Here is a 47,639-nt window from a genome sequence, read left to right as displayed (position 1 = left end):
CTTCTGGGCTTCGATGACCTGAAGCAACTCGCTGTCGAAAACTGCGTAACTCTTTGTTTACCAAGGAGTTTTCCGTTTCGACTGCGCCGGAAGTGGGGCGAATTATAGACTTCCAGAATCTGCCGTCAACCCTTAATTTGGCTTTTCTATCAATAACTTGCGGAAAGTCGAAAACAGACCGCTTCCCTTCTATATAGGAGGAGCAAAATCACTCCTCTATATAGAAGAGATCGTCAGAGCACCCCCGCAACCTTGAAAGCGGCGACCGCATCAGCATCCAGCCCCAACACCCGCTGTAGAACCTCCAGCGTATGTTCGCCTAACAAGGGTGGTGCATTCCGATATTCCACCGGCGTCTTCGACAAGCGAATAGGGCTAGCCACCTGAGGCACCATCCCTGCGAGTACATGGGGCAGCTCGATCGCCAACCCACGCGCCTTGACCTGAGGATCGGCAAACATCTGGGCCAAGTCATTGATAGGCCCGCACGGCACGCCGGCCTGCTCCAGTTGCAGCACCCATTCAGCTGTGGTCTTGAAGACCGTCGCCTGACGGATCAGCGGAATCAGCACCGCACGATTCGCCACCCGCAGCTTGTTAGTCGCGAAACGCGGGTCATCCGCCCACTGAGGCTGCCCGGCCACCTCCGCAAACTTGCGAAACTGACCGTCATTACCCACGGTGAGGATGAAGTCACCATCCGCCGTAGGAAAATCCTGATACGGCACGATGTTCGGATGAGCATTACCCAAGCGCTTGGGTGCATTGCCCGTCGTCAGATAGTTCATCGCCTGGTTGGCCAGGCATGCCACCTGAACATCCAGCAACGCCATGTCGATGTGCTGACCGCCACCGTCATGATCCCGATGAGCCAGCGCAGCAAGGATCGCCACCGTCGAATAGAGCCCGGTCAGAATGTCAGTCAGCGCAACACCGACTTTCACCGGACCCGCACCCTCGTCTCCCTCAGGTCGGCCTGTCAGGCTCATCAACCCACCAAGGCCCTGGATCATAAAGTCATAACCCGCACGCTTGGCATAAGGCCCGGTCTGGCCAAACCCGGTAATCGAGCAATAAATCAGATTCGGATTGATGTCCTTAAGCGACTCATAGTCCAGCCCATAAGCCGCCAGGCCACCGACCTTGAAGTTCTCGATCAGGATGTCCGATTTGGTCGCCAGTTCACGCACCAGCTTTTGCCCCTCCGGCCGCGTGAAGTCGATGGTCACCGATTGCTTGTTGCGATTGGCCGACAAGTAATAGGCGGCCTCGCTGGTATTCTCGCCATAGGCGTCTTTCAGGAAGGGAGGCCCCCAGGCGCGCGTGTCATCGCCATTGCCCGGACGCTCGACCTTGATCACTTCGGCGCCAAGGTCCGCAAGGATCTGCCCGGCCCAAGGTCCGGCCAGCACTCGCGATAAATCCAGTACCCGTAGATGCGAAAGCGCGCCCATGGACGTTCTCCTATTAATAGAACGCCTGGATGCCGGTCTGCGCACGACCAAGAATCAGTGCGTGGACGTCATGCGTACCTTCATAGGTATTCACCACTTCCAGGTTGACCAGGTGGCGAGCGACGCCGAACTCATCGGAAATGCCGTTGCCGCCCAACATGTCACGCGCCATGCGCGCGATGTCCAGGGACTTGCCGCAGGAGTTGCGCTTCATCATCGAGGTGATCTCGACTGCCGCTGTGCCTTCATCTTTCATTCGACCCAGACGCAGGCAGCCTTGCAGTGCCAAGGTGATTTCGGTTTGCATGTCGGCAAGCTTCTTCTGGATCAGCTGAGTAGCGGCCAATGGACGACCGAACTGCTGACGATCCAGGGTGTACTGGCGTGCGGTGTGCCAGCAGAACTCTGCTGCGCCCAGTGCGCCCCAGGAAATGCCATAGCGCGCGGAGTTGAGGCAAGTAAAAGGACCTTTCAAACCACGGACGTCAGGGAAGATGTTCTCTTCAGGGACGAACACGTTGTCCATGACGATCTCGCCGGTAATGGATGCACGCAGACCCACCTTGCCGTGAATCGCCGGAGCGCTCAGGCCTTTCCAGCCTTTCTCCAGAACGAAACCACGGATGTCGCCCGCATCATCCTTGCCCCAAACCACGAACACATCGGCGATCGGGCTGTTGGTGATCCACATCTTGCTGCCGGTCAGGCTGTAGCCGCCTTCCACTTTGCGTGCACGAGTAATCATCGCGCCCGGGTCAGAACCGTGGTTAGGCTCTGTCAGACCGAAGCAGCCAATCCACTCGCCCGAGGCCAGTTTCGGCAGGTACTTCTGCTTCTGGGCTTCAGTACCGAATTCGTTGATCGGCACCATGACCAGCGAGGATTGCACACTCATCATCGAGCGATAGCCGGAGTCGACACGCTCGACTTCACGAGCGATCAGCCCGTAGCTGACGTAGTTCAGGCCACTGCCACCATACTGCTCGGGAATGGTCGCACCCAACAGGCCCACTTCGCCCATCTCACGGAAGATCGCCGGATCAGTCTTTTCATGGCGGAAAGCTTCAAGAACACGCGGTGCAAGCTTCTGCTGAGCGAATTGCTCGGCAGTGTCGCGGATCATGCGTTCTTCTTCGGTGAGCTGTTGATCCAGCAGCAGGGGATCGATCCAGTTGAAGCTAGCTTTACCGCCCATGAGTGTGTCCTCTCGAATCGGGTCAAATAACGTGGACTGATCCTAGGCCCGGTTCGCCGTTACGGCAAACGAGGATTTTGCATACTGTTGTGCTAATTTCTCACTCCGTAACGTCGCGAGATAGCCTTTACGCGATGCATTAGTGAGGTTGAAGTACATGCGCCGGAAAATCCCTAGCACCACCGCCCTGATCAGCTTTGAAGCGGCAGCGCGCCACGAAAGCTTTACCAAAGCGGCGCAAGAGCTTTCGCTCACCCAAGGGGCCATTTGCCGACAGATAGCCAGCCTGGAGGAGTTCCTCAGCGTCGAACTCTTCCGACGCTCGCGGCGCGGAGTGAAGCTGACAGAAGCCGGCCTTTCCTACAGCCGCCGAGTAGCCACCCAACTCGATGCGGTTGAACGGGACACCTTGTCTGTGATGGGACAACAAGGCGCCAACGTGATCGAACTGGCCGTGGTTCCGACCTTCGGTACTCAGTGGTTGCTGCCACGGCTCAAGGACTTCCAGCACAAACATCCCGAGGTGACGGTCAACCTCACAAACCGCACGCGCCCCTTCCTGTTTGCCGACACCGACTTTGATGCTGCTATTTACTTCGGTGATGCGGATTGGTCGGGTACCGAATCCCACAGGCTGATGGGCGAAAATCCGATGCCGGTGTGCAGCCCTACGCTACTGGGTAAAAAAACCATTCTGACGCCCGGCGAAATTGCCGAATTGCCCTTGCTGCAACAGACCACGCGCCCTTATGCCTGGCGTCAATGGTTCAACTTTCAGAGCCTAAATGTCCCACGTGACATGACAGGACCGCGCTACGAGCTATTCTCCATGCTTGCCCAAGCGGCGATGCACGACATGGGGATCGCGCTGATTCCGCCATTCCTGATTCAACGCGAACTGGCGGAGAAACGCCTGGTGATAGCTAACCCCCAAGCACTTTCGAGCATCAAGGCTTATTACCTGATGATTCCGGAGCGAAAGGTAGAATCGGCTTCTTTACGGGCATTTCGTGATTGGCTGGTCAACCAGGCACAAGGCTACAGCCTAGAAGGATGAAGGCCTCAAGCGGTTAACTGACCCCGTAGTCAGCAAAATCAAAGCCCTACAGATATAAGTATTTGTCGCAATTCGCAGACTGTACCAACAAGCAGTACAAACGTCCCACAAGCGCCTGCCGGCATGGCTTTGAGCCTCTATTCACCCGCAATGACGCTTCATTCACCGGGCCGATGTGTAAATTCTTGAATTTCGGCCAAAATCCTTACAAGGCACGGCCTGCAAGGGATTGAGGCGGTCGGTTGCGACATTCGGTCACGGGGTGACTTGTAGTTAATTTTCCGTCACCCGTCATAATCCCTTGAAGGGCACAAAGTTCGCCTGCAAAATGCCGCGCCCCGCCCAGATTTGGCGGGATCGTGCTGATCGGCCGCCCCAGCCGCACCATCCGAAGTGCCTGGGTTTACTCAATAAGATCACGCAGGAGATTTGACGTGCACATTGGTGTTCCTCTCGAAACCCAGACGGGTGAAACACGGGTTGCTGCAACCCCGGAAACCATCAAGAAGCTGATCGGCCAGGGTCATAAGGTCACTGTGCAAAGCGGCGCCGGCATTAACGCCAGCGTTGTCGACAGTGCCTATGAAGCGGCAGGCGCAACTATTGGCAGCGCCAACGATGCGTTCGGTGCCGAGCTGATTCTCAAGGTGGTCGCCCCCAGCGACAGCGAGCTGACGCTGATTAAGAGCGGCACCGTTGTGGTGGGCATGCTCAACCCGTTCAGCAATGAAACCATTGCCAAGCTGGCTGAGTGCGGCATCACAGCGTTCGCGCTGGAAGCGGCTCCGCGCACGTCCCGCGCTCAAAGCCTGGACGTGCTGTCCTCCCAAGCGAACATCGCCGGCTATAAAGCCGTGTTGCTGGCCGCTCACCATTACCCTCGTTTCATGCCAATGCTGATGACGGCTGCGGGCACCGTGAAAGCGGCGCGCGTGCTGATTCTGGGCGCTGGCGTTGCGGGTTTGCAGGCGATCGCCACGGCGAAACGTCTGGGTGCAGTGATCGAGGCATCTGATGTGCGTCCTGCGGTAAAAGAGCAGATCGAATCTCTGGGCGCCAAGTTTGTCGACGTGCCGTACGAAACCGATGAAGAGCGCGAATGTGCTGTCGGTGTCGGCGGTTACGCCCGGCCAATGCCCGCCAGCTGGATGCAACGTCAGGCCCTGGCCGTGCACGAACGCGCCAAGCAGGCTGACATTGTCATCACCACCGCACTGATCCCGGGCCGCAAGGCACCGACGCTGCTGAGCGCGGAAACCGTGGCGCAGATGAAGCCAGGCTCGGTGGTCATCGACCTCGCGGCAGCCCAGGGCGGCAACTGCCCGCTCACTGTTGCTGATCAGGTCGTGATCGAAAATGGCGTGACCATTTGCGGCCCGACCAACCTGGCCGGCGCAGTTGCGGCAGACGCTTCGGCCCTGTACGCACGCAACCTGCTGGACTTCCTGAAGCTGGTCTTCAACAAAGAAGGCCAGTTCGAGATCAACCTCGAAGACGACATCGTCGCCGCGTGCCTGATGTGCCGCGACGGCCAAGTCATCCGCAAAAACGCCTAAGCAGGGATTCAGACGATGGAAGAGCTTATCTCCCCCGGTATCTACAACCTGATCATCTTCGTGCTGGCGATTTATGTCGGTTATCACGTGGTCTGGAACGTTACGCCTGCACTGCACACGCCGCTGATGGCGGTGACTAACGCGATCTCGGCGATCGTCATCGTCGGCGCCATGCTTGCCGCGGCTTTGACCGTGACGCCACTGGGCAAGACCATGGGCACACTGGCGGTGGCTCTGGCGGCCGTGAACGTGTTTGGTGGTTTCCTGGTGACCCGCAGGATGCTTGAGATGTTCAAGAAAAAAGCCCCGAAAGTCGTAAAAGAAGAGGCGCCGAAGTAATGAGCATGAACCTTGTAACGACGCTCTACTTGATCGCGTCGATCTGCTTTATCCAGGCCCTCAAAGGCTTGTCCCACCCGACAACCTCCCGTCGCGGCAACCTGTACGGCATGCTCGGCATGGCGTTGGCGATTCTCACCACCGTGGGCCTCATCTATAAGCTCGGCGCTGAACTGGCAACCGCCGGCATCGGTTACGTCATCGTTGGTTTGCTGGTCGGCGGCACTGCCGGTTCGATCATGGCCAAGCGCGTTGAAATGACCAAGATGCCGGAGCTGGTCGCCTTCATGCACAGCATGATCGGTATGGCCGCGGTGTTCATCGCGATTGCGGCTGTCGTTGAGCCGCAATCGCTGGGCATCGTTAAACAGCTGGGTGATGCGATTCCTGCCGGTAACCGTCTGGAGCTGTTCCTGGGCGCGGCCATCGGTGCAATCACCTTCTCCGGTTCGGTGATCGCCTTCGGCAAACTGTCGGGCAAGTACAAGTTCCGCCTGTTCCAGGGCGCACCGGTACAGTTCGGTGGCCAGCACAAGTTGAACCTGGTGCTGGGTCTGGCGACACTGGCTCTGGGCATCACCTTCATGCTCACCGGCAACCTCAGTGCCTTCGCGCTGATGCTGGCCCTGGCCTTCGTGCTGGGTGTGCTGATCATCATCCCGATCGGCGGCGCGGACATGCCGGTGGTTGTGTCGATGCTCAACAGCTATTCCGGCTGGGCAGCGGCAGGTATCGGCTTCTCGCTGAACAACTCGATGCTGATTATCGCCGGTTCGCTAGTGGGTTCTTCCGGTGCGATCCTCTCGTACATCATGTGCAAGGCGATGAACCGTTCGTTCTTTAACGTACTGCTCGGTGGTTTCGGCAACACCGCGGATGCGGCTGGCCCGGCGGGTTCGAAAGAGGCACGTCCGGTGAAATCCGGTTCGGCTGACGACGCGACCTTCCTGCTGACCAACGCCGACACCGTGATCATCGTTCCGGGTTATGGCCTGGCGGTGGCACGCGCCCAACACTCGCTGATGGAGCTGGCGGAGAAACTGACTCACCGGGGAGTCAACGTGAAGTTTGCGATCCACCCGGTCGCCGGCCGGATGCCAGGGCACATGAACGTCCTGCTGGCCGAAGCCGAAGTGCCTTACGAGCAGGTGTTCGAGATGGATGACATCAACTCCGAGTTCGGCCAGGCCGACGTGGTGCTGGTGCTCGGCGCCAACGACGTGGTCAACCCGGCGGCGAAGAACGATCCGAAATCGCCGATTGCCGGCATGCCGATCCTCGAGGCTTATAAAGCCAAGACCGTGATCGTCAACAAGCGCTCGATGGCCAGCGGCTATGCCGGTCTGGACAACGAACTGTTCTACCTGGACAAAACCATGATGGTCTTCGGCGACGCCAAGAAAGTCATCGAAGACATGGTCAAAGCCATCGAGTAAAACCTGCTCCAACGCAATACCCAAAACCTCAGCCTTTAGTAGGCTGGGGTTTTTTTATTCCCCGTGAAACCCGACCAAAGGCTCTAAATCAGGGGTCTGCATTCGACCATGGTAGCGGGACGGATTTTTTTCAAATCACTAGACTGCTTACCTTGCTTCCGTTACCCGAGATAACCATCCATGTACCGTGATCGTATTCGCTTGCCTTCGTTGTTGGATAAGGTGATGAGCGCCGCTGATGCTGCTGCTCTGATTCAGGACGGCATGACCGTCGGCATGAGTGGTTTCACTCGCGCTGGTGAAGCCAAAGCCGTGCCCCATGCATTGGCCGAACGCGCCAAAATAACCCCGCTGAAAATCACCCTGATGACCGGCGCCAGCCTGGGCAACGACCTCGATAAACAGCTTACCGAAGCCGGCGTACTGTCACGGCGCATGCCATTCCAGGTCGACAGCACGCTGCGCAGGGCGATCAACGCCGGCGAAGTCATGTTCATTGACCAGCACCTCTCGGAAACCGTGGAGCAATTGCGCAACCAGCAGCTCAAGCTGCCGGACATCGCCGTGATTGAAGCCGTGGCGATCACCGAGCAGGGCCATATCGTGCCGACTACTTCGGTGGGTAACTCAGCCAGCTTTGCGATTTTCGCCAAACACGTGATCGTCGAGATCAATCTGGCGCACAACCCGAACCTCGAGGGTTTGCACGACATCTATATCCCGACCTACCGCCCGACCCGGACGCCGATTCCGCTGGTGAAGGTCGACGATCGCATCGGCAGCACCGCCATCCCGATTCCGCCGGAAAAGATTGTCGCGATCGTGATCACCAATCAGTCCGACTCGCCGTCCACTGTGCTGCCACCGGACGTCGATACTCAGGCCATTGCCGATCATCTGATCGACTTCTTCAAGCAAGAGGTGGCCGCAGGGCGCATGACCAACAAGCTCGGCCCGTTGCAGGCCGGTATCGGCACCATCGCCAACTCGGTGATGTGCGGCTTGATCGACTCGCCTTTCGAAGACCTGACCATGTACTCCGAAGTGCTGCAGGACTCGACCTTTGACCTGATCGACGCCGGCAAGCTGAGTTTTGCCTCGGGCAGTTCGATCACTTTGTCCAGCCGGCGCAATGCCGATGTGTTCGGCAACCTCGATCGTTATAAGGACAAACTGGTACTGCGGCCGCAGGAGATCTCGAATCACCCTGAAGTCGTGCGTCGCCTGGGTATCATTGGCATCAACACGGCGCTGGAATTCGACCTGTACGGCAACGTCAATTCAACCCATGTCTGCGGCACACGGATGATGAATGGCATTGGCGGTTCCGGTGACTTTGCGCGCAATGCGCACCTGGCAATCTTCGTGACCAAATCGATCGCAAAGGGTGGCGCGATTTCCAGCGTGGTGCCGATGGTCAGCCACGTCGACCATACCGAGCATGACGTCGACATCCTTGTGTCGGAGATCGGTCTGGCCGATTTGCGTGGTCTGGCGCCAAGGGAGCGGGCGCGGGTGATCATCGATAACTGTGTGCACCCGGATTATCGCCAGGCACTGGATGACTACTTCACGGCGGCTTGCGCCTTGGGCGGGCACACCCCACATATCTTGCGCGATGCCCTGAGCTGGCACATGAACCTGGAAGAGACCGGGAGAATGCTGGCGGTCTGATCACCGATAAAACAGCTGACGCAAACACAATTGCGTCAGCTGCTACTTATCTCTTTTCATTCCGTGAAAAACTGTACTGCTGTACCGGTCTTTTCCTACAGTATCTGCCCACAAATCCGAGTCAAAACACCAAAAACGCACCACAATAGTGCTCACAGGTACAGTTGCTTCAATTTAGACCAGTACACCCCCTATTAACAGTTAACTGGTCCCTCACAATACAGGTGAACTGTATCTACAGAGACTAGCCAAACGAGAGGATCATTGGCATCAGTTAAACCACTACCTAATCCCGCCACAAGCGGAAGGATGTCAACCATGGAACGTACACTCAGTTCCGAACTGTTCTTCGAAGATACCGCTGCAAAAACCCAGGCTTCCATGCCTCTTCGCGTTATTGCCAACCTGATGCTGTGGCAGCGCCGCATCTCCAGCCGCCATCAACTGGCTCGCCTGGATTCGCGTCTGCTGGCTGATGCCGGGATTAGCGAAGCACAACGCTACGAAGAGCTGAGCAAGCCGTTCTGGCGCTAAGTTAGCGTCGCTGGCTCTGACCCACCGGGTCCACCGCCAGCACTCCAAATTGAAAAAACAAAGCCCGTCGTGGGAAACCACGACGGGCTTTGTCGTTTTCGGCCTTGGTCGGTGGCCGTACAAAAGGAATGGCCGACAACAAGTACAGTTTAAATAATTATCAGATTGAACCGGTACAATTTCACGACAGTGTATCTGTAGGTCCAGACTCGCAGCGCTCAACATGAAGTCCTGACTCTGCGGCAAAAGGACTGCGCACCATGGATAATCTACAGAATGTTTCTGCCCCCACCCTTCTAAAGAAGCCTCGACTTCACAGGCTGAAACGATTGCTGAATTCGCTTGCCGCCGCCCTTGAGAGAGCCCGCACCCGGCGTTTGCTGGGCCAACTCACTAATCAGCAACTTTCTGACTTGGGCATTAGCCATGCGGATCGACTGAATGAACTGGATAAACCGTTCTGGCGCTAAAGTCCTGTTTTAGCAGAAGGACTATTCGAACCGATAAAAGCAGGCCTAATATCAAACCAGAACGTGGCGAGCGCTGTGCGACAGGCGTCTGACTCAACAGCTACCTCAACACCTCTCAATCGGTTATTCAAAGGAGTTACACCATGTCCCGTCTTCGTCTGCTCAGCGCTGCAGCCCTGCTTGCCGTGGCTGCCAATTCCCACGCGACCAGCTTTATCGTGACCACGGATGCCGTCGTCGGCGCGCTGAAGTCCAGTTCCGACGCAACTTCCGATGTCACTTCATCCTTTCGCGATGACAAGATCGTCCGCGCGGCCCGTGACGATGCCGCCAGCTTCGTCGCCAGCGAAGGCGCCATTCGTGGCGTAAAACTGGAAAGCGCACTCGACCACATTCGCCATCAGGCACCGCAACTGAATGCCACTGATGCACAGCTGGCACAGGCCATCCTGACGATCTAAGCGACGCAGTTACGTGGGGCACGCGTGTCGTGTCCCAATGTTTCGGCGCTGGCTCTAGTCCGGGCATTGCGCTAGCCTCTGGACTCGCTTTCAGCAATCGAGTCCCATGCGTTTTTTTCCAAAGCGGTTTTTCACTTCAGTATTTCTCGCGGCCTGCTGGTCGGCCTCGGCCTCGGCCTATGCCTACGACGCGTTCAACCTGTCGACGCAAGGTGTCGTGGTCACCGGTTACGCCACCAGCATGGTGACCGCCGCCCCCTTCGACCGTAAGTTGCTGATCGCGGCACACGATGACGCTGCGGCGTACATCGCCACTGACGGCCAACTACTCGGTGCGCAACTGGAATCCGCGTTGATCTACCTACGCCGGAGCCAACCAAAACTTCATGCAAGCGACCTTGAACTGGCGCAGGCAATTCTCGTCCAATAGTTATCCTTTGTCCTTGCGGAGTCGTTCCATGCGTAGCCCTCTGATTGCTGTTGCCCTAGGCCTGCTTTTATTGGCCGATGTGACCCAGGCGCACACCCTGGTCGCCACCAGTAACATCATCATCAATGCCACTCAGCGCACGCTCGATTTTACGTCCGATACCACCACATCGATCCGTGACTCGAAGATCATCCGTGAGGCCCACGATGATGCGGCGAGTTTCGTTGCCAGCGATGGCGACATACGTGGCGCGCACCTTGAAGCGGCCATCAACACCTTGCGTACTCGCGTACCGGAAGCACGCGATGCCAGCGACCAAGTGCTCGCCGAAGCCATCCTCGCACTGTGAGGTCGACAAGCGCCTGGCTGCTGGCCGGGCTGATGTTGCTACTCTGCAACACGGCCCAGGCTGGTCTGCAATTACGGCTCAAGACCGAAGGTCTGAGTCCTGAACAACAGCAAGCCAGTCAGGCGTTGCTCGATGAAGCCATGCAGGCCTTGCCGCCACGCTTCATCGAACAACTGGACCGGCGCATTGATGTCGGCTGGACCGACGACATGCCGAGCAATGCCTATGGCCAGGCATCGCTGGTGTCAGAGCTCGACCTGAATCGCAACTTGCTCGTCAGCCTCACTAACGGCAGCGCCGCCACCAAGAAAACCTATCGCCCCCATGGCACCGTGCGCCGCGAAATGCTCGCCACGGTGTTGCATGAACTCACCCATATTTATGACCGATCGCGCCTGTGGCCAGACGCGGAGCGCACGCTGATCCAGCGATGCACCCGGCGCAACAGCAGTTCAGGCCTGATTGGCATCCCGGATGTATGCCGCGGTCAGTCAGACCGCCGCTTCACTCTGAGCGATGACCCGCGCCTGCTCGATCTGGCCGGCTGGCCGCAATACGTCGGTCGTCGTGGCGAACGCGAACAGCACAACCGGCAAATCGCCCGCAGCCCGGACATCTACGAAACGAGCAGCCCCAAAGAGTTTGTCGCGGTCAACATGGAGTATTTCCTTCTCGACCCGAGCTACGCCTGCCGTCGTCCTGCCCTGTATCGCTACTACAAAGAACATTTCGGCTGGGCACCCGCTGCCAAAGATGCTTGCGGCAAATCCTTTGCCTTCCTCAATGCCGGTAACGACTTCGCCAAACAACCGCTGGGCCAGGTCGATCCGGAACGGGTCTACGCCGTCGACTATTTGCTGGCCGAAGCCAACCAGAACTGGGTCAGTCGCTGGGGCCACAGCATGTTGCGCCTGGTGATTTGCGCGCCGGGCCGGCCAAGGGGACCGGACTGCCGCCTCGATCTCGACCAGCACCTGGTCTTGTCTTATCGCGCCTTCGTTGGCGACGTACAGCTTTCGAGTTGGGATGGGCTGGTGGGTAAATATCCGTCGCGGCTGTTTGTATTGCCGTTGGCCCAAGTGATCGACGAATACACCAAGACTGAACTGCGCAGCCTGGCCTCGGTACCGCTGAACCTGTCGCGCAACGAAATCGAAGACGTGGTGGAACACGCCGCCGAGATGCATTGGAGTTACGACGGCAACTATTACTTCCTGTCGAACAACTGCGCGGTGGAAGGTCTGAAATTGCTGCGCAGCGGCAGCAACAACGCGAAACTGGTCGGGCTCGACAGCATCATGCCCAACGGCTTGCTGGAAGTGATGAAGGGCCGCGGGCTGGCGGACACCAGCGTGCTGGATGACCCACGCGAAGCGTTGCGACTGGGCTATCGCTTCGACTCCTTCCGTGACCGTTATCAAGCGATGTTCGAAGTGCTGAAGAAGCACTTGCCGATCAAGCAGGAAAAGGTCGAAGACTGGCTGGCATTGAAAGCTGCCGAGCGCCGTCAATGGTTTGAGCAGGCTGATCTGCGCACCAGCGCCGCGTTGCTGTTGCTGGAGCAGGCGAGCTTCCGTCAACAGTTGGTGTTAGCCCAGGATGAAGTGAAACAGCGTTATCTGGGCGCTCGGGAATTGAAGAACGGCGGCATGGACAAGGCGAACGCGACCTTGCAGCAGATTCTCGCCAATAGCGGTTTCCTCAGCCGTCCGGCGGAGTTGCTCGGCACCGGCGGATATGGATTGCCCCAACCGAATGAATGGCAACGCCTGGAATCGGAAAGCAACCTGCGGCAGAAGCAGCTTCAAGTGCTGACCGGCGATCTCGACAAGGAAGTCAGGGCACTGCTCGAACCAAGCCGGGCGGCCGAGATGGCGGCCAATGAAGCCAACCTGAAACAGGTAGGCGAGCATTTGCGCAAATTGCATAAAGCAGCAGGCGGATTGGAATTGCCATAAACAAGAAGGCTTCGTGGATGATCCACGAAGCCTTCTTTTTGCCTGCACGTTAAATCAAAGCACGCCTTCCAGAATTTCATAGACGATCCCGCTGCCCACCGCGATCAGCACAATGTCGCCCCCCGCACGGCGCCATTCGTAGCCCGGGTAATACGGCAGCCGTCCCAAGGCACGATTATCCAGACGCTCACCGTAATAGCCGTGAGGCAGCGGACGACCACGGACCAGATGAATGCCTGGAGGGGGTGGCGCACCGCGTACAAAATAGCCGTGGTTATCATGAATGGTCTGACGCACCGGACCGAAGTCTCGTGGCGGAGGGCCGCCGCGACGATTGTCCTGCGGGCCTCGGTGATCATCGCCATGATTGTCACCGTGGTTATCGTAATGACCCTGCTGCGGGCCGCCGTGGTCGTGATCGTCGCGCTGATCGGCGCTCGCGTGCAGCAGCGGGGTGGCACTGAGCATCAGTACGCCCAGGCTGGCAATCAGACGTTTCGGCATTTTCATCAGGTCTTTCCTCACTGCACATACAGCAAAAAGGGCTTCAGAACGTAGTCCTGAAGCCCTCGGTCTTGCTGTTTAGTCTGTGCCGCTAGGCTCTAATTCCTCTGTATCAGGAACTTTACCTTCAGCTGACGCGGGCCTTACGCACGCCGTCAGCCAACGCCGAGCAAAGGCTCAGCACGCCATCCACCGCTTGTTCAGGCGTGGTGGCATTGGCGATGTGATCGATCAATGCCGAACCCACCACCACACCATCGGCCAGACGCGCGATGGACGCCGCTTGCTCCGGTGTACGAATACCGAAACCGATGCTGATCGGCAGGTCCGTGTGGCGACGCAGGCGAGCAACGGCCTCTTCGACATGCTCAAGCGTCGCTGCGCCCGCACCGGTCACACCGGCAACAGAGACGTAGTAGACGAAGCCGGAGCTGCCATTCAGAACGGTCGGCAGGCGCACATCATCGGTTGTCGGCGTGGTCAGGCGGATGAAGTCCAGGCCCGCTGCCTGCGCCGGGTCGCACAGCTCACCGTTATGCTCCGGCGGCAGGTCGACCACGATCAAGCCGTCAACGCCGGCCTCTTTCGCGTCAGCAATGAAGCGCTGAACGCCGTACATGTGGATTGGGTTGAAGTAACCCATCAGCACCAGCGGCGTCTCGGTATTGCCTTCACGGAATTCGCGAACCATTTGCAGGGTCTTTGCCAGGTTCTGCTTGGCGCCGAGGGCGCGGATGTTGGCCAGCTGGATGGCCGGGCCGTCCGCCATCGGATCGGTGAAGGGCATGCCCAGCTCGATCACGTCGGCGCCAGCACCGGGCAAGCCTTTGAGGATCGCCAGGGAAGTGTCATAGCTCGGGTCGCCGGCGGTGACGAAGGTCACCAAGGCGGCGCGATTCTGTTCCTTGAGTTCGGAAAAACGCGTTTGCAGGCGGCTCATCAGTGTTTCTCCTGCTTGGACTGCTCGTGTTGAGAGTTTTCCATGTGGTGCATCACGGTTTGCATGTCTTTGTCGCCACGGCCGGACAGGTTGACCACCATCAGGTGATCTTTCGGCAGCGTCGGTGCGCGTTTGAACACTTCAGCCAGGGCATGGGCGCTTTCCAGTGCAGGAATAATTCCTTCCAGACGGCAGCACTTGTGGAACGCGTCGAGGGCTTCGTCGTCGGTCACCGAGGTGTACTGAACGCGACCGATGTCATGCAACCATGCGTGTTCCGGGCCAATGCCTGGATAGTCGAGGCCGGCGGAAATCGAGTGAGCGTCGATGATCTGGCCATCGTCGTCCTGCAGCAGGAAGGTACGGTTGCCGTGCAGCACACCCGGCACGCCGCCGTTCAGGCTGGCGGCGTGCTTGCCGGTTTCGATGCCGTAACCGGCGGCTTCCACACCGATGATCTCGACGCTTGTGTCATCAAGGAACGGGTGGAACAGGCCCATGGCGTTGGAACCGCCACCGATGCACGCCACCAGGCTGTCCGGCAGACGACCTTCCTGGGCTTGCAGTTGGTCACGGGTTTCCTTACCGATAACGGCCTGGAAGTCGCGAACCATGGCTGGGTACGGGTGCGGACCGGCGACAGTACCGATCAGATAGAAAGTGCTGTCGACGTTGGTCACCCAGTCACGCAGTGCTTCGTTCATCGCATCTTTCAAGGTGCCGGTCCCGGCAACAACCGGGATCACTTCGGCGCCCAGCAGCTTCATGCGGAATACGTTGGCCTGCTGACGTTCGATGTCAGTGGTGCCCATGTAGATCACGCAATCCAGGCCGAAACGTGCAGCTACGGTCGCCGTCGCTACGCCGTGCATACCGGCGCCAGTCTCGGCGATGATGCGTTTCTTGCCCATGCGCCGCGCCAGCAGGATCTGGCCGATGCAGTTGTTGATCTTGTGCGCGCCGGTGTGGTTCAGCTCTTCGCGCTTGAGATAAATCTTCGCACCGCCGCAGAATTCGGTCAGGCGTTCGGCGTAATACAGCGGGCTTGGACGTCCGACATAATCGCGCTGGAAGTAGGCCAATTCTTCTTTGAACGCCGGATCTTCCTTGGCCAATTCGTATTCACGGGCCAGGTCGAGGATCAACGGCATCAGGGTTTCGGCGACGTAACGGCCGCCGAACGAGCCAAACAGGCCGTTGGCGTCGGGGCCGTTGCGCAGATTAGTCTGGGTCATGGTTCGCTCCATCAGGATTCGTGAGATGACAATGACGGTCACTCTACCCCTGACGCCCCAGCCTGAAAACCGATAAGATCGCCACAACCTGTCAGGAAAACTCACAGATCCCATGAGCCATGATCTTCCCCCGCTGAACGCCCTTCGCGCCTTTGAAGCCACTGCACGGCTGAACAGCGTCAGTCAGGCTGCCGAACAGCTGCACGTCACCCATGGCGCAGTCAGTCGGCAACTAAAGGTGCTTGAAGAACACTTGGGCGTGAGTCTGTTCATCAAGGAAGGCCGCGGCCTGAAACTCACAGATGCCGGCGTCCGGCTGCGCGATGCCAGCGGCGAAGCTTTTGAGCGTCTTCGCACTGTTTGTGCGGAGCTGACCCAACGCACCGCCGACGCGCCGTTCGTACTGGGTTGCTCGGGCAGTTTGCTGGCGCGCTGGTTTATTCCACGTCTGGGACGCTTGAATGCCGATCTGCCGGACCTGCGCCTGCACCTGTCGGCCGGCGAAGGCGATCTCGACCCGCGTCGGCCGGGACTGGATGCCTTGCTGGTGTTTGCCGAGCCACCATGGCCGGCGGACATGCAAGTCTATGAGTTGGCCAGCGAACGCATCGGGCCGGTAATGAGCCCACGCTTCGCCGGCTATGAAAAGCTGCAAGGCGCGCCGGCCACCGCGCTATTGAACGAACCTTTGCTGCACACCACCTCGCGCCCGCAAGCCTGGCCGAGCTGGGCACAGCAAAGCGGCCTCGACGCCAAGGCGTTGAAGTACGGTCAAGGTTTCGAGCATTTGTATTATTTACTGGAAGCCGCAGTAGCTGGGCTGGGTGTAGCGATTGCACCTGAGCCGCTGGTGGCCGAGGACTTGAAGGCGGGTCGCCTGGTTGCGCCCTGGGGATTCTGTGAAACCCCGGCGCAACTGGCTTTGTGGCTACCCAAGCGCGCCGCAGACGGACGCGCCCGGCAGTTGGCGCAGTGGCTCAAGACTGAACTGCGCCAGACAGATTAGTCGCCGCGCTTGAACAGCAGGTAAGCCGCGAGCAGGCCCAACGCACCCACAGCGACGCCCGCTGTAGTCCAAGGGTGTTCCTGGGCGTAGTCCCGAGTGGCAATCCCGGTTTCGCGGGTTTTGACTTTGACTTCTTCATACGCATCGCTGAGCAGGTGGCGCGAATGCTTCAGCGCGTTCTCGGCGTTACCTTTCAGCACTTTGAGGGTTTTACGCGACTCGTCCGAAGCGTCGTCTTTCAAATTTTCCAAAGATTTCAGCAGACTCTCGATCTCGGCTTCCATGCTTTGCAATGAGGCTTTACGTAAAGAGGTGTTGGCCATGGTGGCTCTCCTTCATTGATGATGAGTAGCGTGTGTTGGTTGGGACTTCAGGGGTTCGAGAAAGTGCAGTAAATCTGAACTTCTGCGTTGCATTAGCCGACAGAAGTAATACGAAAAATCACTGCTAGGCTGTATTTCACACCCTGAGGAGAACGCCATGACTGATCACCACACCTACAAGAAAGTCGAGCTGGTCGGCTCGTCCACCAGCAGCATTGAAGACGCGATCAACAACGCGCTGGCCGAAGCCAATAAAAGCATCAAGCACCTGGAATGGTTTGAAGTGACCGAAACCCGCGGGCACATCAAGGATGGCAAGGCCGCCCACTTTCAGGTGACGCTCAAAGTCGGGTTCCGGATTGCCAGCAGCTGAGTGTGAGCCAGGCTTCTGAACTTGTGCGCTGGCCGAGTGCCATAGGGAAATGGCAAGCGTTACATGAGTGCCTCCGGCTGATGGCTGGATGCTCCCTTTGATCCGACGAGGGAATGCGACCGATGAAGCATTTTATTTTAGCGGTAGGTTTATTGAGCCTTGCAGGAACAGCCTTCGCCGACGGCAAATCGTGTGAAGAACTGAAAGCTGAAATCGCAGCGAAACTTGATGCCAAGGGCGTTTCCAACTATTCACTGGAAATCGTCGATAAAGGCGCTGAGGCTGGCGGGAAAATCGTCGGTACCTGTGAAAAGGGCACCAAGGTCATCGTCTACACGAAATAGGCCGAGTCCTGCGCAAATCAAAAAGCCGACGCAAATGCGTCGGCTTTTTTTATGCGCGTCACCCGAGCCTCAGCCCTTCATGACCTGCGCCAATAACTCATAGGAATGCACGCGATCGGAATGCTCGTACAGATCGCAGGTGAAAATCAGCTCATCAGCCTGAGTCTGCTCGATCAGCACCTCAAGCTTGGCGCGGATTTTCTGCGGACTGCCCACCATCGCCAGACCGAGGAAATCACCCACGGCGGCTTTCTCATGGGGCAGCCACAGTCCGTCCATGGTTTTCACCGGTGGCCGCTGCACCAGGCTTTGGCCACGCATCAACGCCAGGATGCGCTGATAAACCGACGTCGCCAGGTAATCCGCCTGCTCGTCAGTGTCAGCGGCAACCAACGGCACGCCGAGCATCACATAAGGTTTATCCAGCACCGCTGAAGGCTTGAAGTGATTGCGGTAGACGCGAATCGCCTCGTGCATGAGGCGCGGTGCGAAATGCGAGGCGAAGGCGTAGGGCAAACCGCGCTCGCCGGCCAACTGTGCGCTGAACAGGCTGGAGCCCAGCAGCCAGACGGGAACATTGGTGCCGGTGCCCGGCATGGCGATGATCCGCTGGTCCGGCGTGCGTGGTCCGAGGTAACGCACCAGCTCGGCGACATCTTCCGGAAACTCGTCGGCGCTGCCGGAGCGTTCGCGGCGCAAGGCGCGGGCAGTCATTTGATCAGAACCGGGCGCGCGGCCCAGACCCAGATCGATCCGGCCTGGATACAGACTTTCGAGGGTGCCGAATTGCTCCGCGATCACCAGCGGCGCATGGTTGGGCAGCATCACACCACCGGAGCCGACACGTATGGTCGACGTGCCACCGGCCAGGTAGCCGAGCAGGACCGAGGTGGCCGAACTGGCGATGCCGTCCATGTTGTGGTGTTCGGCGACCCAGAAGCGGTTATAACCGAATTTCTCGACATGCTGCGCCAGGTCCAAAGAGTTTCGCAGCGACTGGGCCGCGCTGCCGTTCTCTCGCACGGGCACCAGATCAAGGGTCGAGAACTTGATATCGGACAGTCGTTTCATAAGCCTGCTTCTCCAATTGAGGGCGCAGGTTTTTTCTCACGAACGAAAACCTGCCGAATCTATAAGCGTGCTTCATGCAATGAGGGCATATACCCGAGTTTCAATAGCCAGACCAAAAATTCCTACGATAACGGTAGGACAAATCAGATCAGGTGAACTTTGCACCACCGTCTATCCTCAGAACCCTAGCAACCGAAAATTACGCAGGTGCGACGTTTCGCGCCGGAACTTGAGGAGGCAGACATGGCTATAACGAAGAAAGCATCGGCTCATTGGGAAGGTGATCTGAAAACCGGCATCGGCTCGATCTCCACTGAAACCGGTGTACTCAGAGAAGCGCCCTACGGCTTCAAGGCTCGTTTTGAAGGCGGCAAGGGCACCAACCCGGAAGAGCTGATCGGCGCGGCCCATGCGGGCTGTTTCTCCATGGCGTTTTCGATGATTCTGGGCGATGCCGGGCTCAAGGCTGACAGCATCGATACCAACGCTGAAGTCACTCTGGATCAGGTAGAAGGTGGTTTTGCGATCACTGCTGTGAAACTGATCCTCAAGGCGAAAATTCCCGGGGCCACTCAGGCGCAGTTCGAGGAACTGAGCAACAAGGCAAAAGAAGGCTGCCCGGTGTCCAAAGTGCTGAATGCGAAGATCAGCCTGGATGCGACGCTGGTCAGCTGATGATCATTCGCTGAATGGACTGACGCCTACGCAAGCAAGTCGGATCGCCGCACCGCCGCTCCCACATTGAAATGCATTCCAAATGTGGGAGCGAGCTTGCTCGCGAAAGCGATCTTGTAAGCAACACATTCCCAACGGCTAAACATAAGCTTTGTGAGCGACATCAGAACTCGCTCCGCAAAACTGTGGTCGAATAAATGACAGCAGCCGAAACGCAGTACCCTGCGCGCTGCCTCAATGGAGCTTCAACCATGAAACGTTTTGCCTTGGCGATTATCTGTTGTGCGCTGGCCACTTCGGCCCTCGCGGCACCGAAATCCTGCGAAGAACTCAAGGCCGAGATCGAGGCCAAGATCCAGGCCAATAACGTCTCGTCCTACACCCTGGAAATCGTCACCAATGACGAAGTGCACGATCAGAACATGGTCGTCGGCAGCTGTGAAAACGGCACCAGAAAAATCATTTACCAAAAGAACGACCGCTAATCGCCTCACATCAGGCAATAAGACTCCCGATCCTCAGCGACGATTTCACGCTTGGCGTTGTACAACCGGGCGCCAGGGGTGAACGAGATCGACCGGCCCTCCAGCACATAACGCTGGCCGGCTTCGAAATGATCGTAGTTGATGGTCAGGTAACACAGCCGTTCCGCGGGTGAACTCATCGTGCCCATGCCCCCGCCACCGGGCACTTCAAAGTCAAATCTGACCACCAGCTCATGGCTGCCGGGCGTCACCTGGAAAAAACGCCCGTCGCGCAATCGCTGTTTATCCAGACGCTCGGCCATCAGCAACTTATCGTTGGGAAACGGCGTCGAGAACTCGATCCAGGCCATCTGCGGATTTACCGCCGGTAACGGGCTCTGGCAGCCTGCGACAACACTTGCAGCGAGCAACAGCATCAACCTGCGCATGACGAATGTCCCAAAGAAGGTTCATTCAGCATAACGCTGATCAGCTGCGTTGACAGCCTGCCGGGGTACCTTGGCCAATCACTTTTCGTTGCTGATCATAGAGCTTTGCCCACGGCCGGAAGCCGATGTTCCCCGCTTGCAGCTGATACCGCTGACCGGCGTTGAAGTCATTGAATTTCACGTTCAACTGGCAGTCTCGCCATAGTGGTTCGGCGTCCGGGCCGATGTTGGTGGGCTGGACCGGAAACTGGTAACGAACCGTCAGCTCATGACTGCCCGGATGCACCTCGAAATAACGCTTGTCGGTGGAAGCCTTGTCATCGACTTCCAGCGCTTGCAGGGCAGTGTCTTCTTGTTGTGAATCCAGCTCGATCCACGCTTGCGACGGATCATGGTGAGGTAATCCGAATCCGGCACAGCCGGTCAGCATCAACAAGCCTCCCGTCAGCATCAATTTGCGCATAGCGGAGCTCCAGTCAAGCGGGATAGTCTTGCGGGCAGACTTTCCAGGGATGATTTTATTTTGATCAGGCCGCTTCCAAGCCTTGGGTTACTTGATCGCGTTTTGCGCGTTTTGTTTCCGGGTGTGTTGCTTTTATTGCTCAGCGGCTGCGCTGGCATCAGCTATTACAGCCAATTGGCCAGTGGCCAGCTGCAGTTACTTCGGGCCAGGGAGCCGGTGGCCGAGGTACTTGCCGATCCGTCTCGTGATCCGACGTTGCGTGCGCATCTGACCCAATCGCAAAAGGCCCGGACATTCGCCAGCCAACAATTGCATCTGCCGGATAACCAGAGCTACCGCCTCTATGCCGACATAGGCCGACCGTTCGTGGTCTGGAACGTATTCGCCACGCCGGAATTTTCCCTGACACCGCAAAACCATTGCTTCCCCATCGCCGGTTGCGTCGCCTATCGCGGTTACTACAGCCAGAGCGCTGCCCGCGGCGAAGCAGCGTTGCAGCGCCTGAAAGGTATGGACGTGTCGATTGGCGGCGTCGAGGCCTATTCGACGCTCGGCTGGTTCAACGATCCGATTATCAGCTCCATGATGGGTTGGGGCGACGAGCGGCTGGCGACGCTGATCTTCCATGAGCTCGCGCATCAGCGCTTCTATGTGAAGGACGACACGGAGTTCAACGAGTCTTTCGCCACCTTCGTCGAGCAGGAAGGCACCCGACAATGGCGCGCGTCGCGTGGTTTACCCCCGGAAAACGGTGCCCAGGCGCAGCGGCGCGACCAGTTCATTCAATTGGTTCTGGACACCCGTACGCGGCTTGAAAAACTCTACGCCCTGCCGCTGCCCACCGACCAGATGCGCCAACGCAAAGCGGCAGAGTTCGAACGACTGCGCAATGAATATCGCCAATTGCGCGACAGCAGATGGGCTGGGGATAAACGCTACGACGCGTGGATCAACGCCCCGATGAACAATGCCCGGTTGTTGCCGTTTGGGCTGTATGACCAATGGGTGCCGGCGTTTGCGGCGTTGTTCAGGCAGGTTGGAGGGGATTGGGAGAGGTTTTATGCGGCCGTCGAGCAGCTGGGGGCGTTGCCGGTTGGGGAGAGAAAAGCCGCGCTGAGGAAGCTGACAGACAAATAAGTTGTGGCGAGGGAGCTTGCTCCCGTTCGGCGGCGAAGCCGTCGCCATGCCAGGCCTGCCGAATTGGGGCCGCTCCGCGACCCAGCGGGAGCAAGCTCCCTCGCCACAATTTTAGTGTCAACGCTGCAAAAACGCCTGATGCATCTCGTCCAGCGTTTCGAAATGATAGGCCGGTGCTTCTGCGCTCAATTCTTCCCGGCTGCCAAAACCATAACCCACCGCCGCCGCATCCAGCCCGTTGCTGCGCGCGCCGATCAGGTCGTGCTTGCGGTCGCCGATCATCAGGGTGTTCGCCGGGTCCAGGCCTTCTTCGGTCATCAGGTGAGCAATCAACTCGACCTTGTTGGTGCGTGTCCCGTCCAGTTCGCTGCCGTAAATCACTTTGAAGTGTTTGACGAAGTCGAAGTGCCGGGCGATTTCCCGGGCGAAAACCCATGGTTTTGAGGTCGCGATGTACAGCTGTCGCCCTTGTCCGCCAAGGGTTTCCAGCAGCGGTGTGACGCCGTCGAACACGCGGTTCTCGTACAGACCGGTGACCTTGAAGCGCTCACGGTAGAAGTTCACGGCTTCCCAGGCCTTGGGCTCATCGAAATCGTAGAACTGCATGAACGCCTGCAACAACGGCGGGCCGATGAAGTGTTCGAGTTTGGTCAGGTCGGGCTCATCGATGCCCAATTTGCTCAGGGCAAACTGGATCGAACGGGTGATGCCCTCGCGCGGGTCGGTCAGGGTGCCATCGAGGTCGAACAGTACGGTGTGGTAATGCATGTTGAATCCTGATTAAAGGCGAAGACTCAGAGCTGGTCGTAGCCTTCCGCCAGATGCAAATTCTTGAGCTTCACGTAGTTCGCCGCACTGTAGGTGAAAAAGGCATGTTCCTTGTCCGTCAGCGGGCGGATTTGTTTTACCGGGCTGCCGACATACAGGAAGCCGCTTTCCAGACGTTTGCCCGGCGGCACCAGGCTGCCAGCGCCGACAATCACATCGTCCTCGATCACCGCACCATCCATGACGATGCTGCCCATGCCGATCAGAACCCGGTTGCCGACGCTGCAGCCATGCAGCATGACTTTATGGGCAATGGTCACATCGTCCCCGATCAGGCAGGGAAAGCCATCGGGATTGAACGGCCCGGCGTGAGTGATGTGCAGCACGCAGCCATCCTGAACACTGGTGCGCGCACCGATCCGGATGCGGTGCATGTCGCCACGAATCACCGTCAGCGGCCAGACGGAGCTGTCTTCACCGATTTCGACGTCGCCGATCACCACCGCCGAGCCGTCGACAAAAGCGCCTTTGCCCAGCAGTGGCATGTGGTTCTGATACTTGCGAAGGGTCACGATAGGGTTTCTCTCTGTTGCCGATAGCTGCGGTGAGCGTCGATTGTAATTAAGATGGCCGCATGTTTCTTCCAGCCAAGGTGCCAACCGTGAGCGTGAACAACCCTCTTTTGCAGTCCTACGACCTGCCGCCGTTCTCGGCGATCCGTGCCGAACACGTGCAACCGGCCATCGATCAGATCCTGGCTGACAACCGTGCCGCCATTATCGAGATCCTCGCCAGCCAGGGCAAACAACCGACCTGGGCCGGCCTGGTGCTGGCGATGGACGAACTGAATGATCGTCTGGGCGCGGCCTGGAGCCCGGTCAGCCACCTGAATGCCGTGTGCAACAGCGCCGAATTGCGCGAAGCCTACGAGTCCTGCCTGCCAGCGTTGAGCGCCTACTCCACGGAGCTGGGCCAAAACCGTGAGCTGTTCGAAGCCTTTGAAGCCTTGGCGAACAGCCCGGAAGCCGCCGGTTTCGACGTAGCGCAAAAAACTATCCTGGAACACGCCCTGCGAGACTTCCGTCTGTCGGGTATCGACCTGCCGGAAGCCGAGCAAAAGCGCTACGCCGAAGTGCAGAGCAAATTGTCGGAGCTGGGCAGCCGCTTCTCCAACCAACTGCTCGACGCGACGCAAGCCTGGACCAAGCACGTGACCGATGAAGCCGCCCTCGCCGGCCTCACCGATTCGGCCAAGGCGCAAATGGCAGCCGCTGCCCAGGCCAAAGGCCTGGACGGCTTCCTGATCACCCTGGAATTCCCGAGCTATTACGCGGTGATGACCTACGCCCAGGACCGAGCCCTGCGCGAAGAAGTCTACGCCGCCTATTGCACCCGTGCATCGGACCAAGGCCCGAACGCCGGTCAAAACGATAATGGCCCGGTCATGGAGGAAATCCTCGACCTGCGCCAGGAGCTTGCAAAACTGCTGGGCTTCGCCAGCTTCTCGGAACTGAGCCTGGCCACCAAAATGGCTGAATCCAGCGATCAGGTGCTGAGTTTCCTGCGCGACCTGGCCAAACGCAGCAAACCGTTCGCCGTTCAGGACCTGGAACAGCTCAAGGCTTACGCCGCCGAACAAGGCTGCCCGGACCTGCAAAGCTGGGACAGCGGTTTCTACGGCGAGAAGCTTCGCGAACAACGTTACAGCGTTGCCCAGGAAGCCCTGCGCGCTTACTTCCCGATCGACAAAGTGCTGGGCGGCCTGTTCGCTATCGTCCAGCGCCTGTACGGCATCGAGATTGCCGAGCTGAAAGGCTTCGACGCCTGGCACCCGGATGTTCGCCTGTTTGAAATCAAGGAAAACGGCCAGCACGTCGGCCGCTTCTTCTTCGATCTCTATGCCCGCGCCAACAAGCGTGGCGGTGCCTGGATGGACGGCGCCCGTGACCGTCGCCGCACGATCAGCGGTGTGCTGCAAAGCCCGGTGGCCAATCTGGTGTGCAACTTCACCCCGGCCGACAGCGGCAAACCGGCCCTGCTGACCCACGATGAAGTCACCACCCTGTTCCACGAATTCGGTCACGGCCTGCATCACCTGCTGACCCGCGTCGAGCATGCCGGCGTGTCCGGCATCAACGGCGTGGCCTGGGATGCGGTGGAACTGCCAAGCCAGTTCATGGAGAACTGGTGCTGGGAGCCCGAAGGTCTGGCGCTGATCTCCGGTCATTACGAAACGGGCGAACCGCTGCCGCAAGACCTGCTGGGCAAGATGCTCGCGGCGAAGAACTTCCAGTCCGGCCTGATGATGGTTCGTCAGCTGGAGTTCTCGCTGTTCGACTTTGAACTGCACGCCACCCACGGCGACGGTCGCAGCGTGCTGCAATTGCTCGAAGGCGTGCGTGATGAGGTGTCGGTAATGCGTCCGCCGGCTTACAACCGTTTTCCGAACAGTTTCGCCCATATCTTCGCCGGTGGTTACGCGGCGGGTTACTACAGCTACAAATGGGCTGAAGTGCTGTCGGCCGACGCCTTCTCGAAGTTCGAAGAAGACGGCGTACTCAATGCCGAGACAGGTCGTGCGTTCCGCGAAGCGATCCTGGCGCGTGGCGGTTCTCAGGAGCCAATGGTGCTGTTCGTCGACTTCCGTGGCCGTGCGCCATCGATTGACGCACTCTTGCGCCATAGCGGCCTGAGTGAGGACGCGGCAGCATGAGTGAGGAACCAGTGATCACGAAAAAACGCTTTATCGCCGGGGCGGTCTGCCCGGCTTGCAGCGAGCCGGACAAATTGATGATGTGGAACGAAGCCGAAGTCCCGCATCGCGAATGCGTGGCCTGCGGTTATTCGGACACGCTCAATGAACAGGGTTTGTCGGTGCCCAAGGAATTGGGCACGCGGGTCAATACTTCGGCGCTGAAGGTACCGGACGCCAAGGTTCAGGCCGTGCAGTTCTTCCCGAACCCGAAGCTGAAGAAGAAGCCTGACGAACACCATTGATGTCGACGCCACCTTTCACCCTTTGGCGGGGTGGAAGGTGGTATCTATTTACCGCCCCTCCCCCGCGCTTCCTCCATAGGCTGAATCCTTCAGCCCTATTCAAGGAAGACGCCCATGCCTGATACCAATCCTCTGCTGCAGCACTGGGACTTGCCGCCCTGGCCGGACATCCGCGCCGAACATCTGGTGCCGGCGATCGAAACAATCATTGCAGACAATCGCCTGGCTATTGCCGACATTATTGCAAGCCAATCCGCGATTCCGAACTGGGACGATCTGGTACTGGCTGTTGATGAAACCGATGCGCGCCTCGATGAGGCCATGGGCATCATCGAAACCCTTTCACTGGTGAAACACGAGGGCAAGGCCTGGGACACTGCCAGCGAGACGTGCGGTGACGCCGTTGCGCGGTACAAGGCTGAAAAGATGGGTAATCCGGCACTGTTCCGGGCGTATCAGCGGCTGACGCAAAGTCCGGCCGCCATGAATTACGATGAACCGCGCAAAGCGGTGCTGAACAAAGTCCTGCGCAGATTTCGCTTGTCAGGAATCGAGTTGCCCATCGAACGACAGCAGACGCTGGCACGACTGAATCGCGACATTGGTGTGCTGCAAGGCCTGTTCCTGAGCAACCTGGAACACGCCAGCGCCGCCTGGAGCAAACGCATCGACGACGTCACGCAATTGAGCGGTCTGTCCGCCGCGACACTGGAGCGTCTGGCACTCAATGCGCAACAGGCAGGGCACAAAGGCTGGCTCATGCGTCTGGACCAGGACACCTACCATCGCGTCATGGCCTATGCCGAAGACCGATCCCTGCGCGAAGAATACTTTGTCGCCTATTTCACCCGGGCTTCGGATCAAGGGCCCCACGCCGGGCAATTCGATAATGCTCCGGTGCTGGAGTTGCTGTTGTCTGTGCGTCACCAGAAAGCCTTGTTGCTCGGGTACGAAAACTACGCGCAACTCAGCCTTGTGACGGAGATGGCCGAATCCACCGAGCAAGTGACCGGTTTCCTGCGGCGGCAGATTCTGCAGGCCACACCGGACATTGAGAAGGATGCGCAGGCGCTCGACGCGTTTGCGCTCGAGCGTGGCATGAGTGAGGTCCAGCCTTGGGACCATGAATTCCTCATCGAACAATTACGCCAGCAACGTCTCGGCGAGGCGCTGAAAAACCTTCGAGTCTACTTTCCGCTAGATGGGACCTTGCAGCGGCTTTGCCTGTTCAGCGAGCGCATGTTTGGTATCCGGATCGTCGAACTGACGGTGTTCAGTCGCTGGCATGACAGCGTGCGCCTGCTTGAAATCAGCGAGTACGACATGGTGATCGGGCATATTTACCTCGATCCTTTTCATCGGGATGAAGCGCCGGACTTTGCCTGGACTTCCACCCCACGTAATCGACGGCTGGACGCCGAAGGGCAGTTGACGCGGCCTATAGCGGTGCTTCATGGCAACTTCACGCCCGGGAATGCCGAGCATCCTTGCCTTCTCGCCCACCAGGACCTGCGCGTTTTGTTCCATGAGTTCGGCCATTGCCTGCAACACATTCTGACCCGCTCGCCTCACCATCGCCTGTCGGGTATTACCCAGCTGGGACGCGATACAGCGGAGTTCACCGGGCAATTGTTCGAGCGTTGGTGTCTGTCTGGGGAGTTTCTGCTGTGGTTGGCTGCTCACCACCAGACCGGAGAGCGCCTGAGCGAAGCACGAGTCGACACAGCATTGGCAGCCATTCAAACCCAGACCTCCCGGCAATCCGCAGAGCTGTTGATGGCTGCATTGTTTGACTTCGAATTGCACCGCAGCCAAGGTGATGGCCGCAGCGTCGAGAAAATCTTCGACGACGTGCAGCGCGAAATTCCCCACCTGCAACTGCCACCCTATTGTCGGTTTGCCAACAGCTTTGACTACATGGTGACCGGGTACGCGGCGTCGGTTTACGCCTACAAATGGTCGGACGTACTGGCGACCGAAGCCTTTAAACGGTTCCAGCAAGACTGGGTATTCAACCCGCAGACCGGCAGGGCGTTCCGCGAAGCTTTTTTTTCACCGGGCGATTCGCGCTCGTTGCTGGTCGCCCTGGAAGAATTCCTCGGACGGCCGATCGCCGACAATTATTTTGCGACCTTGCCAACCAGCGCTACTCATTGAGCCGATACTCACTCAACGTGGGCCGATTGGAACCAACTCTTCATCGAACAGGCCGCAAACGGGCTGGTGCTGCAATCGCCGTTGGCTAGCGCGGTCCGAAGCTTGTCGGCATCAGCCTGCATCATGTAACGCACGCCGTCCTTGAAATGGACACTGTCACCAAAGCCGCCTTGGGTCATTTCGTTCAGGGCGTCTTCCTTGCTCCAGCCTTGCACCACCACCCGATACATCGCCGCCATCAAGCCGGTGCGGTCCGAGCCGTGCATGCAGTGCATGAGCACCGGGCCATTGGATTCGGCGGTCTGGATCGCGCGAAGGGCCGTGAGTACTTGCGCATCATCCACATGATTGGTGCGATAGGGCAGCTGTACCTGAGCAATGCCCGGCGTGGACAACCAGTTTGAATCCGACTCGGGCAGGAAAGTGATGACGGTGGCGACGTTGAGTTTCTTCAATAACGGTACGGCGCCGCTGTCGGGCAAGGCGCTGCGATAAAGAGTCGGGGACATTTGATAGAGGTTGTATTGCACCTCTACGGATTGAGCCCATTCCGCCGGGCGGGGTGAATCGGTGTCGTCCGCGAGGGCTACCGTCAGGTTGAAAAGCGTGGCTAGCGACAACAGGAATGTCACAGGAAAAAGGCGCAATCGGGGCATGCTCGGACAACCGTGTGGGAATAAGGTAGTTAGATGCCACATAGCATCGTCCCTGAGCAGTCAAAGACCCGTGAGACTTCTGTCAAAGAAGCGTGAATTGAACAGCTTCGTCACGGTCTGGTGCTTAATAAAAAAGCGGTACGTAAATTTCGTACCGCTTTAATAGTGCTTGGTTTAGGCACTGGCGTATCAATAATTATAGGTAGCACGCATTTGAGAACAATCAGGGATTAATGATTTTCGAATATGCCGTTGCCAGAGCAATCAGAACTGCTTTGTCCTGGGCATCGAGGCTTCCATCACCGTTCACGTCGGCAGGAGTTTGGCGCATGGAGAAGGTTGCACCACCGTCATTCGAAACGGCTTCGCGGGTGCTGGAGTCCAGTAGGGAGTAGGTGGGTGTGCGACTTTCCGGATCGTAACCCTCTTCCTTGAGAGCAAACTGCATGGAGACCCGAACTTCTTTCGGACTAAATACAGACGGGGCCAACAATTGAAGAAAGATACCGCGCTGGTTGTAATTCGACATTAATTAATTCCTTTTAATAGTTACAACACGACAACTTCGTGTGAAGCGCATACTACCGATTGACAACAACTAAGCCACTGTCTATCTGTTTCTCATAATGACAAGAAACTCACTAGTGAACGAACAACTAGCCCATACTTGACACATTTTCAGGCGCCGAACGGCACTGGCCTATTCGGCTGCGGACCTATACTGTATGAACATACAGCTTAAGGATCATCTCGATGGCTACTTCTTTGCCACCTCGCGGTCGTGGCACCGCCACCAACCCGCACAACCGCTTTGCACCGAATCGTTCGGTGGCCGAGGATGACGGCTGGTATCAGGAAGCGCCGATCACCCAAGGCACCGAGGTGCGCATCGAAACGGCTAAGAACATCATCACCCGCAACAACTCGCCGGACTTGCCTTTTGATCGTTCGATCAATCCCTATCGCGGCTGCGAACACGGTTGCATCTACTGCTATGCGCGACCCAGCCATGCTTATTGGGACATGTCACCGGGGCTCGATTTCGAAACCAAACTGATCGCAAAGACCAATGCCGCCGATGTGCTGGAAGAACAGCTGTCCAGACGCGGCTATCAATGCGCGCCGATCAACCTGGGGTCCAACACCGATCCCTATCAGCCGATCGAGCGCGAACACAAAATCACTCGCCAGACTCTGGAAGTGCTGCTGCGTTATCGACACCCGGTGACGATCATCACCAAGGGATCGCTGATTCTCCGGGATCTGGATCTGCTCGCCGAACTCGCCGAGCAAAGGCTGGTGGCAGTAATGATCAGCCTCACCACCCTCGACGATGAACTCAAACGTATTCTCGAACCGCGCGCGGCTGCGCCCAAGGCTCGGTTGCGGGCCATCCGCGTGATGCGCGAAGCCGGCATTCCGGTGGGCGTGTTGTGTTCGCCGATGATTCCGATGATCAACGACAGCGAACTCGAAAGCCTGCTCGCCGAGGCGCATGCCGCCGGTGCCCAGAGTGCAGCCTATATGATGTTGCGTCTGCCGCTGGAAGTGGCGCCCTTGTTCGAAGAATGGCTGGCCGCCCACTATCCTCAGCGTGCCGCGCATGTGTTGAGCCTGATCCGCCAGAGCCGTGGCGGGGAGCTCTACGACAGCAGGTTTGGCGCACGGATGCGCGGTGAAGGGCCGTTTGCCGATTTGCTGGCGCAACGTTTTGCCAAAACCATCAAGCGCCTGGGGCTCAATCGTCGGGAAGGATTCGATCTGGACTGCAATGCCTTCTGTCCGCCAGGTCGCCAGATGTCATTGATTTGAGGACAATTGCCTTATGGTTTGATAGTGGAAAAAGCGATTGGCCATCAGGCTGGTCACGTTTTCTGTGACCTGGAACACACGTTCTAGAGCGTTTGATTCAGTTTGAGTTAAGTTTCGGCAGATACCTTGTTCATCGAGTGACTGACGGGTCGAGATATTCGGCCTGGATGTTTTTTAACAGCCACTGGCTTCATACCGGACAAAACGGGACAATTCCCTGACTCCGCCAAAGAGGATGAATCATGAGTGACAAGGATAAACAGCCGTTGGCTGCGTCGGCTTCAGCCCAACCTGAGGCGGAAACCGCCGATGCAGCGTTGAAGCATATTGTTGACGGCTTTTTGCATTTTCATCATGAGATTTTTCCGCAGCAGGAAGAACTCTTCAAAAAACTCGCTACGGCTCAGCAGCCACGGGCGATGTTCATTACCTGTGCCGACTCGCGCATCGTCCCCGAACTGATCACCCACAGTTCGCCTGGCGATCTGTTCGTGACCCGCAACGTTGGCAACGTCGTACCGCCTTACGGCCAAATGAACGGTGGCGTTTCCACGGCCATCGAGTACGCGGTCCTGGCGCTTGGCGTGCAGCACATCATCATCTGCGGCCACTCCGATTGCGGCGCGATGCGCGCGGTGCTTAACCCCGACAGCCTGGAAAAGATGCCCACGGTCAAAGCCTGGCTGCGGCATGCGGAAGTCGCGAAAACCATGGTGCACGACAACTGCAACTGCGCCGACGAAAACGAGACGATGCATATCCTCACCGAGGAAAATGTCATCGCCCAATTGCAGCACTTGCGTACTCACCCCTCTGTAGCCTCGCGCATGGCGAACGGTCATCTGTTCATCCATGGCTGGGTCTACGACATCGAAACCAGCGCAATCAAGGCTTATGACGCGGACCAGGGCGGTTTCCTGCCGCTCGATGGCAGCCATCCGATTCCGGTGGCGACGCCCAAAGCGCGCTTCTAAATCTTCCTAAAAATCTGTGTGGTTTGACCCCGGCCGCTGTTTCAGCGGTCCGGCCTTGCCATGCCTGAAGAAAACTTCGGGAGAATTACCATGCGTGCTGCGCAACTCAAAGCTGTTCTGCCACGGGAGCTGCTCGCTTCAGTGGTTGTGTTTCTGGTCGCCCTGCCCTTGTGCATGGGCATCGCCATCGCCTCGGGCTTGCCGCCGGCCAAGGGTTTGATCACCGGGATCATCGGTGGGCTGGTGGTGGGCTGGCTTGCCGGCTCACCGCTGCAAGTCAGTGGCCCGGCGGCGGGTCTGGCGGTGCTGGTATTCGAGCTGGTACGCCAGCATGGCATTGCGATGCTCGGGCCCATCTTGCTGCTCGCAGGTTTTCTGCAATTGATGGCCGGGCGTTTCAAGCTGGGTTGCTGGTTTCGTGTTACGGCGCCAGCGGTGGTGTACGGCATGCTCGCCGGGATTGGCGTGTTGATCGTGCTCTCACAGGTGCATGTGATGCTCGATGCCGTGCCCAAACCTTCCGGGCTGGACAACCTCGCAGCCTTCCCGGTGGCCGTTATCCAGGCCTTGCCTTCCCTTGGCTGGCAAGCCGGTTTGCTGGGGCTGTCGACGATTGCGGTGATGTGGCTGTGGGAGAAATTCCGCCCCCACTCCCTGCGCTTCATTCCCGGCGCACTGCTTGGCGTAGGCCTGGCGACGGTCGCCAGCCTGATGCTCGCCTTGCAGGTCAAGCGCGTTGAAGTCCCGGCCAACCTGGCAGAAGCCATCGACTGGCTGAAGCCTGCCGACTTGCTCAATCTGGCCGACCCCACCCTACTGATCGCTGCTTTCGCCGTAGCCTTCATCGCCAGCGCTGAAACCTTGCTTTCGGCTGCAGCAGTGGACCGTATGCACAGTGGTCAACGCTCCGACTTCGATCGGGAATTGTCGGCACAGGGCGTCGGCAACATGCTCTGCGGTCTGCTCGGCGCGCTGCCTATGACGGGTGTGATTGTGCGCAGTTCGGCCAACGTCCAGGCCGGTGCCACCACGCGAATGTCGGCGATCTTCCACGGTCTGTGGTTGCTGGCTTTCGTGTTGCTGCTGTCCAGTGTGTTGCAAAGCATTCCGGTGGCGAGCCTGGCAGGCGTGCTGGTGTACACCGGCTTCAAACTGGTCGACCTCAAGGCTTTCCGCGGCCTGGGCCGTTATGGCCGGATGCCGATGTTCACTTACGCGGCGACGGCGCTGGCAATCATCTTCACCGACTTGCTGACCGGCGTACTGATCGGCTTCGGACTGACGTTGGCCAAACTGGCCTGGAAAGCGTCGCGGCTGAAGATCAGCCTGATCGACCTGCCGGCGGATGGAGAGATGGAGCTGCGACTGACGGGGGCAGCAACTTTCCTCAAGGTGCCGGCATTGACCCAGGTGTTGGGCACCATTCCCCCAGGCGCGACGGTGCATGTGCCGCTCAACAACCTGAGCTACATCGATCACTCGTGTCTGGAATTGCTTGAGGAATGGGGCCGGGCGAATGCGGCCAAAGGGTCGAAGCTGTTGATTGAAGCGCGGGGGTTGAAGCGCAGGCTTGAAGGACGGTTACGGACTACATCCGGAGTGGGTTCTACGGCATAAAACAAAACCAATGTGGGAGCGAGCCTGCTCGCGATTGCGGTGTGTCATTCAACATTGATGTCGACTGATGCACCGCTATCGCGAGCAGGCTCACTCCCACAAGGGATGGTGTTGACTCTAAATAATCAAGCCGCCGGCTGATCCAGCTCCAGGCCTACGCCCAACCGGCGGGACATGCACGGCCAGCGTTTCCACGCGGCACCCGTGTCCGGGCTGCTGAGCCTTTCACGGTAGATTTCCACCGACTCCAGCGCGAAGCTCTCATCGTCGAGCATGTTGTCCACCGCGTGGTGCACCACTTCATCCAGTTGGTTGGCAAACTCCTCACCGATGAGCTGGTGAGCAATCAGGTTGGCGACAGTCATGTCCAATGGGATCAGTGGCTGGCCAAAATGCTTGATGTACAGGTCATTGACCTCTTCGACAAACCGATGCGCCAGATAGGCTTCGTCCAGCAGGCTGTCGAGCCCGATGTGCCCCGCCATGATCGTCGGCGGCTGGAGAAAGTACTGCTCGGCGATTTTCAGCACCGGTTTGATCTGTGATTCGATACCCGCTTCCCTGGCGACTTCATTGGCTGCGTCCAGCAGATCAGGAACTTCATCAATGTAGGCGGCGACAAAACGCGTCAGCACGCCGTTGGCATCCGCCTCCGGCAATTGGATCGACGGGTGCAGATGAGGCAGTTTGCTTTCCAGCTGACGCGTCAGCAGGCCGGTCTCGGCCTCGTGTTGTTGGGCTTTTTGGATCTGCTCGCGCAATGCGGCGGTGTTCATGAAAACTCCAGGAAACAAAGGCAATGAAATAGGGAAGACATAACTTAGCTGGCTTATGAAAAATGCTAAGACGCATTTGTCATAATTGTTTCATCCTTGAGACGCCTCCGTTATATCGATTTGCCACCACTCGTCTGCATCCTTCTCCATTCGTGACCTTGAACGCAAGTCCCAGCTGTTTCAGATCATTTACGCCATCACATTGCGAGGTAGCACTCCCTGTCTATACTCGGGTGGGAATGGAGTTAGCTGATGACGCCCGACTGCACACGCAGCAAAGGCTCGGCGATTCAAGTTCGTAGTCTGAAAAAGCCGCTCCCTTGCCGCAGGTGAAAGCCGGCGGGATAACAAGAACGATAAGGGGAACCCGCAATGATGCGACATCCACACGTCTGGATGGGCCTCCTGTTGTGGTCGATTTTCAGCCAGGCGCAAGCCGCCTGGACTGTGAATATGGCGCCGGGAGCGACTGAAATCAGTCACGCAGTATTTGACCTGCACATGACCATTTTCTGGATCTGTGTAGTGATCGGCATCATCGTCTTCGGCGCCATGTTCTGGTCGATGATGGTCCACCGCCGCTCCACCGGGCAGGTGGCCGCAAAATTTCATGAAAGCACCACCGTTGAAATCCTCTGGACCATCGTGCCCTTCCTGATCCTGGTGGCCATGGCGGTTCCTGCGACGGCGACCCTGATCAAGATGTACGACGCCAGTGAGCCGGATATCGATATCCAGGTCACCGGCTATCAGTGGAAGTGGCACTACAAATACCTGGGCCAGGACGTCGAGTTCTTCAGCAACCTGACGACCCCCGCCGACCAGATCCACAACAAGGAAACCAAGGGCGAGCATTACTTGCTCGAAGTCGACAAGCCGCTGGTGCTGCCGATTGGCGCCAAGGTGCGCTTCCTCGTGACGTCCGCCGACGTTATTCACTCCTGGTGGGTGCCGGCCTTCGCGGTCAAGCGCGATGCGATCCCGGGGTTCGTCAACGAAGCCTGGACCCGCGTCGACAAGCCCGGCATCTATCGTGGCCAGTGTGCGGAACTGTGCGGCAAGGACCACGGCTTCATGCCGATCGTGGTCGAGGTCAAGGAAAAGGCCGACTACGAAAAATGGCTGGGCGAGCGCAAGGCCGAAGCCCTTCAGCTTAAAGAACTGACCAGCAAGGAATGGACCCTCGACGAGCTCAAGGAGCGCGGCGACAAGGTCTATCACACCACTTGCGTCGCCTGTCACCAGGCCGAAGGCCAGGGCTTGCCGCCAATGTTCCCGGCGCTCAAAGGCTCGAAAATCGCCACCGGACCAAAAGACGCACACCTGAGCATCGTCTACCACGGCAAGCCAGGCACCGCGATGGCGGCATTTGGCAAGCAGCTCTCGGAAGTCGATATCGCGGCGGTCGTGACCTACGAACGTAATGCCTGGGGCAACAACAAAGGCGACATGGTCACTCCTAAAGAAGTGCTGGAGCTGAAACAGGCGGAAAGTAAATGACCCGGTCTATTGCGCAACCAAGGAACCGGTCGGGGCTACGCTCCCCGGCTTGCCCAGCCCATCTGTTTGCAGGAGACACGCCATGAGCGCCGTCATCGATGACCATGGTCATGCCACCGATCACGCCCACGGCCCCGCCAAAGGCCTGATGCGTTGGGTGCTGACCACCAACCACAAGGACATCGGCACGTTGTACCTGTGGTTTGCGTTCTCCATGTTCCTGTTGGGCGGCTCGTTCGCGATGGTGATTCGCGCCGAGCTGTTCCAGCCGGGGCTGCAGATCGTCCAGCCGGAATTCTTCAACCAGATGACCACCATGCACGGCCTGGTCATGGTCTTCGGTGCGGTGATGCCGGCCTTCGTCGGCCTCGCCAACTGGATGATCCCGTTGATGGTCGGCGCACCGGACATGGCCTTGCCACGGATGAACAACTTCAGCTTCTGGCTGCTGCCGGCGGCGTTCATCCTGTTGGTGTCGACCCTGTTCACCCCCGGCGGTGGGCCGAACTTCGGCTGGACGTTCTATGCCCCGCTGTCGACGACCTATGCGCCGGAAAGCGTGACGTTCTTCATCTTCGCCATCCACCTGATGGGGATCAGTTCGATCATGGGTGCGATCAACGTGATCGCGACCATCCTCAACCTGCGCGCCCCCGGCATGACGCTAATGAAAATGCCGCTGTTCGTCTGGACCTGGCTGATCACCGCGTTCCTGCTGATCGCGGTGATGCCGGTGCTGGCCGGGTGCGTGACGATGATGCTGATGGACATCCACTTCGGCACCAGCTTCTTCAGTGCCGCCGGTGGCGGCGACCCGGTGCTGTTCCAGCATGTGTTCTGGTTCTTCGGTCACCCCGAGGTGTACATCATGATCCTGCCGGCCTTCGGTGCCGTCAGCTCGATCATCCCGACCTTCTCGCGCAAGCCGCTGTTCGGCTACACATCGATGGTCTACGCGACGGCGAGCATTGCGTTCCTGTCGTTCATCGTCTGGGCGCACCACATGTTCGTGGTCGGCATTCCGCTGGTGGGCGAGTTGTTCTTCATGTACGCCACGCTGCTGATCGCGGTGCCGACGGGCGTGAAGGTGTTCAACTGGGCCAGCACCATGTGGCAAGGCTCGCTGACGTTCGAGACACCGATGCTGTTCGCGGTGGCGTTCGTGATCCTGTTCTCCATCGGTGGCTTCTCCGGATTGATGCTGGCCATCGCCCCGGCGGACTTCCAGTACCAGGACACGTACTTCGTGGTCGCGCATTTCCACTACGTATTGGTGCCCGGGGCGATCTTCGGAATCTTCGCTTCGGCCTACTACTGGATGCCGAAATGGACCGGCCACATGTACGACGAAACCCTCGGCAAGCTGCACTTCTGGCTCTCGTTCATCGGCATGAACATGGCGTTCTTCCCGATGCACTTTGTAGGGCTGGCAGGCATGCCGCGGCGGATTCCGGACTACAACCTGCAATTCGCCGACTTCAACATGGTCTCGTCGATTGGCGCGTTCATGTTCGGCGCCACGCAGATCTTCTTCCTGTTCATCGTGATCAAAACCATTCGCGGCGGCCCGCCAGCACCGGCCAAACCGTGGGATGGGGCGGAAGGCCTGGAGTGGAGCATCCCGTCACCGGCGCCGTATCACACCTTCACCACACCGCCGGAAGTGAAATGAACACCTTCGCCTGGATGGGTACTGGCCTTGCTTTTGTGGCGAGGGGATTTATCCCCGTTGGGTCGCGAAGCGGACCTAAAACCTGCAATCGAGGTGTAACAGGCACACCGGGCGGGCGGTTTTTACGGCTGCTTCGCAGCCGAACGGGGATAAATCCCCTCGCCACAGGGTTATGTGTTGAGGGTTGGAATCATGGCTGACTCAATTTCGATGAAGAAGCTGGTCACCCGCCTGTTGCTGGTGGTGGTGGCGATGTTTGTCTTCGGGTTTGCCCTGGTGCCGATCTACGACGTGATGTGCAAGGCGTTCGGCATCAATGGCAAGACCTCGGGGCAGTACGAAGGCGAGCAAACGGTCGACACGTCGCGGCAGGTACGCGTGCAGTTCCTGTCGACCAATGCCGCCGACATGTCCTGGGATTTCTATCCCAAGAGTGACGAGCTGACGGCCAACCCGGGGGCGGTGAACGAGATGATCTTCATCGCGCACAACCCGACGGATAAGCCGATGAGCGCGCAAGCGGTGCCGAGCATCGCGCCAAGCAATGCCGCGGCGTACTTCCACAAGACCGAATGTTTCTGCTTTACCCAGCAAGTGCTGCAGCCCGGTCAACGGATCGAGATGCCGGTACGTTTCATCGTTGACCGCGACATGCCCAAGGAAGTGAAGCACCTGACGCTGTCCTACACGCTGTTCGATATCACCGCCCGACATCCACCGGTAGCCGTAAACACTGGCGGTTGAGCGTGCCCGATAAGGAGAACAATAAATGGCAACTCATGAACACTATTACGTACCGGCCCAGAGCAAATGGCCGATCATCGCCACCGTCGGCATGTTCGTCACCGTATTTGGCCTGGCCACCTGGTTCAATGACCTGAAAGCGGCGCGGCCTGAATCCCACGGCCCGCTGATCTTTTTCGTCGGTGGCCTGCTGCTGGCCTACATGCTGTTCGGCTGGTTCGGCACGGTCATCAAGGAAAGTCGCGGCGGCTTGTATAGCGCACAGATGGATCGTTCGTTCCGTTGGGGCATGAGCTGGTTCATTTTCTCGGAGGTGATGTTCTTCATCGCCTTCTTCGGCGCATTGTTTTACGTGCGGCACGTGTCCGGCCCGGCGCTCGGCGGTGAAGGCGCCAAAGGCATGGCGCACATGCTGTGGCCGAACTTCGAATTTATCTGGCCGCTGTTGAACAACCCGGACCCGAAACTCTTTCCGGCACCCAAGGACGTGATCAGCCCGTGGGGCCTGCCGCTGCTCAATACGGTGTTGCTGGTGAGTTCCAGCGTCACCGTGACCATCGCCCACCACGCCTTGAAAAAGGGCCATCGCGGTGCGCTGAAAATCTGGCTGGCGATCACTGTGTTGCTGGGCTGCGCGTTCCTCGGCTTTCAGGCCGAAGAATACATTCACGCCTATCACGAACTGGGTCTGACCCTGGGGTCGGGCATCTACGGCGCAACGTTCTTCATGCTCACCGGGTTCCACGGCGCCCACGTCACTATCGGCACCATCATTCTGTTTGTGATGCTGATGCGGGTCATGCGCGGGCACTTCGATAACGAGCACCAGTTCGGGTTTGAAGCGGCGAGTTGGTATTGGCACTTCGTGGACGTGGTGTGGATCGGGCTGTTCGTTTTCGTCTACGTGCTCTGAGGTTTTACCAAGGTGCATGCGACACCAACTGGCCGCTGAAAAAACCCCAGGCAATCAAGCCGACGGTGATGGCGGCCAGCGCAACACGCACACTCAAGGCAATGACGAGGCGGTTCGAGCTGCTGTCGTCCTTGACCAGAAAAAACAGGCCGCTGAACAGGCTGACAACCGTGGCAATCAGCATCAGGACGATGGCTGCTTTGAGCATGGTGAGACTCCGGGGGAAAGGCGATGCACTTGAGTATAGCTATCGCGACTGCCGACTTTCTGGCGACGCCATGAAGCGTTTTCGGCCGGGCATCGTGCCGACCCTGGTGGTCGCGTTGCTGTTGCCCATGCTGGTGTCACTGGGGTTCTGGCAATTGAGCCGGGGCGCGGAGAAAAGCGCGCTACTGCAAAGCTACGCCGAGCGCCGAGTGGCTGAGCCGATGACCAGCTCCGAGCTGCGACACACCGAGGACCCGGCCTTTCGCCGCGTTCGACTGCACGGCCAGTTCGATGCCGCACACAGCCTGCTGCTGGATAACCGCCAGCGCGACGGCAAGGTCGGCGTCGAACTGCTGCAACCGTTTCAGGATCAGGCGACCGGGCTCTGGCTGCTGGTCAATCGCGGCTGGCTGCCGTGGCCGGATCGGCGCACCCCGCCGCAGTTCACTACCCCGGCTCAACCCCAGAGCCTTGATGCCTGGGTCTATGTCTCTCCCGGCGCCACGTTCCAATTGCACGCCGACCCAAACTCCACGACCTGGCCGCAGCTGGTGACAGCCGTTGAGCCGGCGAAGCTGTGGACGGCCCTCGATCGTGACGGTTTTGCCTACGAATTACGCGCAGAAGCCGGACCCGCGTCCTACCAGGCCGATTGGCCGGTGGTGGCCATGGGGCCGGAAAAACACCTGGCTTATGCCGTGCAGTGGTTCGCGATGTCGATCGCCCTGTTCGGCCTTTATCTCTATCTCGGCTGGCACAACGCAAAGGAGAAACACCATGGGAGCGGCCATGAATCCACCCAGCATGTCTGAGGCGAAAACGCCGGCAAGTCGGCGCAAGGGCCGGTTGCAGCTATTGCTGATCGTGCTTGGGGTGATCGGTCCGATGATCCTCGCCACGGGCATGTACAAATTGCAGTTCTGGGTGCCGGAGGGCCGCAGTTATCACGGCGAGCTGATCGGCAACGGCCAGACCCGTGCCGACCTTGGCGTGCAGGCGCAGGAGGACCGCTGGCAGTTGCTGGTCACGGCGCCGAAAGATTGCTCGGTGGACTGCCAGCAACTGGTGTACCTGGCGCGGCAGATTCAGATCGGCCTCGGCCGCGATGCCGGGCGCGCCAGTCACGCTTTGGCCGCGGCGCAACCGCTGACGGCTGATTACGACGCCAAGCTGACCCGTGAATACCCGCAACTGCAACGTTACCCAATGGACCTGACCACCTTCAGCAAGACCACCGGCGACAAAGCCGTGCCCCAGCTGTGGATCATCGACCCCCACGGCAATCTGGTGCTGCGCTACGACCCGACAGTGAAGGGTAAGGACTTGCTCAACGACCTGCGGCATCTGCTGAAACTGTCGAACATCGGATAAGGGCATCGTCATGGCCAAACCTGGATTTCGCCTCGCGCTGTTTGCCACCTTGCTGGCACTGATAGTGGTGCTGCTCGGCGCCTACACCCGCCTGACTCACGCCGGCCTCGGCTGCCCCGACTGGCCGGGTTGCTACGGCTTCATCAGCGTGCCGAAAAGCGAAGCCCAACTGGCCCATGCCGAATTGCATTTTCCCGATGCGCCCGTCGAAGCCCACAAAGGCTGGAACGAGATGGTCCACCGCTATTTCGCCGGTACGCTCGGGCTGTTGATCTCGGTGCTGGCCGGTCGCGCCTGGGTGCATCGCCGTCATCCGGGGCAACCGGTGAAATTGCCGTTGTTTCTGCTGGCGGTGGTAATCGCCCAAGCGGCGTTCGGCATGTGGACGGTGACGCTCAAGCTCTGGCCGCAAGTGGTGACCGGGCATCTGCTCGGCGGTTTTGCGACTTTGAGCCTGCTGTTTTTGCTGACCTTGCGCCTGTCCGGCGTGCTGCCGGCGCTGACCGTGCCACGGCGTTTGCAGCACTGGGCGACAGCCGGGTTGCTGCTGGTGATCCTGCAAATCGCTCTCGGCGGTTGGGTCAGTTCAAACTACGCGGCGGTGGCCTGTATCGACTTCCCGACCTGCCACGGGCAATGGCTGCCACCGGCTGATTTCGCCAACGGTTTTCACCTGACTCAACACATCGGCCCCAATTACCTCGGCGGGCAACTGGACAGCGACGCCCGCACGGCGATTCATCTGACTCACCGTATCGGCGCAATGCTGGTGACGCTGGTGCTGCTGGGTCTGGCCTGGCAACTGAAGGTGGTCGGCATGACGCGTCTGGCCGGGCTGGTGCTGATCGCCCTCGCCGCGCAGATCACGCTGGGCATCAGCAACGTTGTCTTTCACCTGCCGCTGCCTGTCGCCGTCGCGCACAACGCCGGCGGCGCAGCGCTGTTGCTGACGATGGTGCTGGTCAATTATCACGCGCGGACCAGTCTGGTTCGGGTCAAACAGCAGAATCCTGCACGCTGGCGGTTCAGCCCGCGCAAACACTCAGCCGGGCCCATAACAATAAAAGGAGAGATGCCATGGCGACTCTGATCGGCGAACGTCACAGTCAGGCGATCTGGCGTGACTACCTTGAGCTGACCAAGCCGAAAGTGGTGGTGCTGATGCTCATCACCTCGCTGGTGGGCATGTTCCTCGCGACCCGCGCCGGAGTGCCATGGACGGTGCTGGTGTTCGGCAATCTGGGGATCGCGTTGTGTGCCGGCGGTGCGGCGGCGGTGAACCATGTGGTGGACCGGCGTATCGATGCGGTCATGGCCAGAACTCACAAACGTCCCTTGGCAGAAGGGCGGGTGTCACCGGCGGCGGCGCTGACGTTTGCCTTGGTCTTGGCGGTGCTGGGGCAAGCCGTACTGTTGGCCTTCACCAACGCGCTGACGGCCTGGCTGACCCTCGCGTCCTTGCTCGGCTATGCGGTGGTCTACACCGGATTCCTGAAACGCGCGACGCCGCAGAACATTGTCATCGGTGGCCTCGCCGGTGCTGCCCCGCCGTTGCTCGGCTGGACCGCTGCCACCGGTCATATCAGCGCCGAACCCTTGCTGCTGGTACTGATCATTTTCGCCTGGACTCCTCCGCACTTCTGGGCCCTGGCCATTCACCGCAAAGAGGAATACGCCAAGGCCGATATCCCGATGCTGCCGGTGACCCATGGCGAGCATTACACCAAGGTGCACATCCTGCTTTATACCTTCGCGCTGCTGGCCGTCAGCCTGATGCCTTACGTGATCCACATGAGCGGCATGCTCTACCTGATTTGCGCCCTGGGACTGGGCGCGAGGTTTCTGCAATGGGCCGTGGTGCTGTACCGTGGCACTCGGCCGCACGCGGCGATCAACACCTTCAAGTACTCTATCTGGTACTTGTTCCTGCTGTTTATCGCGCTGCTCGTAGACCACTACCTACTGTTGAACCTATGACTCGAACTCAGAAAACCGTCTTTATCCTCGTCGCCCTGATCGCGCTGGTGCTGGGCCTGACCATCAACAAAGTGCTGTCCGGCAAAGGCCAGGGCGATCCGACGGCGCTGATCGACGCCGGGATCATCTTGCTGCCGCAAAGCCGCAACTTGCCGAACGTGACGATGACCGATCAGGACGGCAAGCCGGTGGCGGTCAATGAGTTGAAAGGCAAGTGGTCGCTGCTGTTCTTCGGCTACACCTTCTGCCCGGACATCTGCCCGACCACCCTCGCCCAACTGCGCCAGATCAAAAGCGAACTGCCACCGGAGGCCGTGGCCAAGTTGCAGATCATCCTGGTCAGCGTCGACCCGAACCGCGACACGCCCAAGCAGCTCAAGCAGTACCTGGGCTACTTCGATCCGCAATTCCAGGGGCTGACGGCGGCGTCGGTTGAAGACATTCAGAAACTGGCCAATGCGGTGAGCATCCCGTTCATTCCGGCGGACACCAGCAAGCCGGCTCCTACAGGGATGGTGTTTCGGGCATAAAAAATGGGGCGCATTCAATGCGCCCCATTTTTGTTAAAGCGTTAAATCAAAACGCCGGCAATACCGCGCCTTTGTACTTCTCGAGAATGAAGGCTTTCACTTCCGGGCTGTGCAGGGCAGCAACCAGTTTCTTCATGTCTTCGCTGTCCTTGTCGTCCGGGCGGGCAACGAGGATGTTCACGTAAGGCGAGTCGTTGCCTTCGATGACCAGCGCGTCCTTGGACGGATCGAGCTTGGCTTCCAGCGCGTAGTTGGTGTTGATCAGCGCCAGATCGACCTGGGTCAGCACACGAGGGATGGTCGCAGCTTCCAGCTCGCGGAATTTCAGGTCCTTGGTGTTCTCGGTGATGTCCTTGACCGTCGAGAGGATGTTGTTCGAATCCTTCAACTTGATCAGGCCAGCCTTGGCCAGCAGCAACAGCGCACGGCCGCCGTTGGTGGCGTCGTTCGGGATCACCACGTTGGCGCCGCCAGGCAGTTCGGTCAGCGCTTTGTATTTGCTGGAGTAAGCGCCCAGCGGCTCCAGGTGCACACCGGCAACAGCGACCAGGTTGGTGCTCTTGGCCTTGTTGAATTCATCAAGGTACGGCTGGTGCTGGAAGAAGTTGGCGTCCAGACGCTTCTCGGCAACCTGCACGTTCGGCTGGATGTAGTCGGTGAAGACTTTGACCTTCAGGTCCACGCCTTCCTTCGCCAGGGCCGGTTTAACGAATTCGAGGATTTCGGCGTGCGGAACCGGAGTGGCTGCGACAGTCAGGGTATCCGCGTGAGCGGAAAACGCTGCAACGGCTGCGAACGCGACGAGTAGTTTTTTCATTCAGCTAACTCCATGTGGGCATCCGCTTGCGGCGCCCGTTCGGCGCCTGCCAGCGAATGGCCGGCTCAATTTTATTTACGAGAGAAATGCACAACCAGCTTGTCGCCGACGGTTTGCAGCACTTGAACCAGCACCAGCAGCAACATCACCGTCACGACCATCACATCAGGCTGGAAACGCTGGTAACCAAAACGGATCGCCAGGTCGCCCAGGCCTCCCGCGCCGACCACACCGGCCATTGCCGTGTAGGACACCAGTGTAATCGCTGTCACCGTAATCGCCGCGAAGATGCCCGGGCGGGCTTCCGGCAGCAAGGCATTGGTGATGATCTGCCGTGTCGTGGCGCCCATGGCCTGGGTCGCCTCGATGATGCCGCGATCCACTTCACGCAGGGCGGTTTCCACCAGTCGCGCGAAGAATGGCGTAGCGCCAATCACCAACGGTGGAATCGCACCGGCGACCCCGAGGGACGTGCCGGTGATCAACACGGTGAACGGGATCATCACGATCAGCAGAATAATGAACGGCAGTGAGCGCAGGATGTTCACCATCAGCGACAGCATGGCGTAGACGCCTTTGGCTTCCAGCAACTGACGCGGGCTGCAGAGGAACAACAACACGCCCAACGGCAGGCCGAGCAGGACGGTGAACAACAACGAACCGAAAAGCATCAGCAAGGTGTCGCCGGTGGCCAGCCAGATTTCGAACCAGTCGATGTTGACGAAGAAACTTGTCAGGACTTCCATCAGCGCAGGACCTCCATGTGGACATCAGCCGCGGTGAAGTGGGCAAACGCCGCCTCCATGTCGCCACCGGTGACGGCCAGGGTCAGTTGTCCGTAGGGAATGTCTTTGATGCGGTCGATACGACCGGCCAGGATGCTGTAGTCCACACCCGTTTCCCGGGCAACGGTACCCAGCAACGGCGCGTAGGTCGCTTCGCCCTGGAAGGTCAGACGCACGATACGGCCCGGCACGTGAGCGAAGTCGTCACGCTGTTCGCTTTCGTCGATCTGCTCGTCTTCCTGCACGAAACGCTTGGTGGTCGGGTGCTTGGGATGCAGGAACACCTCGGCCACCGAACCTTGCTCGACGATCACGCCCGCGTCCATGACCGCCACCTGGTCGCAGACCCGGCGGATCACATCCATCTCGTGGGTGATCAGGACGATGGTCAGTTTCAGCTCGCGATTGATCTCGGCCAGCAATTGCAGGACCGACGCCGTGGTCTGCGGGTCCAGGGCGCTGGTGGCTTCGTCGCACAGCAGGATTTTCGGTTTGGTCGCCAGGGCGCGGGCAATGCCGACACGCTGCTTCTGGCCGCCGGACAGCTGCGCCGGGTACTTTTTGGCGTGGTCGGACAAACCGACCCGCGCCAGCAACTCGGCGACACGCTTGTCGATCTCGTTGCGCGACAGTTCACCGGCGAGGGTCAGCGGCAGCGCGACGTTATCAGCCACGGTCTTGGACGCCAGCAGATTGAAGTGCTGGAAAATCATCCCGACTTGCTGGCGGAAGCGCCGCAGGCTGTTGGCGTCGAGCGCCGTGACTTCTTCGCCATCGACGAAGATCTTGCCGCCACTGGACTCTTCCAGGCGATTGATCAGACGCAGCAGGGTACTTTTTCCTGCACCGGAATGACCGATCAGGCCGAAGACCTGACCGTTCTCAATCGTCAGACTGGTCGGGTGCAGGGCGGGGATATCCTTACCGGCAACGCGGTAGGTTTTGTGGACGTTTTGAAACTCGATCACGTAGCGAACCTTGTGGGGCGCGTTGGAAAAGGATCAGCGGTTAGCCGGGCGCGCATTTTAGCCTGTCCGTATAGAGGTTATTAGCATTTATTCCGCATTCAACCTTCCATTTGGCAATAACGCGATCAAAGGTTAGAAAAAAGGAACGGCTGAAATCCTCACCAGTCACTAATTAAGCAACTCGAACTGCCAGGTGCCGTGCCTGGAACATTGCTCACAAGTCCGGCTAGGACGAGATCGCAACGAGGAGTTTAAGACTGATGAGTACCAAGAAACCTGTCGCCCCCAAAAGCGCACTGGCCGGGACCGATACCCTGGACCGCGGCAACACCAATGCCAAGCTCGACAGCCTGGAAAAATTCCGCTCCGACGCCACCGAACAAGCCCTGCGCACCAACCAGGGCGTGAAGGTTTCGGACAACCAGAACACCCTGAAAGTCGGCGCCCGCGGGCCGTCGTTGCTGGAAGACTTCATCATGCGTGAAAAAATCACGCATTTTGACCATGAACGCATCCCGGAGCGCATCGTCCATGCCCGCGGCACCGGCGCTCATGGTTTTTTCCAGAGCTATGAAAACCATTCCGTACTGACCAAGGCCGGTTTCCTGCAGGACCCGGGCAAGAAAACCCCGGTGTTCGTGCGTTTTTCCACCGTGCAGGGCCCGCGCGGGTCGGGCGATACCGTGCGAGACGTACGAGGTTTCGCCGTGAAGTTCTTCACCGACGAAGGCAACTTCGACCTTGTGGGCAACAACATGCCGGTGTTCTTCATTCAGGATGCGATCAAATTCCCTGACTTCGTGCACGCGGTGAAACCCGAGCCACACAATGAGATTCCTACGGGCGGTTCGGCGCACGACACCTTTTGGGATTTTGTCTCGCTGGTGCCGGAATCGGCGCACATGGTGATGTGGGCGATGTCTGACCGGGCGATTCCGAAAAGCCTGCGAAGCATGCAGGGTTTTGGCGTGCATACGTTCCGTCTGATCAATGCCGAGGGCAAATCCCGCTTCGTCAAATTCCACTGGCGCCCTTCCGCCGGGACCTGCTCGCTGGTCTGGGATGAAGCCCAGAAACTTGCCGGCAAAGACACCGACTACCACCGCCGCGATCTCTGGGAATCAATCGAGATGGGCGATTACCCGGAATGGGAGTTGGGCGTACAGGTGGTCGAAGAGGAAAACGAACATTCCTTCGATTTCGACATTCTCGACCCGACCAAGATCATTCCCGAGGAAATCGTACCGATCACCCCGTTGGGCAAAATGACCCTCAACCGCAACCCCGACAACTTCTTCGCCGAAACCGAGCAGGTTGCGTTTTGCCCGGGCCATATCGTGCCGGGCATCGACTTCTCCAACGATCCGTTGCTGCAAGGTCGGCTGTTTTCCTACACCGATACGCAAATCAGCCGACTCGGCGGTCCGAATTTTCACGAGATCCCGATCAATCGTCCGGTGGCCCCCTTCCATAATGGCCAGCGGGATGCAATGCACCGCACCACCATCGACAAGGGGCGCGCGTCCTACGAACCGAACTCCATCGACGGCGGCTGGCCGAAAGAAACGCCGCCCGCCGCGCAGAATGGCGGATTCGAGACGTATCCCGAGCGTATCGACGCCAACAAGATCCGTCAGCGCAGCGAGTCGTTCAGCGATCACTTCTCCCAGGCGCGACTGTTCTTTCACAGCATGAGCAAACACGAGCAGGAACACATCATCTCGGCCTACAGCTTTGAGCTGGGCAAGGTCGAGCGGGAGTTTATCCGTGCGCGCGAAGTGAATGAGATCCTCGCCAATATCGACCTGGAACTGGCCAAACGTGTGGCGCAGAACCTTGGCTTGCCGGCACCGAAGGCCGGGACGGTCGATGTGCCGAAAATCTCCCTGGACCGCTCGCCGGCGCTGAGCCAGGCCAATTTGTTGCCGGGCGATATCAAAACCCGAAAAGTCGCGATTCTGGCGGCCAACGGTGTCGATGGCGCTGCAATCGATGCAATGAAGAAGGCGCTGAAGGCCGAAGGTGCGCATGCCAAGTTGCTTGGCCCGACCTCCGCGCCCGTCACCACTGCCGATGGAAAGGCACTGCCGGTGGACGCTTCGATGGAGGGTTTGCCTTCCGTGGCATTCGACGCGGTATTCGTGCCCGGTGGCGCGGCGTCGATCAAGGCGTTGAGCGGCGATGGCGTGGCTTTGCACTATCTGTTGGAGGCGTACAAGCACTTGAAGGCGATTGCGTTGCATGGCGAGGCTAAGCAGTTGCTGGATGTGTTGAAGCTTGAGGTGGATGCGGGGCTGATCGTGGGCACGGATGCCAAGTTGATCAAACCGTTTTTCACGGCTATCGGGCAGCATCGTGTTTGGGATCGGGAGCCGAAGGCCAAGGCGATTCCGGCTTAAGCTTTTGTATAGATAGCAAGGACGCTATCGCGAGCAGGCTCGCTCCCACAGGGTTTGGGGTTGAGCACAGATTTGTGTTCACCTCCAAACCACTGTGGGAGC

The 47,639-nt window shown here is 58.6% G+C and carries 50 protein-coding genes and 1 pseudogene; 33 read left to right on the top strand and 18 right to left on the bottom strand.

What is annotated here, in order from left to right; translation table 11 throughout:
* Positions 1-233: 233 nt before the first annotated feature.
* Positions 234-1,454, bottom strand: coding sequence for a CaiB/BaiF CoA transferase family protein (locus ACRC4F_RS17320; RefSeq protein ID WP_438660450.1), 1,221 nt, complete (start codon positions 1,452-1,454; stop codon positions 234-236).
* Positions 1,455-1,467: 13 nt separating this feature from the next.
* On the bottom strand, positions 1,468-2,649 hold the full coding sequence (locus ACRC4F_RS17315) for an acyl-CoA dehydrogenase (RefSeq protein ID WP_010465741.1): 1,182 nt from the start codon (positions 2,647-2,649) through the stop codon (positions 1,468-1,470).
* A gap of 157 nt (positions 2,650-2,806) precedes the next feature.
* On the opposite strand from ACRC4F_RS17315, the gene ACRC4F_RS17310 reads away from it, so the two are divergent.
* The 11 genes from ACRC4F_RS17310 (at position 2,807) to ACRC4F_RS17260 (ending at position 12,913) form a co-directional block, all read left to right on the top strand.
* On the top strand, positions 2,807-3,706 hold the full coding sequence (locus ACRC4F_RS17310) for a LysR family transcriptional regulator (protein ID WP_438660449.1): 900 nt from the start codon (positions 2,807-2,809) through the stop codon (positions 3,704-3,706).
* Between the two features lie 434 nt (positions 3,707-4,140).
* Positions 4,141-5,262 carry a Re/Si-specific NAD(P)(+) transhydrogenase subunit alpha gene (locus ACRC4F_RS17305; RefSeq protein ID WP_438660448.1) on the top strand — a complete coding sequence of 374 codons (1,122 nt, stop codon included), beginning with the start codon at positions 4,141-4,143 and terminating at the stop codon, positions 5,260-5,262.
* Positions 5,263-5,277: 15 nt separating this feature from the next.
* Positions 5,278-5,601, top strand: coding sequence for an NAD(P) transhydrogenase subunit alpha (locus ACRC4F_RS17300; protein WP_007947884.1), 324 nt, complete (start codon positions 5,278-5,280; stop codon positions 5,599-5,601).
* Positions 5,601-7,037 carry an NAD(P)(+) transhydrogenase (Re/Si-specific) subunit beta gene (locus ACRC4F_RS17295; protein WP_438660447.1) on the top strand — a complete coding sequence of 479 codons (1,437 nt, stop codon included), beginning with the start codon at positions 5,601-5,603 and terminating at the stop codon, positions 7,035-7,037. Before ACRC4F_RS17300 ends, ACRC4F_RS17295 begins: the two co-directional genes overlap by 1 nt.
* Positions 7,038-7,217: 180 nt before the next feature.
* Positions 7,218-8,711: an acetyl-CoA hydrolase/transferase family protein gene (locus tag ACRC4F_RS17290; RefSeq protein ID WP_438660446.1), complete on the top strand. Its 1,494-nt coding sequence runs from the start codon at positions 7,218-7,220 to the stop codon at positions 8,709-8,711.
* A 318-nt stretch (positions 8,712-9,029) separates the two neighbouring features.
* On the top strand, positions 9,030-9,245 hold the full coding sequence (locus tag ACRC4F_RS17285) for a DUF1127 domain-containing protein (RefSeq protein WP_007902752.1): 216 nt from the start codon (positions 9,030-9,032) through the stop codon (positions 9,243-9,245).
* 260 nt (positions 9,246-9,505) lie between these two features.
* The gene (locus tag ACRC4F_RS17280; RefSeq protein ID WP_438660445.1) at positions 9,506-9,715 is read left to right on the top strand and encodes a DUF1127 domain-containing protein; all 210 of its coding nucleotides are present in this window, start codon (positions 9,506-9,508) and stop codon (positions 9,713-9,715) included.
* 143 nt (positions 9,716-9,858) lie between these two features.
* Positions 9,859-10,176 (top strand): DUF2388 domain-containing protein, encoded by a 318-nt coding sequence (locus tag ACRC4F_RS17275; RefSeq protein ID WP_010465729.1) that lies wholly within the window; start codon positions 9,859-9,861, stop codon positions 10,174-10,176.
* Between the two features lie 106 nt (positions 10,177-10,282).
* On the top strand, positions 10,283-10,606 hold the full coding sequence (locus ACRC4F_RS17270) for a DUF2388 domain-containing protein (protein ID WP_438660444.1): 324 nt from the start codon (positions 10,283-10,285) through the stop codon (positions 10,604-10,606).
* A 28-nt stretch (positions 10,607-10,634) separates the two neighbouring features.
* A complete protein-coding gene (locus tag ACRC4F_RS17265; RefSeq protein WP_094469762.1) occupies positions 10,635-10,955 on the top strand; it encodes a DUF2388 domain-containing protein in 321 nt (106 codons plus the stop codon).
* Positions 10,952-12,913, top strand: a complete 1,962-nt coding sequence (locus tag ACRC4F_RS17260) for a DUF7844 domain-containing protein (RefSeq protein ID WP_438660443.1) — start codon at positions 10,952-10,954, stop codon at positions 12,911-12,913. Before ACRC4F_RS17265 ends, ACRC4F_RS17260 begins: the two co-directional genes overlap by 4 nt.
* A 54-nt stretch (positions 12,914-12,967) precedes the next feature.
* Here the strand turns inward: ACRC4F_RS17260 and ACRC4F_RS17255 are convergent, their stop codons facing one another.
* From ACRC4F_RS17255 to trpB, 3 genes are all read right to left on the bottom strand, one after another.
* Positions 12,968-13,423, bottom strand: coding sequence for an anti-virulence regulator CigR family protein (locus ACRC4F_RS17255; RefSeq protein ID WP_438660442.1), 456 nt, complete (start codon positions 13,421-13,423; stop codon positions 12,968-12,970).
* 121 nt (positions 13,424-13,544) lie between these two features.
* Positions 13,545-14,357, bottom strand: a complete 813-nt coding sequence (gene trpA, locus ACRC4F_RS17250) for a tryptophan synthase subunit alpha (protein ID WP_438660441.1) — start codon at positions 14,355-14,357, stop codon at positions 13,545-13,547.
* Entirely contained in the window at positions 14,357-15,592 is a 1,236-nt protein-coding gene (gene trpB / locus ACRC4F_RS17245; RefSeq protein WP_438660440.1) for a tryptophan synthase subunit beta, read from the bottom strand. The genes trpA and trpB overlap by 1 nt, the downstream gene beginning before the upstream one ends.
* A 112-nt stretch (positions 15,593-15,704) precedes the next feature.
* Between trpB and ACRC4F_RS17240 the strand changes: the two genes are divergently transcribed.
* Positions 15,705-16,598: a LysR family transcriptional regulator gene (locus tag ACRC4F_RS17240; RefSeq protein WP_438660439.1), complete on the top strand. Its 894-nt coding sequence runs from the start codon at positions 15,705-15,707 to the stop codon at positions 16,596-16,598.
* On the opposite strand, the gene ACRC4F_RS17235 is transcribed toward ACRC4F_RS17240, so the two are convergent.
* On the bottom strand, positions 16,595-16,921 hold the full coding sequence (locus tag ACRC4F_RS17235; RefSeq protein ID WP_109627139.1) for a DUF883 family protein: 327 nt from the start codon (positions 16,919-16,921) through the stop codon (positions 16,595-16,597). The genes ACRC4F_RS17240 and ACRC4F_RS17235 overlap by 4 nt on opposite strands.
* 157 nt (positions 16,922-17,078) lie before the next feature.
* Here ACRC4F_RS17235 and ACRC4F_RS17230 point away from each other — a divergent pair, with 157 nt between their 5' ends.
* Both ACRC4F_RS17230 and ACRC4F_RS17225 read left to right on the top strand, forming a co-directional pair.
* Positions 17,079-17,294: a dodecin gene (locus tag ACRC4F_RS17230; protein ID WP_010465710.1), complete on the top strand. Its 216-nt coding sequence runs from the start codon at positions 17,079-17,081 to the stop codon at positions 17,292-17,294.
* A 122-nt stretch (positions 17,295-17,416) separates the two neighbouring features.
* The gene (locus ACRC4F_RS17225) at positions 17,417-17,638 is read left to right on the top strand and encodes a DUF1161 domain-containing protein (RefSeq protein WP_438660438.1); all 222 of its coding nucleotides are present in this window, start codon (positions 17,417-17,419) and stop codon (positions 17,636-17,638) included.
* 69 nt (positions 17,639-17,707) lie between these two features.
* Here ACRC4F_RS17225 and ACRC4F_RS17220 read toward each other — a convergent pair whose 3' ends face one another.
* A complete protein-coding gene (locus ACRC4F_RS17220; protein WP_438660437.1) occupies positions 17,708-18,709 on the bottom strand; it encodes an LLM class flavin-dependent oxidoreductase in 1,002 nt (333 codons plus the stop codon).
* Between the two features lie 243 nt (positions 18,710-18,952).
* Here ACRC4F_RS17220 and ACRC4F_RS17215 point away from each other — a divergent pair, with 243 nt between their 5' ends.
* Both ACRC4F_RS17215 and ACRC4F_RS17210 read left to right on the top strand, forming a co-directional pair.
* Positions 18,953-19,384, top strand: a complete 432-nt coding sequence (locus ACRC4F_RS17215; protein WP_064675278.1) for an OsmC family protein — start codon at positions 18,953-18,955, stop codon at positions 19,382-19,384.
* 251 nt (positions 19,385-19,635) lie between these two features.
* Positions 19,636-19,869 carry a DUF1161 domain-containing protein gene (locus ACRC4F_RS17210; protein ID WP_438660436.1) on the top strand — a complete coding sequence of 78 codons (234 nt, stop codon included), beginning with the start codon at positions 19,636-19,638 and terminating at the stop codon, positions 19,867-19,869.
* Positions 19,870-19,874: 5 nt separating this feature from the next.
* On the opposite strand, the gene ACRC4F_RS17205 is transcribed toward ACRC4F_RS17210, so the two are convergent.
* Positions 19,875-20,297, bottom strand: coding sequence for a PA0061/PA0062 family lipoprotein (locus tag ACRC4F_RS17205; RefSeq protein WP_438660435.1), 423 nt, complete (start codon positions 20,295-20,297; stop codon positions 19,875-19,877).
* Positions 20,298-20,337: 40 nt separating this feature from the next.
* On the bottom strand, positions 20,338-20,760 hold the full coding sequence (locus ACRC4F_RS17200; RefSeq protein ID WP_438660434.1) for a PA0061/PA0062 family lipoprotein: 423 nt from the start codon (positions 20,758-20,760) through the stop codon (positions 20,338-20,340).
* Positions 20,761-20,820: 60 nt separating this feature from the next.
* On the opposite strand from ACRC4F_RS17200, the gene ACRC4F_RS17195 reads away from it, so the two are divergent.
* A complete protein-coding gene (locus ACRC4F_RS17195; protein WP_438660433.1) occupies positions 20,821-21,897 on the top strand; it encodes an aminopeptidase in 1,077 nt (358 codons plus the stop codon).
* Between the two features lie 117 nt (positions 21,898-22,014).
* Here ACRC4F_RS17195 and ACRC4F_RS17190 read toward each other — a convergent pair whose 3' ends face one another.
* Together ACRC4F_RS17190 and ACRC4F_RS17185 are read right to left on the bottom strand one after the other, a co-directional pair.
* Positions 22,015-22,665, bottom strand: a complete 651-nt coding sequence (locus ACRC4F_RS17190; protein ID WP_438660432.1) for an HAD family hydrolase — start codon at positions 22,663-22,665, stop codon at positions 22,015-22,017.
* Positions 22,666-22,691: 26 nt separating this feature from the next.
* Positions 22,692-23,237, bottom strand: coding sequence for a gamma carbonic anhydrase family protein (locus ACRC4F_RS17185; protein WP_438660431.1), 546 nt, complete (start codon positions 23,235-23,237; stop codon positions 22,692-22,694).
* A gap of 62 nt (positions 23,238-23,299) precedes the next feature.
* On the opposite strand from ACRC4F_RS17185, the gene prlC reads away from it, so the two are divergent.
* From prlC to ACRC4F_RS17170, 3 genes are all read left to right on the top strand, one after another.
* On the top strand, positions 23,300-25,378 hold the full coding sequence (prlC, locus tag ACRC4F_RS17180) for an oligopeptidase A (RefSeq protein WP_438660430.1): 2,079 nt from the start codon (positions 23,300-23,302) through the stop codon (positions 25,376-25,378).
* Positions 25,375-25,662, top strand: a complete 288-nt coding sequence (locus ACRC4F_RS17175) for a YheV family putative zinc ribbon protein (protein ID WP_438660429.1) — start codon at positions 25,375-25,377, stop codon at positions 25,660-25,662. The genes prlC and ACRC4F_RS17175 overlap by 4 nt, the downstream gene beginning before the upstream one ends.
* A 114-nt stretch (positions 25,663-25,776) precedes the next feature.
* Positions 25,777-27,819: a M3 family metallopeptidase gene (locus ACRC4F_RS17170; RefSeq protein WP_438660428.1), complete on the top strand. Its 2,043-nt coding sequence runs from the start codon at positions 25,777-25,779 to the stop codon at positions 27,817-27,819.
* Between the two features lie 8 nt (positions 27,820-27,827).
* Here the strand turns inward: ACRC4F_RS17170 and ACRC4F_RS17165 are convergent, their stop codons facing one another.
* Together ACRC4F_RS17165 and ACRC4F_RS17160 are read right to left on the bottom strand one after the other, a co-directional pair.
* Positions 27,828-28,475, bottom strand: a complete 648-nt coding sequence (locus ACRC4F_RS17165; RefSeq protein ID WP_438660427.1) for a phosphatase domain-containing protein — start codon at positions 28,473-28,475, stop codon at positions 27,828-27,830.
* 223 nt (positions 28,476-28,698) lie between these two features.
* A complete protein-coding gene (locus ACRC4F_RS17160; protein WP_438660426.1) occupies positions 28,699-29,004 on the bottom strand; it encodes a hypothetical protein in 306 nt (101 codons plus the stop codon).
* Positions 29,005-29,228: 224 nt separating this feature from the next.
* Here ACRC4F_RS17160 and ACRC4F_RS17155 point away from each other — a divergent pair, with 224 nt between their 5' ends.
* The 3 genes from ACRC4F_RS17155 to ACRC4F_RS17145 all read left to right on the top strand — a co-directional run bounded on the left by ACRC4F_RS17155 (position 29,229) and on the right by ACRC4F_RS17145 (position 32,878).
* Positions 29,229-30,287 carry a PA0069 family radical SAM protein gene (locus tag ACRC4F_RS17155; RefSeq protein ID WP_438660425.1) on the top strand — a complete coding sequence of 353 codons (1,059 nt, stop codon included), beginning with the start codon at positions 29,229-29,231 and terminating at the stop codon, positions 30,285-30,287.
* A 242-nt stretch (positions 30,288-30,529) separates the two neighbouring features.
* Positions 30,530-31,261, top strand: a complete 732-nt coding sequence (locus ACRC4F_RS17150) for a carbonic anhydrase (protein WP_438660424.1) — start codon at positions 30,530-30,532, stop codon at positions 31,259-31,261.
* A 90-nt stretch (positions 31,262-31,351) separates the two neighbouring features.
* Positions 31,352-32,878, top strand: a complete 1,527-nt coding sequence (locus ACRC4F_RS17145; protein ID WP_438660423.1) for a SulP family inorganic anion transporter — start codon at positions 31,352-31,354, stop codon at positions 32,876-32,878.
* 125 nt (positions 32,879-33,003) lie between these two features.
* Here ACRC4F_RS17145 and ACRC4F_RS17140 read toward each other — a convergent pair whose 3' ends face one another.
* Positions 33,004-33,654, bottom strand: a complete 651-nt coding sequence (locus ACRC4F_RS17140) for a hypothetical protein (protein WP_438660422.1) — start codon at positions 33,652-33,654, stop codon at positions 33,004-33,006.
* Positions 33,655-34,026: 372 nt separating this feature from the next.
* Here ACRC4F_RS17140 and coxB point away from each other — a divergent pair, with 372 nt between their 5' ends.
* From coxB to ACRC4F_RS17120, 4 genes are all read left to right on the top strand, one after another.
* Positions 34,027-35,154 (top strand): cytochrome c oxidase subunit II, encoded by a 1,128-nt coding sequence (gene coxB, locus ACRC4F_RS17135; RefSeq protein WP_438660421.1) that lies wholly within the window; start codon positions 34,027-34,029, stop codon positions 35,152-35,154.
* Positions 35,155-35,236: 82 nt separating this feature from the next.
* Positions 35,237-36,826 (top strand): cytochrome c oxidase subunit I, encoded by a 1,590-nt coding sequence (gene ctaD, locus ACRC4F_RS17130; RefSeq protein WP_438660420.1) that lies wholly within the window; start codon positions 35,237-35,239, stop codon positions 36,824-36,826.
* 192 nt (positions 36,827-37,018) lie between these two features.
* Positions 37,019-37,570 carry a cytochrome c oxidase assembly protein gene (locus ACRC4F_RS17125; RefSeq protein ID WP_438660419.1) on the top strand — a complete coding sequence of 184 codons (552 nt, stop codon included), beginning with the start codon at positions 37,019-37,021 and terminating at the stop codon, positions 37,568-37,570.
* Between the two features lie 25 nt (positions 37,571-37,595).
* A complete protein-coding gene (locus tag ACRC4F_RS17120; RefSeq protein WP_438660418.1) occupies positions 37,596-38,483 on the top strand; it encodes a cytochrome c oxidase subunit 3 in 888 nt (295 codons plus the stop codon).
* A gap of 4 nt (positions 38,484-38,487) precedes the next feature.
* Here the strand turns inward: ACRC4F_RS17120 and ACRC4F_RS17115 are convergent, their stop codons facing one another.
* Positions 38,488-38,691 carry a twin transmembrane helix small protein gene (locus tag ACRC4F_RS17115; RefSeq protein ID WP_008064738.1) on the bottom strand — a complete coding sequence of 68 codons (204 nt, stop codon included), beginning with the start codon at positions 38,689-38,691 and terminating at the stop codon, positions 38,488-38,490.
* Positions 38,692-38,761: 70 nt separating this feature from the next.
* Between ACRC4F_RS17115 and ACRC4F_RS17110 the strand changes: the two genes are divergently transcribed.
* The 5 genes and pseudogenes from ACRC4F_RS17110 to ACRC4F_RS17090 form a co-directional block, all read left to right on the top strand.
* Positions 38,762-39,502 (top strand): SURF1 family protein, encoded by a 741-nt coding sequence (locus ACRC4F_RS17110; RefSeq protein WP_438660417.1) that lies wholly within the window; start codon positions 38,762-38,764, stop codon positions 39,500-39,502.
* Entirely contained in the window at positions 39,468-40,061 is a 594-nt protein-coding gene (locus ACRC4F_RS17105; RefSeq protein WP_438660416.1) for a hypothetical protein, read from the top strand. Before ACRC4F_RS17110 ends, ACRC4F_RS17105 begins: the two co-directional genes overlap by 35 nt.
* Positions 40,062-40,071: 10 nt before the next feature.
* On the top strand, positions 40,072-41,151 hold the full coding sequence (locus ACRC4F_RS17100; RefSeq protein ID WP_438660415.1) for a COX15/CtaA family protein: 1,080 nt from the start codon (positions 40,072-40,074) through the stop codon (positions 41,149-41,151).
* Positions 41,139-42,038 carry a heme o synthase gene (gene cyoE / locus ACRC4F_RS17095; protein WP_438660414.1) on the top strand — a complete coding sequence of 300 codons (900 nt, stop codon included), beginning with the start codon at positions 41,139-41,141 and terminating at the stop codon, positions 42,036-42,038. The genes ACRC4F_RS17100 and cyoE overlap by 13 nt, the downstream gene beginning before the upstream one ends.
* Positions 42,035-42,538, top strand: a pseudogene (locus tag ACRC4F_RS17090) (SCO family protein); the annotation flags it as partial. The gene cyoE and the pseudogene ACRC4F_RS17090, both read left to right, overlap by 4 nt.
* 76 nt (positions 42,539-42,614) lie before the next feature.
* On the opposite strand, the gene ACRC4F_RS17085 reads toward ACRC4F_RS17090, so the two are convergent.
* From ACRC4F_RS17085 to ACRC4F_RS17075, 3 genes are all read right to left on the bottom strand, one after another.
* Positions 42,615-43,385: a MetQ/NlpA family ABC transporter substrate-binding protein gene (locus ACRC4F_RS17085; RefSeq protein WP_438660413.1), complete on the bottom strand. Its 771-nt coding sequence runs from the start codon at positions 43,383-43,385 to the stop codon at positions 42,615-42,617.
* Positions 43,386-43,456: 71 nt separating this feature from the next.
* Positions 43,457-44,131, bottom strand: a complete 675-nt coding sequence (locus ACRC4F_RS17080; protein WP_131059102.1) for a methionine ABC transporter permease — start codon at positions 44,129-44,131, stop codon at positions 43,457-43,459.
* Positions 44,131-45,138 (bottom strand): methionine ABC transporter ATP-binding protein, encoded by a 1,008-nt coding sequence (locus ACRC4F_RS17075; protein ID WP_438660412.1) that lies wholly within the window; start codon positions 45,136-45,138, stop codon positions 44,131-44,133. The genes ACRC4F_RS17080 and ACRC4F_RS17075 overlap by 1 nt, the downstream gene beginning before the upstream one ends.
* Positions 45,139-45,398: 260 nt before the next feature.
* Between ACRC4F_RS17075 and katE the strand changes: the two genes are divergently transcribed.
* The gene (gene katE, locus ACRC4F_RS17070) at positions 45,399-47,537 is read left to right on the top strand and encodes a catalase HPII (RefSeq protein WP_438660411.1); all 2,139 of its coding nucleotides are present in this window, start codon (positions 45,399-45,401) and stop codon (positions 47,535-47,537) included.
* Positions 47,538-47,639 lie beyond the last annotated feature (102 nt).

Origin of the sequence: Pseudomonas sp., from assembly GCF_051660785.1 — a bacterium.
Classification (GTDB): Bacteria; Pseudomonadota; Gammaproteobacteria; order Pseudomonadales; family Pseudomonadaceae; genus Aquipseudomonas.
The sequence above is the reverse complement of the archived record's forward strand: the minus strand, read 5'-3'. Positions and strand labels throughout refer to the sequence as shown.

Excerpts from the sequence above, each read along its gene's own strand:
- ACRC4F_RS17320 (WP_438660450.1), bottom strand. The coding sequence starts at position 1,454 with ATGGGCGCGCTTTCGCATCTACGGGTACTGGATTTATCGCGAGTGCTG.
- ACRC4F_RS17315 (WP_010465741.1), bottom strand. The coding sequence starts at position 2,649 with ATGGGCGGTAAAGCTAGCTTCAACTGGATCGATCCCCTGCTGCTGGAT.
- ACRC4F_RS17310 (WP_438660449.1), top strand. The coding sequence starts at position 2,807 with ATGCGCCGGAAAATCCCTAGCACCACCGCCCTGATCAGCTTTGAAGCG.
- ACRC4F_RS17300 (WP_007947884.1), top strand. The coding sequence starts at position 5,278 with ATGGAAGAGCTTATCTCCCCCGGTATCTACAACCTGATCATCTTCGTG.
- ACRC4F_RS17295 (WP_438660447.1), top strand. The coding sequence starts at position 5,601 with ATGAGCATGAACCTTGTAACGACGCTCTACTTGATCGCGTCGATCTGC.
- ACRC4F_RS17290 (WP_438660446.1), top strand. The coding sequence starts at position 7,218 with ATGTACCGTGATCGTATTCGCTTGCCTTCGTTGTTGGATAAGGTGATG.
- ACRC4F_RS17285 (WP_007902752.1), top strand. The coding sequence starts at position 9,030 with ATGGAACGTACACTCAGTTCCGAACTGTTCTTCGAAGATACCGCTGCA.
- ACRC4F_RS17280 (WP_438660445.1), top strand. The coding sequence starts at position 9,506 with ATGGATAATCTACAGAATGTTTCTGCCCCCACCCTTCTAAAGAAGCCT.
- ACRC4F_RS17275 (WP_010465729.1), top strand. The coding sequence starts at position 9,859 with ATGTCCCGTCTTCGTCTGCTCAGCGCTGCAGCCCTGCTTGCCGTGGCT.
- ACRC4F_RS17270 (WP_438660444.1), top strand. The coding sequence starts at position 10,283 with ATGCGTTTTTTTCCAAAGCGGTTTTTCACTTCAGTATTTCTCGCGGCC.
- ACRC4F_RS17265 (WP_094469762.1), top strand. The coding sequence starts at position 10,635 with ATGCGTAGCCCTCTGATTGCTGTTGCCCTAGGCCTGCTTTTATTGGCC.
- ACRC4F_RS17255 (WP_438660442.1), bottom strand. The coding sequence starts at position 13,423 with ATGAAAATGCCGAAACGTCTGATTGCCAGCCTGGGCGTACTGATGCTC.
- trpA (WP_438660441.1), bottom strand. The coding sequence starts at position 14,357 with ATGAGCCGCCTGCAAACGCGTTTTTCCGAACTCAAGGAACAGAATCGC.
- trpB (WP_438660440.1), bottom strand. The coding sequence starts at position 15,592 with ATGACCCAGACTAATCTGCGCAACGGCCCCGACGCCAACGGCCTGTTT.
- ACRC4F_RS17240 (WP_438660439.1), top strand. The coding sequence starts at position 15,705 with ATGAGCCATGATCTTCCCCCGCTGAACGCCCTTCGCGCCTTTGAAGCC.
- ACRC4F_RS17235 (WP_109627139.1), bottom strand. The coding sequence starts at position 16,921 with ATGGCCAACACCTCTTTACGTAAAGCCTCATTGCAAAGCATGGAAGCC.
- ACRC4F_RS17230 (WP_010465710.1), top strand. The coding sequence starts at position 17,079 with ATGACTGATCACCACACCTACAAGAAAGTCGAGCTGGTCGGCTCGTCC.
- ACRC4F_RS17225 (WP_438660438.1), top strand. The coding sequence starts at position 17,417 with ATGAAGCATTTTATTTTAGCGGTAGGTTTATTGAGCCTTGCAGGAACA.
- ACRC4F_RS17220 (WP_438660437.1), bottom strand. The coding sequence starts at position 18,709 with ATGAAACGACTGTCCGATATCAAGTTCTCGACCCTTGATCTGGTGCCC.
- ACRC4F_RS17215 (WP_064675278.1), top strand. The coding sequence starts at position 18,953 with ATGGCTATAACGAAGAAAGCATCGGCTCATTGGGAAGGTGATCTGAAA.
- ACRC4F_RS17210 (WP_438660436.1), top strand. The coding sequence starts at position 19,636 with ATGAAACGTTTTGCCTTGGCGATTATCTGTTGTGCGCTGGCCACTTCG.
- ACRC4F_RS17205 (WP_438660435.1), bottom strand. The coding sequence starts at position 20,297 with ATGCGCAGGTTGATGCTGTTGCTCGCTGCAAGTGTTGTCGCAGGCTGC.
- ACRC4F_RS17200 (WP_438660434.1), bottom strand. The coding sequence starts at position 20,760 with ATGCGCAAATTGATGCTGACGGGAGGCTTGTTGATGCTGACCGGCTGT.
- ACRC4F_RS17190 (WP_438660432.1), bottom strand. The coding sequence starts at position 22,665 with ATGCATTACCACACCGTACTGTTCGACCTCGATGGCACCCTGACCGAC.
- prlC (WP_438660430.1), top strand. The coding sequence starts at position 23,300 with ATGTTTCTTCCAGCCAAGGTGCCAACCGTGAGCGTGAACAACCCTCTT.
- ACRC4F_RS17175 (WP_438660429.1), top strand. The coding sequence starts at position 25,375 with ATGAGTGAGGAACCAGTGATCACGAAAAAACGCTTTATCGCCGGGGCG.
- ACRC4F_RS17170 (WP_438660428.1), top strand. The coding sequence starts at position 25,777 with ATGCCTGATACCAATCCTCTGCTGCAGCACTGGGACTTGCCGCCCTGG.
- ACRC4F_RS17165 (WP_438660427.1), bottom strand. The coding sequence starts at position 28,475 with ATGCCCCGATTGCGCCTTTTTCCTGTGACATTCCTGTTGTCGCTAGCC.
- ACRC4F_RS17160 (WP_438660426.1), bottom strand. The coding sequence starts at position 29,004 with ATGTCGAATTACAACCAGCGCGGTATCTTTCTTCAATTGTTGGCCCCG.
- ACRC4F_RS17155 (WP_438660425.1), top strand. The coding sequence starts at position 29,229 with ATGGCTACTTCTTTGCCACCTCGCGGTCGTGGCACCGCCACCAACCCG.
- ACRC4F_RS17150 (WP_438660424.1), top strand. The coding sequence starts at position 30,530 with ATGAGTGACAAGGATAAACAGCCGTTGGCTGCGTCGGCTTCAGCCCAA.
- ACRC4F_RS17145 (WP_438660423.1), top strand. The coding sequence starts at position 31,352 with ATGCGTGCTGCGCAACTCAAAGCTGTTCTGCCACGGGAGCTGCTCGCT.
- ACRC4F_RS17140 (WP_438660422.1), bottom strand. The coding sequence starts at position 33,654 with ATGAACACCGCCGCATTGCGCGAGCAGATCCAAAAAGCCCAACAACAC.
- coxB (WP_438660421.1), top strand. The coding sequence starts at position 34,027 with ATGATGCGACATCCACACGTCTGGATGGGCCTCCTGTTGTGGTCGATT.
- ctaD (WP_438660420.1), top strand. The coding sequence starts at position 35,237 with ATGAGCGCCGTCATCGATGACCATGGTCATGCCACCGATCACGCCCAC.
- ACRC4F_RS17125 (WP_438660419.1), top strand. The coding sequence starts at position 37,019 with ATGGCTGACTCAATTTCGATGAAGAAGCTGGTCACCCGCCTGTTGCTG.
- ACRC4F_RS17120 (WP_438660418.1), top strand. The coding sequence starts at position 37,596 with ATGGCAACTCATGAACACTATTACGTACCGGCCCAGAGCAAATGGCCG.
- ACRC4F_RS17115 (WP_008064738.1), bottom strand. The coding sequence starts at position 38,691 with ATGCTCAAAGCAGCCATCGTCCTGATGCTGATTGCCACGGTTGTCAGC.
- ACRC4F_RS17110 (WP_438660417.1), top strand. The coding sequence starts at position 38,762 with ATGAAGCGTTTTCGGCCGGGCATCGTGCCGACCCTGGTGGTCGCGTTG.
- ACRC4F_RS17105 (WP_438660416.1), top strand. The coding sequence starts at position 39,468 with ATGGGAGCGGCCATGAATCCACCCAGCATGTCTGAGGCGAAAACGCCG.
- ACRC4F_RS17100 (WP_438660415.1), top strand. The coding sequence starts at position 40,072 with ATGGCCAAACCTGGATTTCGCCTCGCGCTGTTTGCCACCTTGCTGGCA.
- cyoE (WP_438660414.1), top strand. The coding sequence starts at position 41,139 with ATGGCGACTCTGATCGGCGAACGTCACAGTCAGGCGATCTGGCGTGAC.
- ACRC4F_RS17085 (WP_438660413.1), bottom strand. The coding sequence starts at position 43,385 with ATGAAAAAACTACTCGTCGCGTTCGCAGCCGTTGCAGCGTTTTCCGCT.
- ACRC4F_RS17080 (WP_131059102.1), bottom strand. The coding sequence starts at position 44,131 with ATGGAAGTCCTGACAAGTTTCTTCGTCAACATCGACTGGTTCGAAATC.
- katE (WP_438660411.1), top strand. The coding sequence starts at position 45,399 with ATGAGTACCAAGAAACCTGTCGCCCCCAAAAGCGCACTGGCCGGGACC.